This window comes from Allobacillus salarius, assembly GCF_007559425.1.
GTDB classification, from domain to species: Bacteria; Bacillota; Bacilli; order Bacillales; family Alkalibacillaceae; genus Allobacillus; species Allobacillus salarius.
The window spans coordinates 1-57,671 of sequence record NZ_VMHE01000008.1 but is presented as its reverse complement, the minus strand read 5'-3'; the positions used below and the strand labels follow the sequence as shown (position 1 = coordinate 57,671).

The following is a 57,671-nucleotide window of genomic DNA, read 5'->3' as shown; positions in this document are numbered from 1 at the left end:
AGTTACCGAACGGAAACTGGCTCATGACGGTGAATGATGGCAGTGAAAATTATATGGAAGATACGATGATTGAAGTCAATCCAACCAATGGCGAGGTCGTTAAACTTATCGACCTAAAAGATCTTTATCCTATTGAAACTTATGAAGAATATACAGCCAGAGAGCCAAAAGACGGCAAACTGGATTGGTTTCACCAAAATTCTGTCGTTTATGATGAAAGTGATAATACCATAATCATATCAGGGCGTAACCAAGATACTGTCATGAAAATCGATTATTTAACAAATGAGATCATATGGATTCTGGCGCACCCGGATGGCTTTAATGATGAGTTTCTAAACAATTATGTTGTTGAAGGACAAGGAGAAAATTTTAAATATCCAGGAGCCCAGCATGATGCAACCATCATGCCTGACTTGGATGAAAATGATGATACAATTGATTTATTAATCTATGATAATAATGTTGCAGTGGCCCGTGGGGACAAAGAGTTATCAAGAACATACAGTGCTGCTACTCAATATCGAATTAATGAAAAAACAAGAGAAGCAGAAATCATTTGGAGTTATGGGGAAGAAAGAGGAAAAGAGTTATTTACGAATATTATCGGTAGTGCAAAATATTTAGAAGATAGCGGAAACCGATTAATTGATTTCGGTCATGTGGCCGATGGCACCCGAAGTCACATTATAGAGGCGACAGATGACCAAGATGCAGAAGTGGTATTTGAGGCAGTGATCAGTGATTTTCCATCTGGAGCATGGATATATCGTAGTCAACGATATCCATTGTATAACGATGAATGGAGAAAAAACTTTACTGTGCTAGAATAAAAAACTGAATCCTTTAAAAGGATTCAGTTTTTTTAATTTGGTAAACATACTTGACGAGTTTTTCCGTAGCTCGTCCATCATTGTACTCGTTCCATTCATCGGCAAAAACTTTAATTTTACCTATACCAAAATCTCTTTGTTGCACGAGTTCAATAATATCATCTGTATTGTTGGCAATTGGTCCAGGAACAAGTTCTTCATAATCCTCCCAAAAACCGCGTTCGGTAACATATTCCTCTATGTCGTAAGGATAAAAGATCATCGGCCTTTCCATTATGGAAAATTCAAAAGGAATGGATGAGTAGTCGGTAACTAAATAATCAGTAACTAACAGCAAATGATTTAAGTACGGATAATCAGATACGTTGATGATGAACCCTTTATAATGATCGCTATATTTATTTTCAATTGCGGGATGCAATCGAAGCAAAAATACATAATCATCGCTTAACTCTTCATAAAGCTTATTAATATTTAATTTGATTGAATGCCTCTTTAATTGGTGTTCTCGGTATGTTGGAGCGTAAAGAATGACCTTTTTACCCTTGATGCTTGGATATTGTTGTAAAATCAATTCCTTTATTTCTTTTTGATTAGCCTCATTGAAAAATAAATCTGTTCGAGGAACTCCAGTTGTTAACATTCTCTCAGAAGATAATCCAAATGCATCCTGAAAAATAGAGCCCATCTTCTCAGAACCGACAACAATGTGGTCGAATCGCTCATAAACACTTCTAAAGCGGTTGTAGGCACGGTTGCTTCTGAAGTGAATAGAAGGATCCTTTAACCCGAATTGTTTCACAGCCCCATTGGCATGCCACAATTGGATGCATGAAACTTGTTTTTTGAAATGAGTTGCAGAGAGAATTCCAAAGTAGTTATCGACAAAAACCACTTTGCTAGTAGCTAAATGGTATAGCCCCTTAATAAAAGATAATGAAAAGGGGGTCAAACTAAACGGAATAATGGTTGTACGCTCGTTTTCTATAAAATCTCCTTGCGTTCCAGAGAGCTTTAGAATGATGACAACATGGTCTGTTTGTTCTAATACTTCTTGTGAAGTGTAGTGAACATTGTCACCAAAAGAACTGATGAAGACCGTTTTCTTTTTTAATGGAATGAGTTTAAAAAGAGAAAAAAATACACGTATATAGAATAGATAAAGAAAAATTGCTGCTTCTCTAGCCATTATGCACCTCGTTTTAGTTGTTATTTTTATTTTATCAGAAATAACACTACAAGTTGAGTAAGTATATATTTTAGTCATTAAAAAAGACCAAGTCGATGACTAGGTCTTTTATAACTGTTATTTCAATTTGGCATTTAGATCTTTCTTTATTTTGGTTGTTGATATACCTTCTGTTCTTGGTAAATACACAACTTTACAGTAGTCTTTGAGAAAGTCGAATTCGCCTTCCCAATCATGCCCCATCACAAAAACATCTACATCGTGAGTTTTGACATCATTAATTTTCTGTTCCCAATTATTCTCAGGAATTACTTCATCAACATAACGTACAGCTTCTAAAATGAATTTTCGATCTTCATAGCTGTAGTAAGCTTTTTTTTCTTTGAGAGCATTAAATTCGTCTGTAGATACGGCTACAATAAGGTAATCACCAAGTTCTTTTGCTCTTCTTAATATATTAATATGTCCGACATGTAACAAATCAAATGTCCCGTAGGTTAATACCTTTTTCATACTTATCCTCCCGATTAGTGCATAACAACATTAAACTATATCTTAAGTTATTTTTCAATTAAAATAAAGACCCTGAAGTGAAGACAGGGTCTTTTTATTTATAGTTATATTATTTGATTACTTTAAAGTAATCACCACTTACCCAACCGGTTTTATTTGAGTTAGGTACATTAATCTTATACCAATTATCTTTTGTAATCATATTACCGTTTTTGTCGAGTGCGACAGACACAAAAGTGCTGTTTTTTAAGCTACTGATTACATTACCGTCAACTGGCTTACTACGTACATTTAAATTGGTAGTCACATTAACAACTTGTCCTAGATTTTCAATGTTTAAGTAATCACTGTGTATATAACCAATCTTACCGTTGTAATTCACTCGGTACCATATGTTATTACCATTAACTACTTGACCACGTTCGTAGCTTAATAGTTTTACAGTCGTACCACTATTAATCAATGAAAGTGCATTGGAGTTAGTTGTTGCTTTCTCCCTGAAGTTAACGTTAGAAGTCGTTGAACCTAATGTTTGTTCAGGATATGCTGTTGAATTGGTTGGTTCACCTTTGTATTCTGGAATATCAAAAAATAGAGTATAGTTATCAAGCATGCTATACAATTTCGCAATATTTCCAGTTTGAGCTAGCGCCCAATTTACATCTGTAGCATATTGGTGATTTCCTGGACTATCCGGATTCCAACGCATTTTATAAAGTGTATCTTGTCCTGCATTGATATAACCTTCACCTATAAACTTTGCACCGCCTACTACTGCTTTATAAGGTGTGTTCCAGCCCTCTTTATAAGCATAACTAGCGCCACATTCAACAGGACAGCTATCCTTTGCATTTATTCCATACATATTATAAACAGTAGTACCTTTATACTTAACACCTGAAGCTAGCGTTGACGTACCGTTCCCAGTTTCATGAAGAGCGTGTGCCAATAAGTAAATTTCATTAACACTATATGCTTCTGCAGCATCTACGAATGCCTGACCCGTTCCATGAAGGGTACCTTTATTCTTTAAAATCGTGTTATTTAATTCATCGGCATCAATCTGAGCCGGCTGAGATAGAACTAAATACTGAAAGAAACTGGAGCTATCTCTGTCTTTAAAATTGTTTGGATTAGCATAGTATTCGATATCTTCTCGAGTTGCTGGTTTAAAACCTTTAGATGTCCATATTTGTGGATTCTTAGATAACCAAATGTCTACCAATTCATTAAAGTTTTTATCGTATTTAGTAGTATCCTCGATTACTTTAGAGGTATCAACATCATCTTTATGAAAATAAGCTTTTTTACGTTTACCATTTGTAATAACTGTTGCTTCATACCATTGGTCAGTAAAAGTATTGATAATTAATTTACTTCCACGACTATATGTTTTCACGACACTTGAGTTTCTTGATGCACGTGAATATGCATTGGTAGGCTTCTTAACTGCTATTCCATTTAGTTTTTGTTGATTGCTATGAATAGTTTTTACTTGATCGATAGGTATATAGACTTTGATTCTTTTTCCATTAACATAATTATAAGCTTGATACCAATTTTTGGTTAAAGTGTTAAATTGTAATACGGTTCCCTCAGGATATGTTTTTACTTTAGTAGACTCTTTTGACGGAACATCATAAGTACTGGTTGCACCATTAATAGCAATACCACGTAATTTTTCTTCATAGTTTACTAGATTTTCAACAACGGAAACAGGTATATAACCTATACGCTTACTTCCATTGATGTATACGATTGCTTTATGCCACTTATCTGTATATGGTTGATATTTTAGTATAGTACCAGCTCTATAAGACTTTAAGCTGCTAGAAGAATGGTTGGGTTTGGCATATACAATGGCTCTGTTGACGCTTATTCCCTCTATAAAAGCAGAGGAGTCTACTGATAATTCAACATCACTGATATGAATGTATCCAGTTTTTGGTTTGCCATTTACATATACAGTTGCTTTAAACCAATTAGTAGTGTAGGTTTCAAACCGCAACTTTGAGCCGGAACTGTATGATTTTAAAACTTTAGATCCTTTGGAAGCTTTTGAATAAACATGAGTGTATTGTTTCTTGGCTATCCCTTGTTCTTTTGTTGGACTGTATATAGCATTTTCTACTGAAGAACTATGTATATAACCGTCATATCGCTTACCTCTTACTATTACTCCAGTTTTATACCAGTCATTTGTAAACGACCTATATAATAATCTGTCCCCTTGAGAATATGATTTTAATACATTAGAGTTTAATCTAGCTGTCGAATAAACATTAGTGTGATTTTTTAATGATATGCCTTCTAGTAGCTGATCATTAGTTGTTGCTGTATCGACGTCTTTAGAATAAATGTATCCTGTATGCGACTTGCCATTCAAATAAACTTTGGTTATGTACCAGTTATTGTTATAAGATCGATATAATAATATTGATCCCTTTTTATAACTCTTTAATACCCTTGTATCCTTCGAGGTACCGGAATATACATTTGTTACGTCTTCTAAAGCAACACCCTCTAATAATTGAGACTCTGCTTTTGTAGAGTCAAAAACAGTAAACAAACAAAAGAGAACAAGAACCAGAGCAAGTCCCCACTTCCCTAATGCCAAATATTTTGATTTCAATCTATCAAACCTCCATATGATATAGAATAAGAACATAGAAGTTAAATCATGAACAAGCATATAATTATCTATTCTTACTCTATTAATAATATAAAATTATAATATCATAGAAAAATGTAGTAAAACACTTTATTTTGCAAAATGTGACAATATACTTACAAGAAAACTAAACCTTTACATACGTTCTTCTAGTGTTTCCGACAATATACTTCCCGAATGGAAGAAAGGAAATTAGTTTTATAATTAACATTGAAATAACTACAGACAAAGTAAATAACACAATGATCTGGATGTGAGGTGATATATCAATTAGCTTATTAGTTAAGTAAGGCGTAATTATCCTTTGAACTTGCCAGTGAAGAAGATATATACCTAAGGAATAGTTGCTTATAATGTTTATAAAGTTAAAATTCGCTAACTTTTGTCCCCAAGCTAGAACAAACAAACTAACACCAACAGATAAAGGGAAAATATCTAACCTTCTTGAATCTACCCTAGTATTACCACCTTCGTATGAAGCAAACAAAAACATGACAATGTAAAATAATAGTACTACGGTGAGCCATCTATATTTATAAAGAAATTTGGCAATGGTTTGATATTCTTTGCCAATTAAAAAGGCTATTGTGAAGTATCCGCCCCATGCAGTGAAAAACAGTTTAAAAAATGTAGCATGTTCATTTATGAATGGAAAATTCTGTTGTATAGCCCATAAGTGCACATACATAACAAAAATACTTATTGGAAACAATTTCAATACTGAAATATTAAATTTAATAATTAGATAATGCAATATGTAGAATTGGAAAATTATGAGAATGAAATATCCAATAAAGTTTCCTGTCAGATTGCTAATGATTTTTTGTGTAATATCAATTCCATTTGCTGAGATATAGTTAACAACCAGTGCATCAATAACAGCAAAAATGATAAATGGAAAAATAATAAGCTTGATCCTTTTGGTGAAAAATCCTTCAGGAATTCTATTATTATATTTATTAGCAAGAATAACTTCAGATAAAACTATGAAAGTTGGGGTGGCGTATGTAAGCAAAATCCTTAAAAAATAATAACTATCTATGTTTGGATAGCCGATCGAACGGCCAATTTGGGTAGTTGTATGTAATAAAACTACGCTTAAACAAGCAACTGTTCTCAATAAATTCCATTCTTTAATCATAAGTATATTCTCCATTCTATTTAACGTACAAAGTTATAGGCCAAATTAAATTATAATACCTTCTATTCCATCAATCAATTCCCTGAATGAATTTAAATACGATGTAAATATAATCACTAATTCTAAAATTCTGCAACTTCACTTTTGTGTCTAATTTTAGGTTATAAGTTTAAATATGAATCGAATTTTATCTGTCCTTGTATTATAATCTAAGTTATTGATAACTTTATTTATATTAAGGAGAAGTTATGTATGCTTTCAAGAAAAATCAACAGTGGATATAAAAAAATTAAAGAAAATTTTATTAAGAAAGTCACACTAAAAAACATTAATGAAACAGACTCATCTGTTTTATTTGAACTGCAAATAGAGAACTTTTGGTTTAAAGATAAAAGTATGAAATTTATTTTAGAGAGCAAATCACAAACAAAAATACTAAGTTACACAATAACCAATAATAAAGTTTCAGTAGAGCTACCAATAAAATTAATTAGTGAATTAAATGAGATCGGACATCTGAAATTTTACTTTAGAAACAAAAAAATGTTAATTAAATCAAATGTAGAAGTGAATGAAGACTTTATATTTAATGGGGCATATTTTCACATTGCAACTAACAAACACATTATATTGAAAAGAAACTTCCAAGAATATACATTCCATGAAGAGCCATTAATAGTAGATGACATTCAATCGGATTATGAGACCCTCACTTTGAAAGGTATTAATTATAATTTTGAATTAATGCACGTAAAAGAACCTCATGTCATTGCGATAAACAAAAATAAAATGAGACAAATTGATACGGTAATTGATCTGTCAACTAATAACATAACAGTTAAAAATCTATCTTTGTTTTCTCAAGGTGATTGGTTATTTTATTTGCGAATTAAGAAAGAAATTCACCCTATTAGATTAAATTACAGTAAAACTGTGAAATTAAAAACTTATCACCATTCTGCTTCAATAATGAAAACGAATAAATCTTATATGAAGGCTGTTTTTTCGCCACATGTAATTACATTAGATTCTGCCACTTTCGAAAACTTGGATCAAGATCATATTACCCTCAGCTTTTCACAACAAGAGTTAGAACTAAAAGGTAATGCCAAACTTATAGTTGAAGAACCCGATGGTAAACTAGATATCTCAAAACAATTAACAAAAATAGACGATTATAGTTTTGAGACAATCATTGACATGCGAGAACTCTTTGGCAATTTTAAAGTAGTTAGATTTTTCGTCGAAACAGGTGGTATTCAACCACTTAAATATCAATTTTATATTAAGCAAAAACAGATGCTTAATGGGAATGCAAAATCTTTTCATTCAACCGTCAATTCTCAAATAACAGGGTTTAAATTTTATCGTCGGAAAGATAAATCTCTAGGTTTAATGATTAGAAAGCCAAGGCTGAGAAAGTTAGTTACAGATGTAGAGGGTTTTTCTGTTTCAGGTTTTTTAGGCTCTATGGAAAGATTTAAAGAATGTAAACCGTATTTATTATTAGAAGATCGTTTAGAACAAAAATCAGTAAAATATCCATTAGCCCACGAATTTACAATTAATTTTAATCCGATTGATTTGTTAGGAATTAAAAGTCGAGGTAAAACAGTGATTGATCTCTTCGTCATAGTGGAAGATTCTTCGGGCTATGTCATTAGAAAAGAAAAAATAAAGTATGAAAAGGCAAACTACAAAAAAGACAATTATTACGCTTATATTACTCATGATGATGAAGAGCGTAATCAACATCATTTCTTGATAACAACTACGCCTTTTAACAACTTAAAAATAGAGACATTCATGATCCCTAATTTTGTAGAAATCCCTTCAGATACTTCAAGGAAAGATAATAAAACGTGGTTAATCGGCGAGCGAACAAACACTGCACAAGATAATGGATATATACTATTTAAATATCTTCAAAGAGAGACAGACTTGGACGTTTATTATGTAATCGACTCGGAATCTGAAGATTATGAGAAAATAAAAGATAACGAACATGTTCTTTCTTTTGGTTCTAAAGAACATTTTGAAATAGCGTTTAAAGCAAAGGTCTTATTAGGTACTCATGACTTGGAAAACCTCTTGCCCTACAAACCAGCAAAAGGTTTCTTTAATTATGAGAATACATTTAAAGTGTTTTTACAGCATGGTGTATTGGGAAGAAAAAATGTAGAGTATCATAAAAAGTTTTATGAGGATCCATTTGACTTGTTCATTGTGAGTAGTGATCCAGAGAAGTATGATGTAGTTATGGACCAATTAGGTTATGAGGAAGAAGAAGTAAAAGTTACAGGCTTGGCAAGATTTGATCGATTATATAATGTGGAAAAACCTCGAGACATTTTGTTAATGCCAACTTGGAGAGACTGGATTAATACAGATGAAAAGTTTTTGGAGAGCGAATATTATAATCGTTACATCAGTTTAATAAATAATCAAGAATTACTTGAACTGTTAAATAAGTATGATGTGAATTTAAACTTTTATCCGCACTATCGCTCTCAAGATTACTTCAGTATAGGTTTAAGTGAGAACAACGAGAGAGTCAAATTTATTCAATTAGGCAAGAAAAAAGTCCAAGATTTATTGAGAGAGCATGCATTACTGATTACTGATTTTAGTAGTGTAAGCTTTGACTTCACATTGCTAGGAAAACCTGTTATTTATTATCATTTCGATGTTAGACAATTCTTTAGAAGAGGAATTTTACGACCAGTGGATGAGACGTTTTTAGGACGGATTGCCCACACAGAAGAAGACCTGGTTGAACTAATTAAAGAAAGATTGGAATTAAACTTCGCAAATTATGAGAATGATTTGACCCAAATTGTTAAGTATCAAGATAAAAATAATTGTAAAAGAATATATGACGAGGTTATTAAAGGATTAGATAATGATTAAGGTCTTGCAACGTTAGGAAGAAGTTAAAATGAAAAAATTACTGATAAGAATAAAAAACAGTTCTTTAATCTCTAGAGCCTATCGCATAATCTTTAGCTTAATTGGTTATTTACCTAGGCGAAAGAAAACTGTAATCTTTGAGAGTTTTCACGGAAAGCAATATAGTGACAATCCACGAGCAATATATGAGTATATGAAAAAGCATTACCACGATTACAACTTAATTTGGAGTGCAGATCGTCGTTATACACATGTTTTCAAAAAAGCGAACGTTCCTAATGTAAAAAGGTTATCGATTAGATGGTTATTTGTCATGGGCAGAGCTAAATATTGGATTGTGAATACACGGTTACCTTTATGGATAAAAAAACCTAAAAATACTGTTTATGTACAAACGTGGCATGGAACACCATTGAAAAAATTAGGAATTGATATTGATCATGTTTCCATGCCAGGTACAAATACAGAAAAGTATAAAAAGAATTTCACATTAGAAGCTGAAAAATGGGATTACTTAATATCACCGAATGAGTACTCAACAGAGATTTTTAAACATGCATTCCAATTTCATAAAAAGGTGATTGAGAGTGGATATCCGAGAAATGACTACTTAGTAAATTCAAATGAGAGTAAGACAATTGAAGAGATTAAAAGAAGACTTAGACTTCCATTAGATAAAAAAGTATTATTGTATGCGCCGACTTGGAGAGATAATCAATATTTTCATAAAGGAAGTTACAAGTTTGATTTACCTTTTGATTTAAAACAAATGGAAGAAGAATTAAGTGATGATTATGTCTTAATTTTCCGCATGCATTATTTAATTTCAAGCAATCTTGATTTATCAGAGTACAGTGACTTTGCATTTGATTTTTCGAGCTACGAAGATATTCGAGATTTATATCTTGTTTCTGATACATTAATTACAGATTACTCTTCGGTTTTCTTTGACTATGCGATTTTAAACCGACCTATAATTTTTTATGTATATGATTTAGAAGAATATAGAGACGAATTAAGAGGATTTTATTTTGATTTTGAAGAAGAAGCACCTGGTCCTTTAGTAAAAACTACCGATGGCTTACTACAAGTGATTGATGAACTGAATGAATCAAAAGAAGTCAGTTCTTTGCGAGATTTCAGATACAACTACAATGCACTAGAGGATGGAAATGCAAGCCACCGAGTAGTTAATGAAATCTTTGATAAATAGACTTACCAACCAACTTGGTAAGTCTTATTTGTGTTTTATTTGTGTGAGTAATATAATTTACTTCATAATAAGCTTAATATGTTGAAAGGGTATACTAATGAAATCAGCGATAAATATAATAAAAGAACAATTTGAGCATTTTTATTTAATTCGACGACTCTCGTTGTATGAGTTAAAGAGTCGGAATAAAAGTAATTATCTAGGTATGGGATGGGAAGTCCTCAATCCAATGATTCAAATATTAATATACTGGTTTGTATTTGGTACATTACTTAGACGGACGCCGGTTGAAGTAGGTGGACAAGTAGTTCCATTTATAAGTTGGTTAGTTGCAGCATTCTTTTTATGGATCTTTTTTTATCAATCGACAATTCAAGGGTCAAAATCAATATACTCACGCCTAAAAATTCTCTCTAAGATGAATTTTCCGATGAGTATAATACCAAGCTTTGTGATTTTTTCTCAATTATATATCCATTTATTTTTACTAATAATAACAATGATATTATTAAATTTTATGGGTTATTTTGTATCCATATATTATATTCAATTAATTTACTACGTATTTGCTTTGCTCAGTTTAATCTTTTCAATCTCATTAATTACGTCAACTTTATCAACGATTATTCGAGATATTCATATGTTTATCAACTCCACATTAAGAATGTTTTTGTATGTCTCAGGAGTGTTATGGCCTTTATCGTTATTAAAAGACTTTCCAACAATTATGAAACTAATGCAGTTTAATCCACTATATTACTTGGTAGATGGGTATCGTGCAGCATTGTTTGGGGTTGAATGGCATTTTATAGCTAACTGGGAAATGACCGTTGTCTTTTGGACGATTGTAACGATTTTACTTCTTATAGGAGCTAGTCTTCATATGAAATTTAGAAAGCACTTTATTGATTACTTATAAAGGCATGTGAATTGTATGGAAAAAGTTATATCAGTGAGAAATATCAACAAAAAATACAAGCTTTACAGAAATAACAAAGAAAGAATTATGGATTTGGTATTCCCTAAATCCTATGGGGAAGATTTCTTTGCTTTAAAAGATGTGAACTTTGAAGCTTTTGAAGGAGACATCATTGGTTTCATCGGTACAAATGGTTCAGGAAAGTCGACGCTATCGAATATTATTGCGGGTATAGTTCCTGAGTCTTCAGGTTATTTGGAGATTAATGGCCAAGCATCTCTCATAGCTGTTGCCTCAGGATTAAAGAATGATTTATCCGGAAGAGAAAATATTGAATTGAAATTATTGATGTTAGGGTTTGACAGGGATCAAATTAAAGAGCTGGAACCACAAATTATTGAGTATGCAGAATTAGAAACATTCATTGATCAACCTGTAAAATCGTATTCAAGTGGGATGAAATCTCGTCTAGGATTTGCAATCTCTGTGAACATAGATCCAGACATTCTAATTATTGATGAAGCATTATCCGTAGGTGATAAAGCGTTTGCTAACAAGAGTCTTAATAAAATGTTGGAGTTTAAAGAAAAAGGCAAAACAATGATTTTTGTCAGCCATTCTATAAATCAAGTGAAGAATTTCTGTGAGAAAGTCTTGTGGCTAGAATTCGGTAAAGTGAAGAAATTTGGCTCAGTAGAAGACATAATACCACAATATGAAGACTTCTTATATCATTGGGAAAAGTTGTCGAAATCCGACAGAAAACAATATAGGAAATTATCAATTGATGGGGATGTACCTAACATATATGACTTCATTCCAGAAACATCCCTTAATGAGAAGAAAGAAAGTATCGTTAGTTTATTAGGACATGTAAAGGCTGGAGAATCATACATCTATAAAGACCCATCAGACTATAAAGAAAGAGAAAATACAAGTGCTTTAAAGAATAACGTTTATTATATTAAAAAGAAAATGACCTATAATGGAAATCCTTATTATTTATTAAGTAAGCAACCAAGTTATATGAATGGCGTCATTGGTTGGATGCAGAAACGTGACTTGAGTTTACTTCCTCATTATTCAATTGATAATGATCAGAAACAATTATATCTCACAGGTGGTGGAAAGGCATTTAACCGGCCTTGGGGTGGAAAGAAGAATATTGTTATAGATGATTTAACTATTTTAGAAGGAGAATCTTTTATTAGCAATAAAACAGAAAAAGTCGGAAATAACTTATGGTATCTCGGAAGGATAGAAAATCAATTAGAACCCGTATGGATTAATCATAAGCATCTGAAATGATGAATTGTTTTATAGAGAGAAGGCTAGAAATTGGTCGGTAAAAATAATGTGATCAAAGTATTAAATGTTCCTTTTTTAAATATCACAAAAGATGATTTTATAGAAAAAAAATTAATGAATGATATTGCTCATAGAAATCTTCGCCATGTTGTGACTGCGAATCCAGAAATCGTAATTCATGCAAAAGAACATAATTCATATTTTGAAACTATAAAAAAAGCTGATTATATAGTTGCTGATGGTATAGGGGTAATATTGGCTTCGAGAGTATATAAAACTCCATTACCTGAACGGATTGCAGGTTTTGAGGTCATGGAAGAACTTCTCAAAAAAGCTGATTTGAATAAGTACTCCATTTATTTATTCGGCGCTAAAGAAGGTGTGGCGGAGCAAGCTGCAAAACGAATTAAATCAATTTACAAAAACGTAAGTATTGCTGGTACCCATCACGGTTTTGTAGACATAGACGATATGCAAGTAGTAGATGACATTCGATCTAAAAAGCCAGATATTATTTTTGTAGCACTTGGTTATCCGAAACAAGAAAATTGGATTCAGCAACATATAAATAGTTTTCAAAGTGGCATTTTTATTGGAATAGGTGGAAGTATCGATGTCTGGGCAGGGGTAACAAAGCGTGCACCAGCTTTATGGCAAAAACTTAATATAGAATGGCTTTACAGGTTTATAAATAACCCAAAACGTATAGGGCGTTTTATAAAACTTCCATTGTTTTTAATTGAAGTGTTTCGCGACGCCCGCAAAAAAACAAGGTCTTAATCGGATCTTGTTTTTTAAATCTACGAAATATAGACTAAATACCTAATAGAATTATAAAAATTGTAAATAATTATATCATTCTATTAAAAACATGGTAAAATAATGGCAAGATAAACAATATTAAAATAAGGAGCGGTTATTTTGAGTAAAAGGATTAAGTATTTAATTAGTTTTATAGTTTTAATTTCACTAGGTATATCACTCGCGATGAATATTTCAGCAGAAGAACTTGATTATGTTCCAGCAGTAACGATTCAAGATGAAAATCCTGTATATGGTGAAAAAAACATAGATGGAACAGTTCTTGAAACATTAAAAAAGGGTACAATAATTCAGGTTTCACAAGAAGACGAAAATTGGTATAAACTACAGGTAACTGATAAGGAAGCCGGATCAAATCAATTTATACATACTAACAACATCGAGCTCGCTATCGTTGATTCTAATGAAGAGCAAGGGCTATCAATAAATGATATAAACGTCTATGATAAGCCTTCTTCTAAAGGAGCGTTTCTTAATGAGATAGCAACGGGAAATCTATTAACATATAAAAAGTTTGTAACTGGTTGGGTTCAAGTTGAAGTCGAAGTGAATGACCAACTGACAAAAGGATATGTTGAATCCGATTTAATAAATAAAATTGTAAATGAAGTAGAAAGTGCAGTAACGACTGATCAAACAATCGTTTATAATAATCCTTCTGAAGGTAGTCAAAAGATTGACACATTTTCAAAAGGTAAACTCTTAAACTATCTTGTGCTCGATAATGGTTGGTATGCCACATCAATCAATGGCACTTATGGATTTTTTAAAGGTTCAACTATTCAAGAAAGTGAATCAAATCCAGTGCAGAAAAGCGGAATAGCTTTAAAGCAACCTACGAAGGTTTATAGCCAACCTAATACTAATAGTGACGCTGTTAAAGATTATGCTTCTGGTAGCAAGTTAGTGTATAGAACATTTATCGACGGCTGGTATGAGGCTACTGTTTATGTAGGAGGGATAAAATATACTGGTTATATAGATGCAAGAGACGTTATTGAACCTACCACTGAAGTTGAGAAACTACAAGGTGTTGCTTTGAAAGATCAAGTAAATGTTTACAAAGGTCCTTCACATGGTTCAGGAGTGCATAAGAGTTATCAGAAAGGATCTATATTAAAATATGAGACATTTTCTGATGAATGGTATAAAGCTTATGTTTATGTTGGTGGAAAGAAAAAGGTCGGCTATATTGCTAAAAGTGATGTAGTCGAGCCGACTGAATCACCTAAGCAATATAGTGGTATCGCAACGAAGGAACCAACTCTTGTTTACCACCAAGCTACGAAGAATAGCAAAGCACTAAAAGCATACTCAGCAGGAAGCAAACTCATTTACAATTCATATATTGATGGCTGGTATCAAGCATCCGTTTATATCAACGGTCAAAAACAGACTGGATATATTAGTTCAAAAGATGTTCAAGGTCTACCTTCTAAAGTTGAAAAACTTAGTGGTGTTGCTGTGAACAGTAAAGTTCATGTTTATCAAGGTCCAACAAAAGATGCGTCGGTTCATAAAAGTTATCTCAAGGGTTCTATATTAAAATACGAAACATTCTCTGATGGATGGTATAGAGCATTCGTTTATGTAAATGGAAAAAGAAAAACGGGTTATATTGCAAAAACGGATGTCATAGAACCTACTACAAACCCAAAAACTTTAAATGGAATTGCAATTAAACATCCGACGAAAGTGTATGCAAAAGCTAACAAAAATGTTAAGCAACTGAAGTCTTACAGAGCCGGTAGTAATTTAAAATATGAAACTTTCATTGATGGCTGGTACAAAGCTACTATTTATCTAAATGGAAAGAAACGTACAGGCTATATACATGCAAATGATGTCTATCAACCTACTGATTCAAAAAAATTGGAAGGAGTAGCTGTGAAAGCACCTGTTCACGTTTATGAAGGACCTACCAGAGCTTCTAAAGCAAGAAAAAGCTATTCAAAAGGATCTATTCTTAAATACAGAACGTTTATGGAAGGTTGGTACCAAGCAACCATTTATAAAAATGGAAAAAAAGAAACAGGTTATATAGCTAGTTCAGATGTTGAACAACCGACCGATAATCCTAAAAGCTTAGAGGGAATTTCTTTAAATCAAAAAACACATGTCTATTCTACCCCATCCAAAAATAGTAAACCTTTAAAATCTTACCACGCTGGAAGTTTACTAAAATATGAAACTTATATTAATAATTGGTACAGAGCAACGGTATATGTAAACGGAAAGAAACGAACAGGGTATATTTATTCTGCTGATGTAGAAACACCAAAAGCGGATGGAAAAATAACATCAGGCATAGCCAAAAGATATCATACAAAAGTTTATTCCGGTCCTAACAATAATACTAAAACGCTTAAAAATTACAGAGAAGGTTCGGTCCTAAAATTTAAACCATATTTGAATGATTGGTATAAGGCAACTGTATATATAAATGGTAAAGCGAACACAGGATATATAAATAAAAAAGATATTCTTTTAGATGGTGCTAAGCAAACAACGCAGAAAGGCTTTGCTGCAAAACCAAATGTATATGTGTACAACGGTTTATCTAAGAAGTCCACTAAATTAAAAGGATACTCTTTAAACTCGCAGCTAACGTTTAAAACGTATACGGATAATTGGTATGAAGCGACTGTGTATGTTAATGGAAAACCTAAGACAGGATATATCTCCAAAAGTGACATTATTGACAATCAAATCAAGCCAAGATCATTTGTGAATCCGAAACAAGTATATTCTTATAGAGATATGGTAACGGATATAAATCAATTGGAACAACATTATTCGGGATTGATTAACACCGAAGTGATTGGTAAATCAGTTGAGGGTAGAAATATTTATCTTGTCAAACTAGGATATGGCGACACGAAAATTACAATTAACGCAGCACACCATGCCCGTGAATGGCTAACGACTAATCTTGTTATGAATCAAATCGATCAATATAGCCAGGCATTTGCGAAAGGTTCAAAATATAACGGTTATAATGTGAGAGATTTATTATCTAAAGTCACAATCTATTACGTACCAATGGTTAACCCTGATGGGGTTACTCTAAACCAATTCGGTCCAAGCGGATTCTCAAATTATAGTCAGTTAATCCGAATGAATAGCGGTAGTAAAGACTTTAAAGCTTGGAAAGCCAATTCAAGGGGTGTTGATTTAAACCGACAATACCCAGCCGGTTGGAATACGATACGTAACCTTGAGTATTCTCCAGGTCCAGAGAGATTTAAAGGATTGCGACCACTTAGCGAACCGGAAGTAATAGCCGTTGCTAACTTAGCGAAGAAACATAATTTTAAAACACATGTTGCTTATCATTCTTCAGGGGAAGTCCTTTATTGGGCTTATAACGCAGCAGGTTCATTAAGATTAACTAGTAGAAAAATTGCTAACCAAATTAGTAATCAAACGGGTTACTGGATGATTCCACAACAGTCTAATCCAAGTGGTGGTGGATATACAGATTGGGTCATTGACTCTTTGAAAACACCAGGATTCACACCAGAAATTTCACCACACGTTGGTCCAAGACCAGTACCAATAAGCAACTTCGATAGAATATGGAATCAAAATAAGTCGATTGGGCTTATGCTTGCAGAAGAAGCGTATAACAATAGAAATAAAAGGTAGATAATATAATGAAAAGCTGCTTTAGAAGTATCCTTCTGAAGCAGCTTTTTGATATAGTAAGAGATAGACAATAATTGAAGGGTTGATATTATGAAGAAAATCATGGCGATTTTTGGCACTCGACCAGAAGCGATAAAGATGGCACCGGTTATAAATGAATTGAAAAACAGACTAGATGACTTTGAAACAATCGTTACAGTAACTGCCCAACATCGTGAAATGTTGGATCAAGTGTTAGATGTATTCAATATTACACCTGATTTTGACTTAAACGTGATGAAGAAAGAGCAGACTTTAACTCAAATTACTTCTAATGTCCTTGAAGGAGTGGAGGAAGTTATTCAAAAGGTTTCTCCTGATCTCATATTAGTTCACGGTGATACAACTACTACTTTCTCTGCATCTTTGGCTGCTTTTTATCACAATATCCCAATTGGTCATATCGAGGCAGGGTTACGCACGGGCAATAAACAATCGCCATTTCCAGAAGAAGCAAATCGTGAGTTGACAGGAATACTAGCAGACTTGCACTTTGCACCGACTGAAAATGCGAAGGATAACTTACTAAAAGAAAATAAACCAGCCTCTCAGATTTTCGTGACTGGCAATACAGCAATCGATGCATTGAATACGACCGTAGATAAAAACTATACAAGTAAAATTCTAGATCGAATAGGTGACAAAAAGCTTGTTTTAGTAACAGCGCATCGGCGAGAGAACCTAGGGGAAGGGTTAGAACAAATATTTAAAGCCATTAAGCGATTAGTAAGTAAACATAAAGGCATCCATGTCGTTTACCCTGTTCATTTAAATCCGTTGGTAAGGAATGCTGCTCATGAAATACTAGGAAATAACGAGCAAATTGACTTGATCGAACCTCTAGGTGTCATCGACTTCCACAATTTTGCGGCTCACTCACATTTAATTATGACCGATTCTGGCGGTATTCAAGAAGAAGCACCATCCTTAGGTGTTCCTGTTCTAGTGCTAAGAGACACTACCGAAAGACCAGAGGGAGTTGAAGCGGGAACGTTAAAGTTGGCGGGAACCAATGAAGAAGAAATATTTCTTATGGCTGATGAATTACTCTCTAATGAAACGAGCTATAAGAAGATGGCCAAAGCTTCCAACCCATATGGAGATGGGCAAGCTTCCCAACGAATTGTGGATATTATAAAAGACTATATCGAAAAATAAATTGTAACCGAATTATAATTGGTGGTAGGCTGCAGCTATGCTATGATAAGAATGATATTTTATAAAGATGTAGAGGGATCTATTATGGCATTTATATTTCTTTTCGTAGCTTTTATCATTTCATTGCTTGCAGCCTTACTTATCACACCGTTAGTAAGAAAGTTAGCAATTGTATTTAATATAGTTGATCAACCCGATGAGCGAAAGATTCATACGATGGAACAACCTTATTTAGGTGGAATAGCTATTTTCCTTGGTGTGATGATTACTTATATGATGTTTTGGCCCAATCATGATCACCAACTAGCTGTTATCTTAGGTGCTGTTGTTATGCTTATTGTCGGTTTTCTAGATGATAAGTATAACTTGAAACCTGTCGTGAAATTGATTGGTCAGTTCATTGCGGCTTCTATTATCGTTGCATCAGATTTACTAATCGAAAGAATCAACATTCCATTTTTAGGCGAAGTTGAGCTTGGAAACTTAAGTGTAATTATTACTATTATTTGGATTATTGCTGTAGCCAATGCGATTAACTTGATTGATGGATTGGATGGTTTGGCTGCCGGGGTTACAACGATTGCGTTACTCAGTATTGGTGTAACTGCTATTCTTGATGCGAATTATGTCGTAGCTTTTCTTTGTATTATCACAATTGGTTCTAACTTAGGATTTCTATATCATAATTTTTATCCTTCGAAGATTTATATGGGGGATTCAGGGTCACTTTTTCTAGGATATATGATTGCAGTTATTTCTATGCTCGGTCTATTTAAAAATGTAACGTTGTTCAGTTTTTTTATCCCATTAATTATTTTAGCTGTTCCCATCTTAGATACAATTTTTGTGATGTATACGAGGGCGAAAGACGGAGAAAGTATCATGCTCGGTGATCGGAAACATTTACATTATCGACTAATTGACTCCGGTTTAAGTCATCGAGGAGCTGTCTTAGTGATTTATGCTTTTAGTGGATTGTTTGGTGCATTAGGTGTCCTGTTTAGCTATTCGCCAATTAATGCTGTGTTGATAGGCGCAATGGTTGCGTTATTTCTAGTGCATGTCATTGCTGAAATAGTAGGTTTGGTTCTTGGCGGTAAGCAACCTGTGTTGGATTTTTTGAAGAAATTTATAGTAAAGAAACGAAAATAAATAATAAGAGTCACATGATTACTTATCATGTGACTCTTATTAATAGGCTCTGTTAGCAGTTCTTCAAGTGTCTCAATTAAAACACCCAAAACTTCTTCTTTTTCCTTACAGCAATCGGAGGTTCACCGATAACCGATTCATTCAGATCAACCATGCGAGCATTTTCTTTCAGCATTTCACTAACCCCATATCCAAACTCTTTCTCAATCTCCGCATACGCCTCTCGCATACAAAACCCACGTGTTGTCGTATTATGTGCATCGGATGCGACGAAGTGTGTTAAGTTCGACTCAATTAATTGCGTGCTAAACTGTTTAATTCTCTTCCCAAATTTACCAGCAACACTGGCCGCGGTTACTTGTGTTAATGCACCATTTTGTACGAGGTCCAGTAGTTTATTAGGATTTTGAATCAAATCACTGTTCCGCTCTGGATGGACGATAATCGGTTTGTAACCTTCTGTTTGAATATCAAATAATACTCGCTCGGTATAACGCGGTACATGATTTGATGGAAATTCGACTAAAAGATAGTGTGTATCACCAAGAGGGATACTTGTGCTACCCTGTAAACCTTCTAGTAAATCTCCTTGAATACGCAGCTCTTGTCCGGGTTTTACTATTAAGTCTATTCCTTGGTTTTTAAATTCTGAATTTAGCATATCAACCTTAGGTAAAACGATATCTCGTTCATTTTCATACCTAGTAGTCAAATGGTGAGGTGTTGCATAAATAACAGATATTCCTTCAGCAACCGCCGAACGTGCCATTTCAAGACTATCTTCTATTGTTTGTGCACCATCATCGACACCGAATAAAATATGACTATGTAAATCAATCATTTGATTAGCCTCCTACAATAAAGTCTCATAGGATTTCCTATGAGACAGTTGTTTAAGTTCCATAATAATAGTAATAATTTGTTTCTTTAAATTCACGATCATTCAACACAACGCCTAAAATGTTAGCCTTTGCTTGAGTAAGCAATTCCTTAGCTTTTACGGCAGCATCCTTTTCTGTATGTTTACTACGAACAACGAGCAACACACCATCAACCGAATTAGCAATGACTTGTGAGTCAGTAACTGCCAAAACTGGAGGAGTATCATAAATGACTAAATCGTAAGATTCGAGTACAGTATCCATAAAGTTCTTCATCGTTCGTGAGCCGAGTAACTCAGCTGGATTCGGTGGTACAGGCCCACACGGAATTACGCTTAAATTCGGTATGTTTACGGTTTGAGCCGTTCCTTCAATTGTTTTTTCACCAATCAATACACTGCTCAGACCAAATGTGTTTGGAATTCGGAACGTATAGTGTGAAGTTGGTTTTCTTAAATCTGCATCAACAAGTAAGACTTTTTTTCCTTGTTGAGCGAAAGCAATTGCCAAGTTTGCTGCCGTTGTACTCTTACCTTCAGATGGACCCGATGAGGTAACGATTAGTGACCTCAAGTCATTGTCAATCGCTGAAAATTGTAAGTTTGTTCGAAGTGTGCGGAATTGTTCTGAGATGGGTGATTTCGGTTGGTCACGTAATATTAAGTTACGCGAGATTGATGTTTTCGTAATTGTTTTTTTACGCGCCATTTCGTACACCTCTTCCTTTTTTCGCTCGGGACGGATTTCCGGTAGTATTAGCATTCATTGTTGGAATGACCCCCATAACAGGTGTATCCAATAATTTTTCAATATCTTCTTCAGTTTTAATCGTTGTATCAAAGTATTCGAGCAAGAAAGCAAGTCCTACTCCAATCATCAGACCAAGAACGAATGCAATTGCAATATTCAACGTAACACTCGGGCTAACTGGAGTTGGGTCATCACTTACTACTGCTGCAGATAAAATACTTACGTTATCGACATTCATATATGTAGGAACTGATTCTTTAAATACTTCTACTGTCGTATTTGCAATATTCGCAGCGACTGCCGGATCTGTATCTGTAACGGTTACATTTACAACCTGAGAACTTTGAGCGTTAGCGACATTGATTTTTGATGCAAGCGCTCCGTTCGACATATTCAAATCTAGCTTTTCGATAACTTGATCTATAATTGCCGGACTCGTAATAATGACATTATATGTATTAATCATTTCTACGTTTGTTCTTATGTCGTTAAAATTCAGCTCCTGACTTGGCTCAGACTGGCTAACAATAAATTGCGATGATGCTTCATATTTTGGTGTGAAAAGGAATAAAGTGATTAATGCACTAACTAGGATTGCAGCAAGAGTGATCGCAATAATCAGCTTTACACGCTTTTTAATCACTAGAAAAATCTCCTGTAACGATATGGTTTCTTCCATGATGGACCTCCACTTGAATTAATAGAATATATTGCACATGAGAAATTATAACATATTTTGCAATGAAAAATAGCAGAAATCCAAAATATGTCGATTCAAATTAGTTGACATGTTATACTCTACAAGAGATTAACAATTATAAAGGTCCAAGTTGATATAAATATTGGTAAATAAACTTGTAATTTTGGAAAAATCTATGTATTATTATGACGAAAGCATTATTTATAAAGCTGAAAACCATACTAAAGACTCAGCGCATAACTACTAAGAAAATTTGAAAGGAGTTTGTTATGACATACAAGAAACGGTTAACTTTACTAATACTCCTTGATACTTTAATAGTTTCATCATCTATTGTAGCAAGCACATATCTTGTTTACAGCGAAACAATCAATTGGCTACCTATACTGATTACCTCAGCTATTCTACTAGTTTCGCATCATATACTCGCGGTATGTTTTGGTTTGTACCGCAAAGCTTGGGAATATGCGAGTATAGGTGAATTATTGACGATTTTTAATGTCGTTGGTTTGTCAATTAGTGTCGCAGCAATCGGTCAATTCGTCGTGTTAGATCAAATTATGCTTCGTGCACTATTCGCAACGTTCATGTTACATATTTTGTTAATTGGTGGCAGTCGATTTGCTTGGCGTGTTTTTCGCGACCGTATTTTAACTCGTGTTTCCAATAAGAAGCGCACACTGATTATCGGCGCAGGTGCTGGTGGAGTTATGGTCGCTAGACAGCTTGCAGATAGTCGGGAATCTGAATTAAAACCAGTTGTTTTTGTAGACGATGATCCAAAAAAGAAACGTGTACAAATTCTAAGCGTCCCAGTTGCTGGAAAACTAGATGATATTGAAAGAGTTGTTGAAAAATATCGAATTGAGCATATTATATTTGCGATTCCTTCAATTTCAAAGACACGTGCCAATGAAGTTTATCAACTTTGTTCAAAAACTGGTGTGAAAACTCAAACGATTCCTAAGTTTGAAGATTTAGTGACTGGTAAAGTCAGTGTAACTGAACTTCGTGATGTTGATATTGAAGACTTATTAGGACGTGAACCTGTCGAATTGGACATGCAAAAAATCGGGAACAATATACGAAATAAAACTGTATTAATAACAGGCGCCGGTGGTTCGATTGGTTCAGAAATCTGTCGTCAGATTGCTAAATTTGGACCGAACCAACTATTGTTACTTGGACATGGTGAAAATAGCATCTATCAAATTGAACGTGAACTTCGTGGAAAGATAAATGGAAAAATTGATATTAAACCAATTATTGCTGATGTCCAGGACCGGAAACGTATTGGCGAAGTGATGTCAACTTATGAGCCAGATGTCGTATACCATGCGGCAGCACATAAACACGTTCCGTTAATGGAATTTAATCCAATTGAAGCGGTGAAAAATAATATTATTGGAACAAAAAATGTCGCTGAAGCGGCTGACCATTTTAGAGTCGAAACATTTGTACTTGTATCAACTGATAAAGCCGTAAACCCTACAAATGTCATGGGCGCGACAAAACGAGTAGCGGAAATGATTATTCAAAACTTAGCACAACATAGTGCAACAAAATTTTGTGCCGTTCGTTTCGGTAACGTTTTAGGTAGTCGTGGATCAGTTATCCCGCTATTTAAAGAACAAATTGCAAAAGGTGGACCAGTCACAGTCACACACCCAGAAATGACACGTTATTTTATGACCATTCCAGAAGCAAGTCGTTTGGTAATCCAAGCAGGGTCACTAGCACGTGGAGGAGAAATCTTTGTTCTTGATATGGGTAAACCAGTGAAAATTGTCGACTTAGCGAAGAACTTAATTCGTCTTACTGGTGCGAACGAAGAGGAAGTGAAAATTGAGTTCAGCGGAATCCGTCCAGGTGAAAAAATGTACGAGGAATTACTTGGTGAAAATGAAGTGTCAGACGAGCAGGTATTTCCAAAAATTTATATCGGAAAATGTACATTCGATGAAGTGGAAGGCATCCGTGAACAAGTTTCAGACTTCTTGGAGCTTCCAAGTACACAAATAAAAGAAAAATTGATGCAAACGATTGAACCTGAAAGAAAAAAAGCGAAAGAATTCGCTTAATTATTGGAGGGGTTAGTGTATGAAACCAGTTAAAAAAGCAATTATTCCAGCAGCTGGACTAGGAACAAGATTTTTGCCAGTAACGAAAGCATTACCTAAAGAAATGCTTCCAATTATTGATAAGCCGACAATACAATATATTGTTGAAGAAGCAATTGAATCAGGCATTGAAGATATCATTATTGTTACCGGAAAAGGAAAACGGGCAATTGAAGACCATTTTGATAAATCATATGAGTTAGAAGAAACACTTTTGAAGAAAAATAAACTAGAAATGCTAGATAAGGTTAATCAATCATCAAATGTAGACATCCATTACATACGTCAAAAAGAACCCAAAGGTTTGGGTCATGCTGTCTGGACTGCTCGTAAGTTTATAGGAGATGAGCCATTTGCGGTATTGCTTGGTGATGATATTGTACGGGCTGAAAAGCCGGGATTAAAACAATTGATTGACCAATACAATGAAACAGGCGGTTCAGTTATTGGTGTTCAAACTGTAAATGATGGTGAAACGAATCGCTATGGTATTATCGATCCGAAAAGAAATACGGGTAGACTTTATGAGGTTGCTCAATTTGTAGAGAAACCAGCATTAGGGGAAGAACCCTCTAACTTAGCGATTATGGGTCGTTATGTTCTTACTCCGGAAATAATGAAATTACTTGGAACTCAAGAATTAGGTGCTGGTAATGAAATTCAATTAACCGATGCTATCCAACGATTGAATGAACAACAATCAGTGTATGCTTATGATTTTGAAGGACGTCGATATGATGTCGGTGAAATCAAGGGTTTTATAAAAACTACTATAGAGATGTCAATGGAGCGAGAAGATCTTCGAAGTGAGATGATTAACTTTTTATCTGAATTACTTGAAAACGATGGAATTAAAAAGGAATTTTCCTTTAAAAAATAATAAACGATTTTTAAAGATAGTACCTGCTCAACCTAATCGATTAGAAAAGTTCCAATGTATTGCAGGGCAGCAAACAAACTTAGACTAAACTGGAGCAATTATGAGTGTTTTATGAATTTAAATATTCAGGACTATTCAATTCATATAATTAATTTATAAAGATGCTATACCTATTCTTATGTAAGGAACGAGAGTTACTTCAAATATATATAAGAAAGAGTGATGAGAAATTACTATTATCGAACTATGCAGATAATTAAAATAAACTCAAATCACTTATGAAATTTTTAAGCCTTTATAAAATTGCTGCCAGAAAAGTTTTGATACTTTAAAATTTTTCGTTATGTTATACAAGAAAATTAAAAGATTATTGATGCAACTTTTTTAACATCAAAAGAATTTAAAGTTCACGCATCAAATGTGAGCAGGGATATTATGAATAATAATTCTTTAAAAAGAAAAACTGTTAAAGGTCTAGCGTGGAGTATTACTGAGTTAGTTTCTAAACAGGGAATTCAACTAATAATACAAGTAATTCTTGCACGGTTGCTTGTACCTGAACATTTCGGTTTGATAGGTATGATTACAATATTTATCGCTATATCAAATACGTTAGTTAATAGTGGTATGGACCAAGCGTTAATACGAGAAAGTAGTCCAACTAAAGCTGATCTATCAACAGTATTTTATTTTAATCTTTTTGTTTCATTATTAATTTATATTATATTATTTTTAATTGCTCCTTATGTAAGCTTATTTTTTAATGAACCACAGTTAGTTAATATAATAAGAGTATTGATGCTTATAGTGATAATTAATGCACTAGGTACTATACAGAAAGTTATTTTGATAAGAAATGTAGACTTTAAAACACAAACTAAAATTACAATGATAGCTGGCGTTTTATCGGGCTTCCTTGCTATTTTGTTCGCTGTGAACGGATTAGGTGTATGGAGTTTAGTAATACAGATTATGACCATGCAATTAACTCAAACTATCTTATTTTACTTAAATAATCGCTGGTTACCATCACTGACATTCAATATTGATACATTTAAAGCATATTTTAGTTTTGGATATAAGTTACTAATATCTAGCCTTATTGATACAACATATAAGAATATATATTTTGTTATAATAGGAGTACTGTATTCAACAAATTACCTTGGCTATTATACAAATGCATCTAAGTTGAGAGACATATCTTCTCAGTCCATCACACAAGCTATACAAAAAGTTACATATCCAGTTTTGAGTAGTATAAAAGAAGAAAACACAAGGCTATCGAATGGTTATAAACAAGTTATAAAGATGTCTGGCTATGTGATATTTCCAATTATGATGGGTTTAGCTGCAACAGCACCTAACTTTATTCCATTATTGCTAGGAGAACAATGGGTTCCGTCTGTTAAATATTTCCAGCTTTTATGTTTCGCTGGAATGCTTTATCCAATTCACTCCATTAATTTGAATATATTGAAAGTTAAAGGCAGATCAGATCTTTTTCTAAAATTGGAAATCATTAAGAAAGTAATTTTAACTATGTTAATAATATGTGCAGTTAGCTTAAACACAGGAATAATTGGATTAATCTCAGCTGCTTTGTTAAATTCATATATAGCCTTATTCATCAACATGTATTATTCAGGGAAAGAAGTTTCATATAAATTTCTTGACCAAATAAAAGATTTGGCTCCTATTTTCACCATTTCATTATTAATGTCATTTCTTGTTTATTTATTAAAAAATTGGATAGGTATTTATTTTGTTGATTTGATCCTTCAAATAGTATTTGGAATATTTTTATATGTTGTATTATCACTTATATTTAGAGTAACTGAATTCAAAGAACTAGCTATAATTTTAAAAAACTTCATTAAGTAACCATTTAATAGATGTAGCACCAAGTTACTTTAATTAGAATACTGTTAGTAAAAAATAAATATTATGTATTTGATAATTATTTAAATTAGGTAGGTGAAAAGTGTGCCTGAAAAATTTGAAAATCCGATTCCTGTTAATAAACCATTGATTCCTGAGATTAATGGTTCATTAAAAAGAATCGAGGAAATTTTTAATACTAAATGGTTAACAAATAATGGTGAACAACATCAAGAATTAGAAACAGGATTAAAGGATTACCTTAATATAGATTATTTATCATTAGTAAATAACGGTACAATGGCATTATTGTTAGGAATAAAATCCCTTGATTTAAATGGTGAAGTAATAACAACACCCTTTACATTTCCTGCTACTACCCAAGCGCTTGATTGGAATAACTTGCAACCAGTTTTTTGTGATATTGACCCAATCACACTGAATATCGACGTAAATAAAATTGAAAGCCTGATTACCGAAGAAACTTCAGCAATTCTAGGGGTGCATGTATTTGGTAACCCTTGTGATGTAGAAAGAATTCAAAAAATAGCTGATAAATACAACTTGAAGGTTATCTATGATGGTGCTCATGCTTTTGGTACAATCTATAACGGAAAACCAATAAGTACATATGGTGACATGACCATGTTCAGCTTTCATGCTACAAAATTATTTAACACAATTGAAGGCGGCGCTGTAGCAGTTAACGATTCATTACTAGAGAAAAAAATTGATCAATTGAAAAATTTCGGAATGATAAACAAAGAAGAAGTCGGTATGTCTGGCTTAAATGCCAAGTTAAATGAAGTTCAAGCAGGAATAGGGATAGAAGTTTTGAAAATTATTCAATATGAACGTATTAAACGCAAAAAGATTAAAGAAACATATGAAAAATACTTAAAAAATATACCAGGTGTGCGGGTAATTACTACACTTGAAAACGAGGAAAATAGCTATCAATATTTTGTCGTAAAAATAAATGAATTAGAATTTGGGATGTCGAGAGACTTGGTCTATGAAAAACTAAAGGAGTACAATGTGTATACCAGAAAATATTTCAACCCATTATGTAGTGATTTTCCATGGTATCAAAACCTAGATTCAGCCAAATCTATTAACCTTCCCACTGCTCACAGAATAGTAAATGAAGTTTTAACTTTGCCTTTTTATGGTGAGCTCGAATTAGAAGCAATTAAAAAAATTTGTAAGATTATCGAATATATTCATAAAAATGCGAAAAAGGAGAAATCAAATTGAAAGGAATTATATTAGCAGGTGGATCTGGAACAAGACTTTACCCCCTAACAAGGTCAGTTTCAAAGCAAATCCTTCCAGTATATGACAAGCCAATGATCTACTATCCCCTATCTGTTCTAATGTTAGCAGGTATTAGAGAGATTCTCATTATTTCAACACCAAGAGATATATATGTTTTCAAAGACTTGCTCGGAGACGGTAAACACCTAGGTTTAGACATAGAGTATATTGTCCAGGAACAACCAAATGGTTTAGCGGAAGCATTTATCATCGGAGAAGAATTTATTGGTGATTCTTCTGTAGCATTAGTACTTGGTGATAATATTTTTTATGGTTCTAACTTTGGTAATAAGTTAAAAAAAGCAGCTTCCCTAAAAGAAGGTGGAGAAATTTTTGGGTGTTTTGTTGCTGATCCTAAAAGATATGGTGTTGTAGAAGTTGACAATAATAACAATGCTATTTCGATTGAAGAAAAGCCTGAAGTACCTAAGTCCTCTCTCGCTGTACCAGGATTATACTTTTTCGATAAAAACGTTGTTAAATCTGCGAAACGAGTTAAGCCTTCTGAAAGAGGTGAGTTAGAAATCACTTCAGTAATAGAAGATTACTTAGAGAAAGGTCAGCTTAAAGTTAACGTTATGGGAAGAGGGCTTGCTTGGCTAGATACTGGGACTCATCAATCGCTCTTAGACGCATCAAACTTTGTACAAGCTATTCAAAATCGTCAAGGACTATATGTTGCTTGTATAGAAGAAATAGCTTATCGAAAAGGCTATATTGATAAACATCAGTTAAAGGAATTGGCGAAACCATTAATCAAGACTGATTATGGAGAGTACATAATGGAAATTGCAGATAGCCAATAATTGTACTTATATATAGCAGGAGTAATCGCTCTGGTTATTCCTGTATATTTTAATTTTAATGAGGTGAATATAATGCAACCAAGTAGACTTGGTAATTTTTATGATGATTTTGAAGTTGGTCATACAATTAAACACCAATTGTCAAAAACTATATTTGAGAGTGATAATAATCTTTTTTCTTTATTAACAATGAATCACCACCCTATACATACAAATATAGACTATGCCGAGAAGGCTCAGCATGGAAAAATTTTAGTAGTAGGAACTTTAGTATTTAGCATTGTAGTAGGAATTACTGTTCCAGATATCAGCGGAAAAGCAATTGCTAATTTGGATTATGAAAATATAGTTCATGTAGGACCAGTTTTTGTTGGTGACACGTTGTATGCTCGAACAACCGTTTTGTCAAAAAGAACTTCAAAATCAAAATCAGATAGAGGTATCATTTATGTTGAAACAGAAGCGTTTAACCAAGATGGAGAGATAGTATTGAGGTTTAGGAGACATGTGCTTTTAAAAAAATAATAATCATTTGGATATTTAAAAATGAAATGAATGAGTTTATCTTACTTTAATCAATATTATCATTTGACTTATCAAGAAAGTATTATTATTAGATTCAAGACTATCAAGTTATTAAAATGACTAGTTCATTGTTGTGTTGATTTATCTTCTGAAATTTAAACTATATTTCATCTTATAATGGGAGGTCAAATTCTTGAGTAAGCAAAAGTTTGTATTAAGAAGTATGCTATATGTTCCAGCATATAATAAAAAATTTATCGATAGTGCTTTAAATTCAAAAGCTGATGCGATTATTATTGATTTAGAAGATTCAGTGCCTGATATGTACAAACAAGAGGCAAGACAAATTACTAAAGAATACTTAGGAAAAGGGCTGTTTAAAGATAAGACCTTATTTATTCGACTGAATCCCATTGAGAGTAAAATGGTATTTGAAGATTTAAAATATGTTTTCCACTCTGATGTTACTGGCTTTCAATTAAGTAAGATATATTCGTCAGAGGATATGATTTATTACGACAAATTGTTTACTCAGTTTGAAAGTGAGCATGGTTTTGAAGAAGGAAAATTTAAATTTGTTCCTTTAATTGAAACTACTGCTGCAGTGATGGATATTTTCAATATAGCAAAAGTTTCGGAACGCACGATTGCATTGTGTTTTGGAGGAGAAGACTTTTTGCATGACTTGTCAGGACTACACGGAGAACCTCCAAAAGCATTCGACTATCCTAGAGCGGCTATAGCTTTAGCTGCAAGGGGTGCTGGCATACTACCAATTGATACACCTTATCTTTCACTTGATGACACTAAAGGTTTTATGGAAGAAGAAAGTAAATCTTTTGAGATGGGTTATGCAGGTTGTTTGTTAATTCATCCTAAACAAATTGAGGTAGCAAATGCCTGCTTTACACCTAAAAAAGAAGAAGTAGAACGATCGAAACGAATTGTAACTGCCATTAAAGATGCGAAAGAAAGAGGATCTGGTGTGGCTATGTTAGATGGAAAAATGATAGGACCTCCTATGCGAAAGAGAGCAGAACAAGTGATCGAGATAATGAATGTACTTGAAAGTAAGGGTTTAGTTTAAAATGTTATATCGAAACTTATTATTTGTACCAGCTGAGGAAAAGTTCCTTAAGAAAATAAAAGATATTAATGCAGATGGATTTGTTATTGATTTAGAAGACTCAATTTTAAATGATTCTAAAAGTGAGGCTTTGGATTTAACCACTCAATTTCTTTCTAATAATACTAATAACAGTAATATTTTCGTTAGGTTGAACAAACAAACCTATGTAAATGAAATAGCACAGCTTCAAAAGTTTAACTGTCGAGGATATATGATTCCAAAAGTGGAAAACTCCAATATTATAAACCATGTTTCTTCATTAATAGATAAAAACCAAAAAATCATTGCATTAATTGAAACACCTTTAGGTGTAATGAATTTACAAAATATAAGTCCTGACGATAAATTGGCCTTCATTGCTTTTGGGGCAGAGGATTATGTTAGTTTGTTGAATACGGAAGCCTCACAAGAATCACTCATGTATCCAAAGAGTAAAGTTGCTGCTTATGCTCATGCATATAATTTGCAAGCTCTTGATTCAATTTCCTTGAATTATACTGATAATGAATTTCTTTTAAAAGAAGCAAGCATCTCAAAAAGTTTTGGGTTTACTGGTAAGTTAGCAATCCACCCAAATCAAATTCAAATCATAAATCAAGTGTTCACTAATATAAACAAAGAGTTTTATAAAAAAATAATAGAGGAATTTGAAAAAACTGAAAAAGGTGTAGCTGTTATTGATGGGAAAGTATATGAAAAACCACATATTGAAAGGTTCAAAAGAATAATTAATAATTGGTGATATATTTAGAATCATTGGTTATTTTTTAAACTATTGGTTTCTACAAAGGGTGATATTTATGTCGAAAAAGAAAGTACTTGTTACAGGTGGAGCAGGATTTATTGGCGGTAACTTTGTTCAATATATGGTAGAGAATTACCCTAATTATGATATTTATAATTTAGATTTACTAACATATGCCGGAGACTTAACAAAACACCGAGAAATTGAACGCAAAAATAATTATCATTTCATTCATGCGGATATCGTGGATCGAGAGACAATCTTTAATTACTTTGACAAGGAGCGGTTTGATTTCGTAGTACATTTTGCAGCTGAGAGCCATGTGGATCGCTCAATTTCAGATCCTGAGATCTTCATCAGGACGAATGTATTGGGAACTCAAGTATTATTAGATGCTTCAAAAGAATATAAAATATCAAAATTTCTACATGTTTCGACAGATGAAGTATATGGAGAGCTAGATTTTGACCCAACAACTTTTTTTACTGAGGAAACACATCTACAGCCAAGCAGTCCATATAGCGCCAGCAAAACTTCTTCTGATTTATTAGTTCATGCCTATCATGAAACTTATGATTTACCAATTAATATTACTAGGTGTTCAAACAATTACGGACCGTACCATTTTCCTGAGAAGTTAATACCTCTTACCATATCACGGGTTTTAAACGATGAAAAGGTTCCAGTATATGGAGATGGAAAAAATGTTAGAGACTGGCTCCATGTTTATGATCATTGCACTGCATTAGACTTAATATTACATGATGGTGAAAACGGTGAAGTATATAATATTGGTGGTCATAATGAAAGAACCAATCTGGAGGTTGTTAATACAATTATTAAATCACTTGGAAAAAGTGAAGATTTAATTACCTTCGTTGAGGACCGATTAGGTCATGATAAAAGATATGCAATAGATCCAACAAAACTAGAAAAATTAGGGTGGAATCCTATCTATAATTTTGATACTGGAATAAAACAGACTATTACGTGGTATCTAAATAATAAAGATTGGTGGAATCAAATTATTTCTGGTGAGTATCAAGACTACTTTAAAAAACAATATAAATTTTAAGAGCCATGCAGAGGAGAAGCTATCATGATGAGTGTGATAACTGGAAATAATTATATCTTGTTAATGCCGTTTCACTAACTCATCATAATTCGCATAATTGCAGGTGCAAAGGCTAAAGAGGACCAAATACCTATTAAAGTACACACCCAAGCAACTAAATAAATCTTGAAACATTCTTTTATGAAAGAGTGATCTTTATGGAAAACTTACATATTGCTAACACGGACAAATTCGTTGAACCTTATATTCAATTTGTAAATAAGTATTTTGATTCTCGACAACATACATTCTTAATTTTTGAAAGTAAAGATTATGGAGAATTTATTAATGAGTATAATAATGTTTATTACATTTGTAAGAAAAAAGATTTTGTTAAAATGATTATGAAATTAAATAAGTCTGATCATATTTATCTGCACGGTCTTTTTGATTCCAGAATAGTGGCCTTATTGTACTTGCAACCATGGTTATTAAGAAAGTGCTCTTGGATTGTATGGGGGGGGGACCTGTATAGGTACAAAGAAAAAATTAATTCTCTAAAAGGTACTCTATATGAACATATGAGGAAGATTGTGATTAAAAACATAGGTCGTTTACTACCTATAGTAAAGGGCGATTATTTTTTGGCTAAGAAATGGTATAAATTTAAAAACTCATATAAAGTTGTGAAGTATATAAATTTGGAAAGAAATGAATATATAAATATTTTAAAAAGAAAAGAAGCTACCAATAAAAACACCATAAATATCCAAGTGGGAAATTCGGCAACAAGAAGCAATAATCATTTTGAGGCATTTGATATGTTAAGTAAGTTTATAAATAAAAATATAAAAATATATTGCCCTCTATCGTACGGAGACATGAATTATGCACGAGAAGTAAAAATCCAAGGAAGAAAAATATTTGGAGATAACTTTATCCCTATGGAACAATTTATGGGTATAAAAACTTTTATAGATCATCTAAATAATATCGACGTTGGTGTATTTAATAACGACAGGCAGCAAGGTCTTGGAAATATTTCTGCACTCTTATTCTTAGGAAAAAAAGTTTACTTAAAACCAGAAACAACGATGTGGGACTTTTACTCTAATGATAATTTAAGAATTTTTGATATTAATCAAATAAATGAAAGTAATTTTAAAAAATTCATAGAATATTCAAATGAGCATAAACAAAATAATTATAAAATAATGAAGGATAGATTCACTGATACAAACAGAATTGCTATTTGGGAAGAAGTATTTAATGTTAGTGAATCTTAATTAAACATATACTTTTGATCCAATATATGTATAAGCTTTGCAGTGTATTACATCTAAGGAGAGAATGAAAAGTGAAAAACGTATTAATAATAGGTGGTAAAGGAACAGCTTCTGTTATTGCAGACAATTTAATTCACGCTAATAAACTAGGCCACAATGAGTATAAATTTTGTGGTTTTGTGAATGACTTTGAAGAATATATTGATAACCACCCTGTTGTTGGTAAGTTATACGATATTCAAAAGCTTGTCAAAGAAGGATACTTTTTTATATATACATTAAACAAAATTGGTGGACAGGAAGAACGAACGAATTTATTTGAAAGTTTAGGTATACCTGAAGAGAGATTATGTACTTTTATTCATCCAGATGCTTATGTAGCTTCGTCTGTGAAGTTAGGTTCAGGATGTGTGGTATTAGCAAATGCTTCGATTTCCAGTCAGACAAAGATAGGGAATTGCAGTCTTATTATGAATAACGTGAGCATCGGTCATGATAATAATATAGGGGAGTTTAACTTTTTCACGGCAAATAGTTGTCTGGGTTCCTATATTAATACAGGGAAATCTTGTTGGTTTGGATTAAATTGTACAGTTAGAGGGAAATTAAGCATTGGAAAACAATCAACTATTGGAATTGGTTCTGTTGTTACTAAAAATATAGGGGATAATGAAATTTGGATAGGAAATCCTGCAAAGTTTCACAAAAAAAATACCTCTGATGTAAATATGTAAATGAAAGATGTAAAATAATCAAAAAGAAGTGATAGCTAATGTTTAAAAATAATAGTTATGTTACTCCAATTCATTCATTAAATTTTAAGGTGAATGACAATAATTTTTACATGAAACGGGATGATTTATTACCTTTTTCTTTTGGAGGAAATAAAGTTAGAATTGCTGAAAGCTATTTCAAAGATATGTTTGCAAAAAACTGTGATTGTATGATTACGTATGGTAATTCTAGATCGAACCTCAGTAGGGTTATAGCTAACTTGAGCCTTGCTTATGATGTTCCTTGCTTTGTAATATCTCCTATTGAATATACAGATGAACCACAGCAAACCTACAATAGTAAGCTAGTCAAAAGTCTGAAAGCCAATATAGTTACTTGTAAAAAGAACCAAGTGGCATCGACCATTCAAAAAGTAATAGATGATTGTAAAAGGGATGGATTAAAACCGTATTATGTTTACGGTGATATTTACGGAAAAGGTAATACAAACCCAGCGGTTGATGCATATGCTGAAACTTTTAATGAAATTGCTCATTATGAAAAACAAAAAGAGATAAATTTTGATTATATATTTTTGGCTACCGGAACAGGAGCTACTCAAGCTGGTTTAATTTCGGGCAACTATATAAATAAAAACAATAAAAATATAGTAGGTATTTCTATTGCTCGAGAACAAATGAGAGCAAAAAAATTAATTCTGAACTACTTATCTTCATATTTAAAGATGTCCGATGAACATCTACCGGAAAATACTGTTAACATAATTGATGAGTTTATTTTAAATGGATATGGTCATTATAACAAAGCAATCTTAGAAACAATTAATGAGATACTACAAATTGATGGTGTACCTTTGGATCCAACTTACACTGGCAAAGCTTTTTGGGGTATGGTGGAAACCGTAAAGGATTATTCTATTCAAAATAAAAATATCCTCTTTCTTCATACAGGGGGCTTACCATTGTTCTTTGATAGTTTAAATTACAAGGAGTGAAACAGTTGAAGATACTCTTATCATCTGTTGGTAGACGTAGTTATTTGGTAAAATACTTTAAAGAAATATTAGGTGAAGAAGGAGAGGTTCATGTATCTAATAGCAGTGCGTATACACCTGCATTCCCAGCTGCTGATAAAAATGTAATAACACCTTTGATCTATGATGAAGGATACATACCTTTCATGTTGGACTATTGCAGTACAAATAAAATTGATGCAATCATTCCACTCTTTGATATCGACCTAGGTGCTTTGTCAGTTGACAAAGACAAATTCGAGCAAATCGGAACTAAAGTAATTGTTTCAGATACTGAAGTTATAGACATTTGTAATGACAAATTGGAAACATCTCGCTTTCTGAAAAGTTACGGATTCAATGTAGCCCGTACTTTTAATTCTCTAGAAAGTGCCCAAATATCCCTGAAAAGAAAAGAGATAAGCTACCCTTTGATAATTAAGCCGCGATGGGGAATGGGGTCCATAGGCATATATCAAGCAGACAATGATGAAGAGTTGAAAGTATTCTATAAAAAGGTCTTGTCTGAAATTAAAAGCACTTATTTAAAATATGAATCCCAGAAGAATATTGAAAATAGTATTCTTATTCAAGAAAGATTAAATGGCCAAGAATATGGTTTAGATATAATTAATGATTTATCTGCGAATTATTTTAATACAGTAGTAAAGAAAAAATTTGCAATGAGATCTGGGGAAACAGATTGCTCTATGACTGTTAATAACCCGATATTAAAAGAACTCGGTGAGCAAATCAGTTTGTTACTAAAACATATAGGTAATTTAGATGTGGATGTTTTTTTAGACGGAGATACTCCATATATATTGGAAATCAATGCGAGATTTGGAGGGGGATATCCATTTAGTCATGCTGCAGGAGTTAATTTACCTTTAGCAATTATTAAATGGTTAGAAAATCAAGAGGTAGATAAATCTACTTTAACAGAGAAAGAGAATGTGCTATCCCACAAAGACTTAGTAATTACACAACTACCAACCATGTAAGCTTATAATTTAAGTAAGAATTTATAGACAACTTGGGAAACTTCATTTCAAAATAGTAGAGATGGGGGTTGATTAATCTTTCATTATAATTAAATTTTAATAAATAATTATAATCTAAGAATCTTCTCTCATCAATCATCTACAAATTAGATTTATTTTGAAAGCACAAATTATTAAAAAGCAAACCACCTCATATTATACTAATTTTAAAAAGCTAAATTGAACTTAGGCTATTAGAGGGGTACGAATAATGTGTTTCATTTTAATGCTAATTTTAAATAATTTTAAACGATGCTGGTTACTGAAATGAATACGCAAGCCTTTTGGTATCATTTTCGGCAAAATGATTTTCTTATTACATTTAAATGACGTCTTCGAAATGAGTAAATATTAGGTATTCATTTTCGTTTTAACCACCTGTCATGACATAGAATAAATATTTGAAAAATTACTAGATATGAATAGATCATTAAATAAAATATAGATTTAGCTTACATAATATCAACAGATTACATTGTATTGTTAATGAATTCTTTGTACTATAGTAACAGATAATAAGAAAATTATACTTAAAGATTCGACAAAAGAATAAAATAGAAATAAGAATTAATTATAAGCGATATAAGTATAGCATGACTGAAGTTAGAATAAGTTTTCATTCGCCTCCTTTGAAAAGGGGGGGCATTACTCAGTAACTCAGACATATTAATTCTAATATTTCTAATACTTAAGAGTACTTATCAAAATTTACAACTGACTAAAATTTTTACTAAAAAAATAATCAATGTGATTTTATCTTATTATCTCAGCTTATCCTTGCATGTCAATATGGCTTCTATCGGAAAATCTTCGTAATAATTTCTTTGTCGATTAGCGTCACGAGTATTATAAAAACGGAGCAATCGGCTTCTTAAGGTCATATTGAAGTAGGTATCTATTTACTAAATAAATATTAAATTGAAATAAAATAGTCCCGACTTTTCTAATGTAAAATATTTCTTTTAATATTGATTTTAAAAATTTTACAATACTATGAGTAGGAATTTTATGAAAACTAAGACAATATTCGCCGAAATGAGGATAATAATCAATAACAACGTAGATTGCTTGAGCCTCTTCAGGTAGAACCTGTAGTTTGGGATAGACTTCTGTAATACATACAAATTTTTTACTTTTGTTATTCACAATTTCATAATTCTTTCCTGAATCAATTAAAAGCTCAACATAAATATTTTATAAGAACAAAATATTAAGGAGAATAAACTAAATGTATATGAAGATTAAGAGATTGCTAGATATTGTTCTATCTTTTATTGGCCTTGTTGGATTGTCTCCAATTTTTTTAATCATCATAATTTCCATCAAGTTAGAATCAAAAGGACCAGTGTTTTTTAAACAAACACGTGTTGGAATACGTAAAACTCACTTCGATATATTAAAGTTCCGTACTATGAGAATTGATACACCAAAAGATACCCCAACACATCTGTTAGGAAACTCTGATCAGTATATTACAAAAGTAGGTAAATTTTTGAGAAAAACCTCACTGGATGAATTGCCCCAAATATGGAATATATTTGTAGGTGAAATGAGTATTATCGGACCTCGGCCGGCATTATGGAACCAATATGATCTGATAGCAGAAAGAGAAAAGTATGGAGCTAATGATTATCTACCTGGTTTGACTGGATGGGCACAAATTAACGGTAGAGATGAACTACCAATTGAAGTGAAAGCAAAGCTAGATGGTGAGTATGTTGACAAAATTAGTTTTAGAATGGACGTTAAGTGTTTCTTTGGAACAATCGTAAGTGTTTTTAAAAGTGATGGGATTGTTGAAGGTGCAAGTAGGATTAATAATGAAGTAGCAAGCAACAAGGAGAGCAATACCAAATGAAAAAAATACTAATCGCAGGGAAAAATAGCTATGTAGGCTTGAGTTTCAAGAATTGGTTAGATAATTATCCAGGCAGATACTCAATAGATTCTATAAGCTTAAGAGATGATTCATGGAAAGAAAAAGACTTTTCGCAATATGACGTTGTGCTTCATGTAGCTGGAATTGCGCATATCTCATCAGATCCTAAAATGGAAGAAATGTATTATAAGGTGAATCGTGATCTTGCAATAGAGTCTGCTAAAAAAGCAAAAACAAATGGAGTAAAGCAGTTTATATTTATGAGTAGCATAATTGTATATGGAGATAGTTCTGAAGGCTTAAGAGTTATTTATAAAGAGACAAAACCTAGCCCTAGTAATTTTTATGGTAACAGCAAATTAGAGGCAGAGGAAGGTATCTTTCCTATGAGGAGTAAAGATTTTAATGTTGTAATTATCAGACCTCCGATGATTTATGGAAAGTATTCTAAAGGAAATTATCCTAAACTCGTTAAAGCTGCTAAAAGATTACCGTTCTTCCCTGATATAGATAACCAGAGAAGCATGTTACACATCGATAACCTTTGTGAGTTCATAAGACTTATGATAGACAATAACGAAACTGGCTTGTTCTTTCCTCAAAACAGTGAGTATGTTAAGACAAGTGACATGGTGAAACAAATAGCTGAAGTATATGATAAAAAGATAACTTTAACGAAATTTTTCAATCCAGTTTTAAAGTTATCAAGCAGTTATTCAGGCCTTATAAACAAGGTGTTTGGCAATTTGGTTTATGAAAAAAGCTTGAGTGACTATAAAATGAATTATCAAATTAGGGAATTTAAAGAGTCCATCATGGAATCAGAGACGAATACAAAAAATTATAACGAGATTGATGTCTTATTAATGTCTGATAATGGATTAGAAACAGTTGGGGGGGAGCAGGAATCAACAAAAATAATAATAGATGGAGTAAAAAAAGAATTAGCTGTTGGAGTTGTGCAACCAGGTGAGATTAAAAAAAACATTTCAGGTGTTGATTATTATCACTTAACTTCTCACACAAGGATTAAGCATTTAATAAAGAAACCAATATCATTTATTAAGTATATATTAAATGTAAGGAAAATAATCAATGATGTAAACCCTACAATAATTCATACTCAAGCTCAAGTGAGTTTTTTCATTGTTACTTTATTAAGTAAATTTAAGCTCATCCCATCAAATACAAGGTTGATCCATACAGAAAGAGGATTATATACAAAATATAATAGGCTGATAAAACAAATTTTTCATTTTTTTCTTAAAGAGCTAGATATACTGGTCACCACTACAGAATTTAATATGAAATATTGGAAAGATGCAATAAAAAGCAAAGGTAAATATTTAAATTTTAAGATAATCGAAAATACTGCAGGGAAAATTTTTGAATCATATGATGAGGCTCTCGAAAAGCCTCATTCGGATAATATAATAATCGGTTTTGCTGGAAGGTATACTGATTGGAAAAATTGGCCATTAGCTGTAGAAATCACAAAAGAATTAAATAAAGTACTAGGTGATAAACTATATGTGAACATGGCAGTAGGGTGTTTAGATGAACGTTCTACATATGATACAAAGTTAATGTTTAAGGAATTAAAAGATATCTTAGGTAATAGATTTAAGGGATATATTAACATTGATATTGAGGCAATGAACAATTTTTATTATGATATAGATATTTTTATATTAACTTCAAAATTTAATACTGAATCGTTTGGAAGAACCTTAGTTGAAGCGATGAGTAGGAAAACCGTTGTTTTAACTACAGATGCTGGGGGATCCGTTGAAGTTGTCGATAATAATGAAAGTGTATGTGAAACTGCATACGAATTTATTGAAAGAATATTACATTTCTATAATAATAAACAGCTTATGCAAAGTGAGAAAGAAAGGAATTTATTTAAAGTTAAACAGAAGTATTCTTTAAAAAATAATATTGATAAACATCTGAATTTATATAGAAGTATTATTAATGAAAAAGAAGCATAGCATGCAAAATGAAAGGAAAGATAATGAATATTTTACATCTTAATACTAATTTTAATCAATCTTCAATATATTCGAACATGTTTAATAGTATGAATAGTTTTTCGAGTTTTTCTGGCAGACTTTATTATCCTGTTCAAAGTAATTCAAAAATTATTGACGATATATCTGAATATGTAGATGTTTCAAAAAGTTTAAAGAAACTTGATAGATTTGTTTATTTTTATAGAAATAAGAAACTTTATAAAGATTTACAAAATATTTATGACTTCAAAAGTTATAATTTAACTCTTGCATACTCGTTATTCTCAAATGGCTACCTAGCATATACCGTCAATAAAAAAGTGGGAATACCATATATCGTAATAGTTCAAAATACAGATATTAATGTTTATTTCAAAAAAATGTTTTTTTTAAGAGGGATTGGAAGAGAAATTCTTAAAGGTGCACATAGGGTTATTTTTATATCTCAACCTTATAAAGAATTTGTTTTAAATAAATATCTTAGTAGCAAAGATAAGAATCTTGTTGAAAACAAATCAAGTATTATCCCTTTTGGCATTGATAATTTTTGGTTTAACAATTTAGCGGAAAAGCCAAAGAGTGTTAGAGAAGATCAAATAAGACTTTTATATGTAGGTAAAATTAATAGGAATAAAAATATTAATTCTACAATTGAAGTTTGTAAGTTGCTTATAAAAGAAGGTTATAAGGTAAAGCTTACAGTGGTAGGAGAAGTGCAAGATAAAAAAATATTTAAAAAGATTTTAAAAGTGCATTTCATCAATTATATTCCCTTCGTGAATAAGAAAAACTTAATAGAAATATATAGAAGTAATGACATATTTATTATGCCTTCAATAAAGGAATCATTTGGATTAGTATATGCTGAAGCAATGAGTCAAGGATTACCTGTTATTTACACTCGAGGTCAAGGATTTGACAAGCATTTTAAGAATGGGACTGTAGGGTATAGTGTGAATTGTTTTAATATCAACGAAATAGCCAAAAAAATAACCCTTATTATTTCTAACTATGAAAGCATATCTGAGAATTGCATAAAGTTAGTGAGTAAATTTAAATGGAGCAACATCATTTCTGAGTATGAGTTAATTATTCAAGAACAATCAGTTTGATAATACTTCCTATATCATTAAAACTAGATATTCTCCAAAGAGGCGCAAACATTCAAGAAAGCTCAAAATTTCTTGTTTGTTATATAGATTAAAACCAATTTTTTAATAGTGATATATCGAAAGGTTGTCGTTGGAAATCAGTTTATATTTGATCGTTTTTTTTAGTATACTCATCTTTACATTTTTAATAACTTTTCCAAAAAAATCTTATGAAAAGGAAAAATTATTTTTCTGGGTTACTTTTACAATTCTTTTTTTAATATCTGCATTAAGAGGACCACAAATAGGTACTGATACAGCGAATTATATTAGAGGATTTAAAAGAATTTCAAATGCTGAATATTCTAATTTTTTTAATGTAGTTCGATGGGAAGAAGGTTATGTTTTATTTAATAAAATAATCTCTATTTTGAGTAATTCTCCACAGATAATAATAATTTTCACATCATTATTAATTCTATCGTGTGTATTTTATTTTATTAATAGAAATTCCAAAAATATAATATTCAGTATTTATATTTTTGTAACTATGTTTTATTACTTTGCATCTTTCAACATAATAAGACAATTTTTAGCTATAGGGATTATTCTCATTGCATATAAATTTATCTTAGAAAGAAGAATAGTTCCATTCGCAGCTTTGATCCTATTTGCTTCTACTTTTCATGGGTTAGCAATTCTTTTTTTACCTGTATATTTCTTATATGGTGTTAAGCTGAATAAATTAAATACAATCATTATTACCTTTGGCGTTACATTTTTTGTGTATTTTTTTGAAAAAATTTTAAATATAATATTTGAATTTTTTCCAAGTTATCAATGGTATGTGGATACGGATTATTTCGAGGGTGGGGGGATATTAACATCTCTTATAAGTGCAAGCATATTGGTATTTGGATTCTTAATCAGACAAATTACTAAAATTAGTAAGGAATACGACTTTTTGTTAATCTTAACCATCTTGTCTCTATTAATAAGTCTACTTTCTATGAAAGTAAGCATTTTAAATAGATTTGATTATTATTTTAGTGTATTTAACATTTTGTTTATTCCTTTAGCAATTAATAGTATTGAAGATAAGAAAACTAGAATAATCATTTATTATGTAGTATATTGTATAGCATTTTTATACTTTTTAGCACGATTAATTGAGGGGTTTCATGGAGTGACACCATATAACTTTTTCTTTAGATATTAATAATATAAATACTGCTATATGCAACATCAGAGAGTGGTTGTTATAAAATAATTATAAATTTTTATTTTATCTTTACATGTAGACATTTCAAGAAAAAATAATAAAAGCATATATATTCTTAAAGATTTAAACCTTTGAAAAATGATTATGAAAGTAATATAAGGAGTTAAAGTATAAAATATTATGATTAAATTATCAATAATAATTCCACATTATAACTCAATAGAATCATTAATGAAATTGCTAAAGACTATTCCTAAATGCAAAGAAATCCAAGTGATTATTGTAGACGACCATAGTAATTCGAGTTGCAAACGTAAATTAGCTGATCTAAAAAAAAGTATTCAGAACAAAAACATTGAGATTTTCAGTAACAAACCGAACAAAAAAAATGCAGGCTCTTGTAGAAATCTAGGGCTAAAAAAAGCAAAGGGTAAATGGGTTTTATTTGCTGACGCGGATGATCTATTTATTGAAGGGTTCTATGATATTATCCTAGAATACATGGACTCTAAGTGGGATGTTGTTTTTTTTAAACCAACTAGTATTGAAGTAGATACTGGTAAAACATCTGATCGACATGTCCCTTTTAAGAACATTATTGACAACCACCTATATAATAAAAATTTGAGTACAGAACTATTCTTGAGATATCGCTTTGTGGTTCCTTGGTCAAAATTACTGAAAAGAAGTTTTTTAGAAGAACACGATATTAAGTTTGATGAGGTAATATCAGCTAACGATGTAATGTTCTCAGCTAATGTTGGTTATCATATGGTCGATTTTAAAGTTTCTGAATCTGTAATCTATTGTGTAACAAAAACAAAAGGTAGTTTAACAATGTTGATAGATGAAAAGATATTTGATGTTAGATTAGAGGTTTTTGTTAACTACTATCAATTTCTGAGAGATTGTCTTAAGAAAGAAGATTTTAAAACACTAAAACTCAGTGGTAGAGGTTATTTAATCAAGTCGCTCAACTTTGGTTTTTTAAAGATGTTAAAAGTTTATTCTCAATTAAAAAGTAAAAAAATAAAAGTCATTGAGTTTAAGTTATTAAATCCAGTATGGTTAATTAAAAAATTATCTAATTTCAAAAAAAAGTTACAAAGCGAGAAAAGATATTATAAAAATAATAATAATAAATAAAGATTATATTCTTTTATTTATAATAAGATGTAGACGGGAGAGAAGTATATGAAGATAACGATAGCTGGCACAGGCTATGTCGGCCTCTCAAACGCTGTACTATTAGCTCAACACAACGAAGTAACCGCAATAGATATCATTCAAGAAAAAGTTGACTTAATTAATAATAATAAATCACCAATTGTAGATCCGGATATCAAGGAGTTTTTATCGAATAAGGACCTTGATCTAAAGGCTACTTCGGATGAACAAGAAGCTTATCAAAATGCAGAGTTTGTTATTATTTCAACACCAACGAACTATGACCCAGAAAAAGATTATTTTGATACATCATCTGTCGAATCAGTAATAGAACGTGTGTTAGATATTAATTCGGATGCTGTTATGGTTATTAAGTCAACCATTCCAGTTGGTTATACAGAATTGTTGAGAGAAAAATATCAAACGAATAATATTATTTTTTCTCCTGAATTTTTACGTGAAGGTAAGGCGTTACATGATAACTTATATCCTTCTAGAATTATTGTTGGTGAACAATCTGAACGAGCGGAGAAGTTTGCGAACCTCTTAGCTGAAGGAGCTATTAAAAAAGATGTACCTACGTTATTTACTCATTCAACGGAAGCTGAGGCAATCAAGCTCTTTGCGAATACTTACCTAGCGATGCGCGTGTCTTTCTTCAATGAACTGGATACATATGCTGAAGTGAATGGTTTAGATAGTCAACAAATTATCCAGGGAATTAGCCATGATCCAAGAATTGGCGATCATTATAACAATCCTTCATTTGGATACGGGGGCTATTGCTTACCGAAAGATACGAAACAGTTATTAGCCAACTATAAAGGTATTCCAAATAGCATGATTTCCGCAATCGTTGAAGCAAATGATAAGAGAAAAGATCATATCTCAAATCAAATTTTAAAACGAAATCCAAAGACAGTCGGTATTTATCGTTTAACGATGAAAACAGGTTCTGATAACTTCCGACAATCAGCCATCCAAGGGGTTATCGAAAGACTTCAATCTCAAAATGTCGAAGTTGTTATTTATGAACCGACATTGGAAGATGATCAGTTTAATGGTATGCGAGTGATTGATGGTTTTGATGCGTTTAAAGATGAATCGGATGTGATTGTCGCAAATCGTTTAGATGAAGAATTGAAAAATGTTTCTGAGAAAGTTTATACGCGTGATGTTTTTAATAGAGATTAATTAATAGGCCCGCCAATTGGTGGGCTGCTTTTTAATATGCTATTCTTTAGATAGAGAAATACGATCGAGGAATACATAACAAGAGAGTGATAAAAATGACATGGAGAAAACTAGCCAACCAATGGCTTGCTTTCGATCAACTTGAAGCTTCATTAAAAAGTGAGTTAGAACAGATACAAACCAACGAGAAAGCTCTTGAAGATGCATTCCACCAACCATTAACTTTCGGAACTGGTGGGATGCGAGGAATCTTAGGTCCAGGAACAAACAGAATGAATATTTACACGGTTCGGAAGGCTGCTAAGGGTTTGGCTCGTTATTTGGAGAGCTTTGGTCAAACGTTTAAAGAACGCGGTGTCGTTGTTGCTTATGATTCCCGCCATATGTCTAAAGAATTTGCGGTAGAGACAGCCCGTGTATTAGGTAAGCATGGAATTAAGACATATGTGTTTACTTCTTTGCGGCCGACGCCTGAGCTATCATTTGCCGTACGATATTTGAAAACCGCTGCTGGTGTGATGATTACAGCAAGTCACAACCCACCGGAATACAACGGCTATAAGGTGTATAACGAAACGGGAGGGCAGCTACCACCAGAGCAAGCAGATTTGATGATTGAAAAAGTGAATGAAATTGAAAACGAACTAACCATTGAAGTGATGGAACAAGAAACGTTGGAAGAGCAAGGGCTTTTGCAATGGATTGATGAAGACTTAGACCAAGCTTATTTGGCTGAGTTAAAATCCATTTCCCTAAATACTGATGTGATTTCCAACCAAGCAGACGAGTTAAATATCGTTTTCACACCACTGCACGGAACAGCGGGCGAGCTTGTCCCTCAAGGATTAAAGCAATTGGGCTTTAATCAAGTTCACTTAGTCGAAGAACAAATGGTTACAGATCCGGAGTTCTCAACAGTCCAATCACCAAACCCAGAGGAGCATCAAGCATTTGAATATGCAATTGGGTTAGGTGAAGAGGTTGGTGCAGATATTTTAATTGCGACGGATCCTGATGCTGATCGGTTAGGTGTGGCGGCGAAAAATGAGGCCGGGAAGTATCAAGTCCTGACAGGGAATCAGTTAGGTGCATTGATGCTTGACTATATCCTTGCGAATACAAAAGAGATTCCGTCCAAGGGCATGATGATCAAAACGATTGTTACCTCTGAACTAGGACGAGCCGTTGCAGAGCACTATGGCATTCAGTCGATGGATGTGTTGACAGGGTTCAAATTCATCAGTGAAAAAATCGAGGAGTTTGAACAGACTGGAAGCCACACGTTTATATTCGGATACGAAGAGAGCTATGGTTATTTAATTAACGACTTTTCACGCGATAAAGACGCGATTCAATCGACGATGATGGCTTGTGAAATGGCAGCCTTTTATAACAACAAAGGCATGACGCTATTTGATGCGCTCGATGAATTGTATGAGCGACATGGCTATCACATCGAAGACCTTCATTCCGTGAAGATGGAAGGCATTGATGGAGCGAAAGAGATTGCGAACTTGATGGAAAGTTTTCGTGAGAACCCAGTCAAGGTAGCCGGCAATATGAAAGCCGAGATAGTTGAGGATTATTCAATTGGGAAGCGCACTTATTTGGCTGACGGTAGAGAGGAAGTGACCAATCTACCAAAGGCGAACGTCCTAAAAGTGAAAATGAGCGATGATTGCTGGTATTGCCTCCGCCCATCCGGTACTGAGCCGAAGATGAAATTTTACTTTGGGGTGCAAGGTGAGACGAGGGAGGAAGCAGACCGTCGTTTGGAACAATTGAAGACAGCTATTTTGGAAAATATTTAATAAATCATTAATGAAGCGAAAAGACGCTGTCTTTTCGCTTTGTCATTATAAAATCTACTTCGGATGTATAGAAAGCTCTTCTGTTTATCAACCTTTCTACAATCAACCACAAGATTCTCATCCAACCAACTAGCGAATAATAATGTCCATTCAAATAATCTCCTATAAAAAAGCATTTACCCACATAAATTTCTGAATCTTAACAATTTCCATCAAATTTCTATTTACAATATTAAAAATATTTGATATAGTAATATCTAACCAATTGAATATCTCTCGGAGATTAAGAGAAGAGAGTGGAATGTAAGCCCTTACACATTTGTGGGGTGGAATTTTCATTCTCTTTTTTAATGTGTGTAGATATTCAAATTTTAGGGAGGAATTTTAATGAGAAAGTTTTTGGTTTTATTATCTTTTGTTTTATTAGTAGGATTACTTGCCGCATGTGCTGGTGATGAATCATCTGGAGAAAGTAGTGGAGATGGCGGTGAAGGTGGAGGATTAGAAGGTGAGATTACATTATATTCACCTGAAACTCCTGATCTGACAGAAGAATTAGCTGCAAAATATGAAGAAATTCATGGTCAAAAAGTAAACGTTCATTATGCAGGTACAAATGTTCTGGTGAACCAGATGTTAGCTGAAAAAGAAAATCCACAAGCTGATGTTTGGTACGGTGGCGGTGGAATCCTGCCGTTTGAGTCAGCAGTTGATCGTGGAATCATTACACCTTTCGTTCCTGAAAGTGCAGAAGATTGGGAAGTCGTTGAAAACGGAATCAAAATGAAACATGAAGACGGTTACTACACAGGTGCTGAACTGTTTGTATTAGGTTTTTCTTATAACACGGATTTAGTTTCTGAAGAAGAAGCTCCAAAAACATGGGAAGATCTTTTAGACCCGAAATGGGAAGGGAAAATTCAGTTTCCAAACCCTGCTGCATCAGGTACAGCAACTCTAATGGTACTTAGCTATATGATGCAACACGGTGAAGAGGAAGGTTGGGAATATTTCCAAAAGCTAGCTCAGCAAGCTAACTCCATTCCGGACTCGGGTTCAGGCCCGACAAAGTCTGCTGCTATGGGTGAAGCTCATATTGCAGTAGGTTTTGACTTTATGGCTTATGACCATAAGGCGAAAGGCGAGACAGTTGATTTTATCGTTCCAGAAAAAACGCCTATTCTTGTTAACCCAATGTCTCTTGTACAAGATGGACCGAACCCAGAAGGCGGAAAGAACTTCATGGAGTTTATGCTAAGTGAAGATGCACAGCAGATTCTAGCGAATTGGCACCACATTCCAATTAATCCGGATGTAGAGTCGAAAACACCACTAAATCTTGATGCGATTAGTGAAAATGCTGTCGATCTAGATATCGATTGGGTAAATGAAAACTACGACCGAATCCGTAACGAATGGCAAAATAACATTAATTAAAGGAAGTTGATAAATATGGGGTCAGTTGAATTAAAGCAACTTAAAAAAGATTTTTCAGGAGTGACTGTACTTCAGAATATCGATTTGGACATTAAAGAGGGCGAGTTTTTCGCCCTTTTGGGTCCATCTGGTTGTGGAAAAACAACAACGATGAGATGTATTGCAGGTTTTGAAACTGCGACAAGCGGAACAATTGAAATCGGTGGAAAAGATGTTGCAAAGTTATCACCAAACGCGAGAAACTGCGGAATGGTGTTTCAAAGTTATGCATTGTTTCCGCATATGAACGTGTTCGATAATGTCGCTTACAGTTTAAACATTAAAGAGTTGAAGAAGAATAATTTATTCAAAAAGTTCGGCGTTTATACGAGAATGCTGAACAGCAAATTAGTTAAGTATCCGAAAGAAATTAAAGAAAAAGTCAATAATATATTGGAGTATGTTGAGCTTTCAGATCATGCATATAAGCTGACAAGTGAGTTATCTGGTGGTCAGCAACAAAGGGTTGCTTTGGCGAGAGCATTAGTCATGGAGCCTGAAGTGTTATTAATGGATGAGCCGTTATCCAATTTGGATTTAAAATTGCGTCATACGATGAGAAATACGATTCGTCGGATTCAACAAGAATTGAAGATTACGACAATATTCGTAACACACGACCAAGAAGAAGCGATGAGTATGGCTGACCGTATTGCTGTAATGAAAGATGGAGAAATACTTCAGGTTGGTACACCAACAGATCTTTACAGTAATCCGAAAACACCTTTCATTGCAGATTTCGTAGGTACTTCTAATATTATACCGGGTACTGTTGTTGCTCGTGAGAATGGTCTAACTACTGTTCGTATTGGTGAGCAGCAAATGATTAAGTCGGCTACACAGACAGAGCAAGATGATGTGAAGGCGATTATTCGTCCTGAAAATTTAACTGTTATTGGTGAAGAAAATGAATCTTTCGACAACACATTTGAAGGTGAAATACTTTTTGCTACATACCTTGGTTCAACTGTTCGGTATGATATTGAAGTCGAAGGACATAAACTGGTTGTCGATACGACGTATGAGTCTGGTAATCAAATCCGACAGGAAGGTTCTAAGATTAAGCTAGGAGTACTGCCTGAGAGGGTGTTACTCATATGAGAGGATTAATAAATAAGATTAATGGGTTAGGCTTTGTTAAATTTTTAATCTACGGTTTTTTCATTCTCTTTTTGATCATTCCTTTATTGTCGGTCTTTCTAGTAAGTTTCACAAACGAGCCAATTAATCTATTTGGTTCATTGGTGAGTGTAGACCAATTTCAGCGAACGGTAGAACAGTTTAAAAACGCGACGCTTGAGAACTATAAATCAATTTTTTCATACGGTCATTACTTTACAGGGCTGAAGAATAGTCTTTATTTATCATTTATCGTATCAATTTTGGTTTTGTTGTTATGTATGCCGATTGCTTACGGAATTGCCCGAACGAAGATGCCGTTTAAGAAGACTATTAGTGCACTATGTACAATTCCGCTAATCTTCCCAACATTCATCTCGGCATATGCGTTCATTATTATGTTTGGCCGTGCAGGTTGGGTGACGTACATTTATCAGCAATTAGGTGGAGAGGGAATGCTCATTGATCCTTATTCCATGACGGGGATTGCGCTTGTTCAAGTCTTCTTCTTCTTCCCATACGCTTTATGGCCTATGGTCGCAGCATTTAAAGTGAGTGATGTTTCGTTAGAAGAAGCATCCAGAAACATGGGTTCGAAAGGTTGGCTGACATTCAGTACAGTAACCTTCCCGCTAGCATTACCTGGAATGTTATCAACAGCTTTGGTCATTTTTGCAGTAAGTTTTTCAGATTTCGGTACACCAATCATACTTGCACCGAGTGATCTGAATTTGATTGTTGTCGATGCATACCGTGAAATCGCTGGTTTCTTTAATTGGGGTAGTGCGGCTATCTTGACCGTTATTATGATTGCGGTAGCCGGTTTCGTTTACTGGTTACAAAACTTCTTACTTAAAGGAAGAAACTATGACACGCTTTCAGGGAAACCGAAACAAGTTAAGTTAAATGAAAACAAAGCATTAACTGTACCTTTATCCATCTTTTCTTGGTTCGTAGTTATCATTCCATTATTGACGTTGGCGACAGTGTTCGTACAGTCCATTGCCAAAACGTGGGGATTAGAGCCTTTACCAACCGGTTATACGCTAGATCATTACCGGACGATTTTCTCTTCTTCGCTCGGTAATATTCAGAACAGTTTACTTTTAGCTGGTGGAGCTTTAGTCCTTAGTGTCGTCGTGGCAAGCTTTGTATCGTACTTTGTTGTACGTCACCGTTCAACAGGACTGGACTTTATGACGACGGTTCCGTTGATTGTACCGGGTATCGCATTCGGTATCGCATTGATTCAGACGTTCAACACAGCACCGTTGCATTTAACAGGCACAGCATTTATTTTAATTGTCGCTTATAGTATCAGGCGTTTGCCTTATATGGTTCGTTCGACGGTTGGAACAATGCGTGCGATTAAGCAAGATATTGAGGAAGCTGCAATTAACTTAGGTGCATCCACTCTAACGGCTGCCATTACAATCATTGGTCCTTTAATGTTACCTGGAATCGCCGCAGGATCTGTTCTTGTTTTCATTACGGTCATCAAGGAAACGAGTATATCGGTATTGATGGCACCACCAGATTGGGCACCGATGAGTTTAGCCATATTCCAAAACGTATTAAGAGCAGAGTATTACTCCGCTGCAGCTATGTCCGTCATTCTGGTTGCCATGGTCCTTGTATTACAAGGTCTTGCAAGCTTGCTTTCGAATAGAAATAAAACATAGTTGAAAGTGGGGAAATACCGATGCAAAAAGGTTTTATATTTGATTTAGATGGCACTGTCTATGTAGATAATAATCTCATAGACGGTGCCGCTAAAACGGTTCAGTATTTAAGGGACCGTGGAGACAAAGTCGTTTTTTTGACAAATAAATCAATTGAAACGATAGATGCCTATGTTGAAAAGTTAAATGGCCTAGGTGTTGAGGTTGAAAAAGAAAACGTTATTAACTCAAATCTCTTAACGGCTAAGTATTTATCTGCTAGATTGAAGTCGGATGAGAAAGTATTGGTAATTGGCGAAAAGCCACTATTTGAGGAGCTACAAAATCAAGGAATCCAAGTAACAGAAGATGACGAAAATGTTCGTTATGTTGTGTTAGGATGGGATCGCCAATTCAATTATGAAAAATTGAATCATGCCTTCCAAGCATGGCGTAATGGAGCAGAGATTGTAGCGACGAATCCAGACAGAACATGTCCGGTAGAAGGTGGACAAATTCCTGATTGCGGCGCGATGATTGGCGCATTGGAAGGGGCAACTGGTGAAACGATTGAAATCATTTTAGGTAAGCCCAATCCTTTTGCAGCCAAGTTAATCGTCGATGAAATCTTACAATTACCACCTGAAAATTGCTATATGATCGGAGACCGTTTGGAAACGGATATTCGAATGGGGAATTCGACAGGAATGCAATCCGTGCTTGTTTTAACTGGAATAACAAAACAAGATATGCTTGATACAGCTTCAGATCAACCGAAATATGTATTAAATAGCATATCGGAAATCAAAGAAATCATTGAAGATCCAAAATCCAAAGCTTTGGATTACCAGCAGAAATAGCTAGTGCACCTGCTTTCAAACCGTCTTCAATTTCTTTTTGTGTACTGATTAATCCACCGGCAATTATTGGCAGGTTTGTTCTTTTTGTTAAACGGTCGATAATGTTCGGCATGAGACCTGGCAATACTTCGATGGCATCTGGTTTCGTAGCTTGAGAAAGCTCGATTCCTTTATTCAATGCATTACCATCGATTAAGAAAACTCGTTGGATTGTCATCAAACCTTTTTCTTTTGCATGTTTGATAAGATGACTTTTCGTTGTGATGATCCCTTTCGGCTTCCAATTGTCTGCAATAAAATCTATAGCACTTCTCGTATTGGCAAGCCCATCTATAAAATCAACATGGATAAATGTATCTTTACCGTGTGCTTTTAATGTGTCCAAATACGTCTTTGTACTCATTAAATCACCAGTCAACAAAAAGACGATGTTGGCGTTTGAATGAATAGCTTTTTCTAAATGCTCTTCTTTTTTTACTGAAGCGATGATCTGTGACTGAACGAGATCGACAATGTTGTCCAAACTATTACACTCCAATCATTTCAATTTAGTGAATATTATATCATATTATTGGATTTTAATAGTTTTTTACAATGAAAAATAGTGATGGCGAGAGATATGGAGAGCCTGCAAAGTACTGCCAAAATCATTTGGCAGCATTCTTTGTGGGCTCTTTTTGTATATTTAGGAGGAATAATAATGTTTTCAAATCTTCAAAGAGCAGCACATATAGAAGAATTAAAAAATGAACAATATGACGTTCTCATCATCGGTGGTGGAATTACGGGAGCAGGGATTGCTTTGGATGCCGCTACGAGAGGGATGAAAACGGCGTTAATTGAAATGCAAGACTTTGCTGCGGGCACATCCAGTCGGTCTACTAAACTAGTACACGGTGGACTTCGATATTTGAAGCAATTCGATATAAAGGTCGTTTCAGAAACAGGGAAAGAACGGGCGATCGTCTATGAGAATGGACCACATGTTACGACACCCCAATGGATGCTTCTTCCGTTTTATAAAGATGGGTCATTTGGTAAACTTATGACATCATTTGGATTACGGTTATATGACTTCCTTGCCAATGTGAAAAAGAGTGAGAGAAGAGTCATGTTTGATCGAGATGAAACCTTGAACAAGGAACCGCTTTTGAAAAAAGACGGTTTAAAAGGTGGAGGTTACTATGTAGAGTATCGGACAGATGATGCTCGACTAACATTAGAAGTCATGAAAGCTGCGGTAGAACACGGGGCGAAGGCAATAAATTATACGAAAGCGAATCAATTACTCTATAATGATGGAAAAATTATTGGGGTATCTGCAAAAGACCAGCTTACGGGAGAAAAATATGAAATCCATGCAAAAAAAGTGATTAATGCGACAGGTCCTTGGGTTGACCAAGTCCGTGATTTGGATCAATCGAAAGACAATAACAATGTCATTTTAACAAAAGGTGTTCATATCGTTTTTGATCAAGAGCGCTTCCTATTAAAGCAATCCATATATTTTGATACCGAAAAAGATAAACGAATGATCTTCGCTATACCAAGAGATAAAAAAGTTTATATTGGTACAACGGATACATTTTATAAAGGCAACTTAGAAGATCCGAATGTAACTGAAGAAGATATTGATTACTTGTTAGAAGCCGTTAATTATATGTTTCCATCGGTTGAAGCTACAAAGAAAGACATTGAATCAACTTGGGCGGGTTTGCGTCCACTCATACTAGAAGAAGGCAAAGACCCATCTGAAATATCGCGAAAAGACGAGATACTTGAATCCGATTCAGGTCTAATATCAATTGCAGGCGGTAAATTAACCGGCTACCGGAAAATGGCGGAAACAATTGTTGATTTGGTGACTAAGAAATTTAACCAAGAGAATATCTCGTTTGGACCATGCAAAACTAAACACCTGCCAATCTCCGGTGGGGAAGTCGGCGGATCACAGAATATGGATCATTTCGTTGAAGCATCAGCGAATGAAGGAATTAAATACGGATTTGCAAGAGAAGATGCTAAACATTTAGCTCGTCTGTATGGATCTAATGTGACTAAAGTTTACGAGTTATATGAACAAAATGCTGAAGTGGCTGAAAAATATGACCTGACTTCCGTTGATTTTGCAGAGCTACTCTACGGTATAGAATACGAAATGGTAGCGACACCGATTGACTTCTTTTATAGAAGAGTATCTACACTGCTTTTTAACATTGACTCTGTAAAGCAAACGAAAGAACAAGTGTGTAAGTATATGGCCGACAGGTTTAATTGGTCGGATGAGTTGAAGAGTAGTTATATGAAGGAGTTGGATGAGGAGATTCGGGTGAGGGTGAACGGGTAATGTAACGGAAGCCACCAGGTGATACTGGTGGCTTAGTTATGTTTAGTACACATTAGTTTTAATCAATTTAGAGATTAGCCTAATTTGGACTAATTTCCTGTGTAACAATATAAGAAAGTACCTTATATTAAGAATTGAACTGTCGTATATTTAATCGTTGGTAAGGCTTATGGGATGTCAGGAGCCTTATTCCCCTTCTACACGATTTTTACATAAAAGTTAGAATATTTCTCAAATAACCTTGCGACTAATACTATTTTCCTATATAATATGGCTGGTTAGTTTTACAAATTTTGAAATTAAGGAGGTTTAATGGTTTATTTATGATTTAAATGGAAAATAAGGGGGAATTAGATGAAGAAGACCAATTTTTTATTTGTATTAGTTGTAAGTATGATTATTGTATTCATTTCGCCACGTTTAAGCGCTGAGCAAGTTAACGATTCTAACGATACATCTGAAGTTATTTTTGCATCATATAATGGAGATATCGTGAATAATAATTTCTTATATGAAAGTGCTACTCCTGATGGAGCTAAAGGTGAGTATGAGAAAGGATTTGAAATCTCATTAGGTATTGCAGATAAAGATTATGATTCATTTGAATATTGGTTTGTGAATATTGATGGAGAGATACAAAGATTTGAAGAACACGATTTACAACTAAAGTTGACTGAAGATCACTATGTAATTGAAGCATTTTTCACTTATAATCCAGATGAACATGAGCAAGAGAATGAACTATTGCCAGTATGGTATTTTGGTGACGATCAAGAATATAGTTTCAACACCATTCAAGAAGCAATCGATGCGGCACCGGAAGGAACAAATATTTATGTACAAGCGGGAACCTACAATGAAAATATTATCATAAACAAAGATGGAATTAGTCTTGATGGTTCAGATGATGATGGCGAGGTAATCATAAAAGCCGATGCATCAGATAAACCTGCAGTAACCATTCAGGCTGACGATGTTTCTTTTTATTCACTAGTTTTCGAAGATTCACCTAAAGCGATCAAGAGTAGTGGACAAACAGACAATATTTTTATAAGTTCCAACCACTTTAGACTAACGGGTGAATTTACGGGAGAAACGTATAATCAAATCAATTTAACGGGTAATTTATTGGATGTTTCTGAATTAAGTTTTGAAGGTTTTGAAAATGTTCAATTCAATAATAATATGGGGGTTCAATTAAAAACTGATAGCCTAAATATGCGAAACAATGAATTCGATGGATTGGATCAAGCAGTTTATTTAGAACCAATAAATCAGAATATTGATTTTTATGATGCCCAAATTTACATATTGGACAATTCATTCAACAATGGAAATATTGGTTTTAAATATGAAAATGAACATGAACTTCAACGCTCACAGTTTTATATTGAAAGGAACCATTTTACTAATCTAAATCAAGGTTTAATTATTAAGGATTCTGACGTAGGTAGTCCATGGGTTACTAATAATAAATTTTTAAATAATAAAAGTGGAATAGTTATTAGTCATTTAAGCGATAAGTATGGAGATTACAATATATCGAATAATGAATTCAAAGATAATCAATTCGGTATTCTAATCGACCATCCTAATACAGAGGAAGAGATTGGGTATTATATTAGTGAAAATAAATTTTTAATAAATGATTTCGCTGTAAAGCTTAACGCTAAGTCGAACACCTGGTACATTCCATTAGGTTTTAACTATTGGGGTTCACCAGAAGGTCCAGGATTTAACCAACAAAATCGGATCTCAGAACAACTTGAAGTGTATGAATATTACATTGATGAAAACTTTGAAAAAACAAATATGACTTCTATATTCTTTAATGCCAACATTCATGGTTTTGTGCATACCCCTCAGTACCTAATGGATGTCGGTCATTATGAATCAATCAGATATCCAGTTCTTAGAGGTGAGGAAGTGATCTTTGTTGCTGAACCTAAAATTGGGTATGAATTTATTGGTTGGGCTGATTCAGAAGGAAATGTGACAAATAAAGATCCTTTTTTGACAGTTAAAGCCGATGAAGATCAAACGTTGTATCCGTTCTTTAAACAATTACCAGAAGAGGAAATAGGGGAGTACCATCAAAGCCCTTCTGAAGAAAATATCAAAGAAGGAAAAGTAGAAGTAGATCTTTCAACCGAACAGGCGAATAAAATAACACAATTAATTTCCAAGAATCTATTAGTTCGGTTACAGAAAAATGAAGGTACCATTAATCTATCGAAAGAAGAAGTTCAACTCGAAATTCCGGCGGAGGTATTTAGTAAAGTTGGATACAAAGATACAGTCAGTGTAACTCTTGAAAAAATTACACCCGAAAAAGATGCTGACAAAGCAATGTCAGATGTTTATTCATTTTCGCTCAAGGGACAAGACGGACAGTCCATTAGTGAGTTTGCCGATACACCGATTAAGCTGAAATTTAAAGTTTATGATCACTTCAAAGGGAACACAGATTTACTAAAAGTTAAGTATTATAACCCTGAAACAGAAAAATGGGAACTAATCGGTGGAGAACACGAAGATGGTTATGTCGTTGCAGAAACCACTCACTTTAGTACATTTGGCGTGTTTGAAGTAACGGCAGAGGAAGTGGAAGAGGAAACAGGAGAATCGGAAGAAGAATCGAATGAAGATACAGATAATGAGCAAACAGGTACAGAAGATGAAAGCACAAGTGGCAGTGACGATGAATCTTCTGAAGAAAATACAGATGACGAATCGATTGAAGAAGGAGCAACTTCAGATGAAGATTCAGTAGAGTCTAATGATGAAGAAGAAACTGCCACTAATAAAAGTAATGAGGAAACTACCGAAGAAGTAACGAAAGAAGTGAAATCGACTAAAAAAGTTGATTCTGATAACGAAGAAAGCGAAACCTCGGTAGAAAAACTTCCTGAAACCGCAACCAACATCTACGGATTTGGCTTGATAGGTCTTGTAATATTACTTGTTGGTGCTGCATTCTTAATCTATTCTCGCAAACGTGCATAATATTTATTTAGAGAGCTTAGCGGCTCTCTAATTTTTTTATGTTTATACTCAATTAGGCCATCTATAAAAGAATTTACAAGCTCAGGTAGTGGAAGCTTATGCGAGAGTGAAAGGACATAGGTTTTGATACATATCACTTGTTTTAGGTTGTTCTTTCCTAATTTGCATGAGAAAGTTGTCCTAATTCTTTTGTCATGTAATAAGAATATAATAAGGACGTCCAAAACAGGGAGGAAATAGTATGGGAAACCTGAAATTAATTATTATGTCGGCATGTATGCTTATCGGTCTTATTTTTTATGTATTGGCAGATTATTCAACGATTCCAATAAGAGGATCTAGTGCTAATGAGATTTCCTCGACAACTGTATTTTGCAAGAGAAAATCTGATAATAATGCAAAAGAAATTCGAGAACTTTGCCAGCCCATTTTTTTATGATGGG

Annotated in this window: 43 protein-coding genes (1 of these 43 running past the window's edge); 35 read left to right on the top strand and 8 right to left on the bottom strand. The window is 33.4% G+C overall.

Annotated features, from left to right (window positions below):
- Positions 1-833, top strand: partial view of an aryl-sulfate sulfotransferase gene (locus tag FPQ13_RS06330; RefSeq protein WP_144088490.1) — the final stretch only. It extends 916 nt beyond the left edge of the window; only the last 833 of its 1,749 coding nucleotides appear in the window; the start codon falls outside the window, past its left edge; the stop codon is at positions 831-833.
- Positions 834-846: 13 nt separating this feature from the next.
- On the opposite strand, the gene FPQ13_RS06325 is transcribed toward FPQ13_RS06330, so the two are convergent.
- The 4 genes from FPQ13_RS06325 to FPQ13_RS06310 form a co-directional block, all read right to left on the bottom strand.
- A complete protein-coding gene (locus tag FPQ13_RS06325; RefSeq protein ID WP_144088489.1) occupies positions 847-2,022 on the bottom strand; it encodes a CDP-glycerol glycerophosphotransferase family protein in 1,176 nt (391 codons plus the stop codon).
- 117 nt (positions 2,023-2,139) lie between these two features.
- Positions 2,140-2,535 (bottom strand): glycerol-3-phosphate cytidylyltransferase, encoded by a 396-nt coding sequence (tagD, locus tag FPQ13_RS06320; protein ID WP_144088488.1) that lies wholly within the window; start codon positions 2,533-2,535, stop codon positions 2,140-2,142.
- 109 nt (positions 2,536-2,644) lie between these two features.
- Entirely contained in the window at positions 2,645-5,167 is a 2,523-nt protein-coding gene (locus FPQ13_RS06315) for an SH3 domain-containing protein (RefSeq protein ID WP_186279573.1), read from the bottom strand.
- Between the two features lie 166 nt (positions 5,168-5,333).
- Positions 5,334-6,347 carry an acyltransferase family protein gene (locus FPQ13_RS06310; RefSeq protein ID WP_186279572.1) on the bottom strand — a complete coding sequence of 338 codons (1,014 nt, stop codon included), beginning with the start codon at positions 6,345-6,347 and terminating at the stop codon, positions 5,334-5,336.
- A gap of 252 nt (positions 6,348-6,599) precedes the next feature.
- On the opposite strand from FPQ13_RS06310, the gene FPQ13_RS06305 reads away from it, so the two are divergent.
- The 8 genes from FPQ13_RS06305 to FPQ13_RS06270 all read left to right on the top strand — a co-directional run bounded on the left by FPQ13_RS06305 (position 6,600) and on the right by FPQ13_RS06270 (position 19,516).
- The gene (locus FPQ13_RS06305) at positions 6,600-9,257 is read left to right on the top strand and encodes a CDP-glycerol glycerophosphotransferase family protein (RefSeq protein ID WP_144088485.1); all 2,658 of its coding nucleotides are present in this window, start codon (positions 6,600-6,602) and stop codon (positions 9,255-9,257) included.
- 28 nt (positions 9,258-9,285) lie between these two features.
- Positions 9,286-10,470, top strand: coding sequence for a CDP-glycerol glycerophosphotransferase family protein (locus FPQ13_RS06300; RefSeq protein ID WP_144088484.1), 1,185 nt, complete (start codon positions 9,286-9,288; stop codon positions 10,468-10,470).
- Between the two features lie 97 nt (positions 10,471-10,567).
- Positions 10,568-11,389, top strand: coding sequence for an ABC transporter permease (locus FPQ13_RS06295; RefSeq protein WP_144088483.1), 822 nt, complete (start codon positions 10,568-10,570; stop codon positions 11,387-11,389).
- Between the two features lie 15 nt (positions 11,390-11,404).
- The gene (tagH, locus tag FPQ13_RS06290; protein WP_144088482.1) at positions 11,405-12,697 is read left to right on the top strand and encodes a teichoic acids export ABC transporter ATP-binding subunit TagH; all 1,293 of its coding nucleotides are present in this window, start codon (positions 11,405-11,407) and stop codon (positions 12,695-12,697) included.
- Positions 12,698-12,727: 30 nt separating this feature from the next.
- Positions 12,728-13,477 (top strand): WecB/TagA/CpsF family glycosyltransferase, encoded by a 750-nt coding sequence (locus FPQ13_RS06285; protein ID WP_144088481.1) that lies wholly within the window; start codon positions 12,728-12,730, stop codon positions 13,475-13,477.
- 141 nt (positions 13,478-13,618) lie between these two features.
- A complete protein-coding gene (locus FPQ13_RS06280) occupies positions 13,619-17,167 on the top strand; it encodes a M14 family metallocarboxypeptidase (RefSeq protein ID WP_144088480.1) in 3,549 nt (1,182 codons plus the stop codon).
- 90 nt (positions 17,168-17,257) lie between these two features.
- The gene (gene wecB, locus FPQ13_RS06275; protein WP_144088479.1) at positions 17,258-18,364 is read left to right on the top strand and encodes a non-hydrolyzing UDP-N-acetylglucosamine 2-epimerase; all 1,107 of its coding nucleotides are present in this window, start codon (positions 17,258-17,260) and stop codon (positions 18,362-18,364) included.
- An 84-nt stretch (positions 18,365-18,448) separates the two neighbouring features.
- Complete coding sequence (locus FPQ13_RS06270; protein ID WP_186279571.1) at positions 18,449-19,516, top strand: glycosyltransferase family 4 protein; 1,068 nt, start codon at positions 18,449-18,451, stop codon at positions 19,514-19,516.
- Between the two features lie 76 nt (positions 19,517-19,592).
- Here the strand turns inward: FPQ13_RS06270 and FPQ13_RS06265 are convergent, their stop codons facing one another.
- Genes FPQ13_RS06265 through FPQ13_RS06255 form a run of 3 tightly spaced genes read right to left on the bottom strand, consistent with a single transcriptional unit; the run spans position 19,593 to position 21,826 of the window.
- Positions 19,593-20,357 carry a tyrosine-protein phosphatase gene (locus FPQ13_RS06265; RefSeq protein ID WP_144088478.1) on the bottom strand — a complete coding sequence of 255 codons (765 nt, stop codon included), beginning with the start codon at positions 20,355-20,357 and terminating at the stop codon, positions 19,593-19,595.
- A gap of 52 nt (positions 20,358-20,409) precedes the next feature.
- Positions 20,410-21,105 carry a CpsD/CapB family tyrosine-protein kinase gene (locus tag FPQ13_RS06260; protein ID WP_144088477.1) on the bottom strand — a complete coding sequence of 232 codons (696 nt, stop codon included), beginning with the start codon at positions 21,103-21,105 and terminating at the stop codon, positions 20,410-20,412.
- On the bottom strand, positions 21,095-21,826 hold the full coding sequence (locus tag FPQ13_RS06255) for a YveK family protein (protein ID WP_144088476.1): 732 nt from the start codon (positions 21,824-21,826) through the stop codon (positions 21,095-21,097). The genes FPQ13_RS06260 and FPQ13_RS06255 overlap by 11 nt, the downstream gene beginning before the upstream one ends.
- 290 nt (positions 21,827-22,116) lie before the next feature.
- On the opposite strand from FPQ13_RS06255, the gene FPQ13_RS06250 reads away from it, so the two are divergent.
- The 24 genes from FPQ13_RS06250 (at position 22,117) to FPQ13_RS06135 (ending at position 51,875) form a co-directional block, all read left to right on the top strand.
- On the top strand, positions 22,117-23,928 hold the full coding sequence (locus FPQ13_RS06250) for a nucleoside-diphosphate sugar epimerase/dehydratase (RefSeq protein WP_144088475.1): 1,812 nt from the start codon (positions 22,117-22,119) through the stop codon (positions 23,926-23,928).
- 19 nt (positions 23,929-23,947) lie between these two features.
- On the top strand, positions 23,948-24,847 hold the full coding sequence (galU, locus tag FPQ13_RS06245) for a UTP--glucose-1-phosphate uridylyltransferase GalU (RefSeq protein WP_144088474.1): 900 nt from the start codon (positions 23,948-23,950) through the stop codon (positions 24,845-24,847).
- A 435-nt stretch (positions 24,848-25,282) separates the two neighbouring features.
- Positions 25,283-26,731, top strand: a complete 1,449-nt coding sequence (locus tag FPQ13_RS06240) for a lipopolysaccharide biosynthesis protein (RefSeq protein ID WP_246065389.1) — start codon at positions 25,283-25,285, stop codon at positions 26,729-26,731.
- 102 nt (positions 26,732-26,833) lie between these two features.
- Positions 26,834-27,985 (top strand): DegT/DnrJ/EryC1/StrS family aminotransferase, encoded by a 1,152-nt coding sequence (locus FPQ13_RS06235; protein WP_144088473.1) that lies wholly within the window; start codon positions 26,834-26,836, stop codon positions 27,983-27,985.
- Positions 27,982-28,851 (top strand): glucose-1-phosphate thymidylyltransferase RfbA, encoded by an 870-nt coding sequence (gene rfbA, locus FPQ13_RS06230; protein WP_144088472.1) that lies wholly within the window; start codon positions 27,982-27,984, stop codon positions 28,849-28,851. Before FPQ13_RS06235 ends, rfbA begins: the two co-directional genes overlap by 4 nt.
- Before the next feature lie 72 nt (positions 28,852-28,923).
- Positions 28,924-29,376, top strand: a complete 453-nt coding sequence (locus FPQ13_RS06225; protein ID WP_144088471.1) for a MaoC family dehydratase — start codon at positions 28,924-28,926, stop codon at positions 29,374-29,376.
- A gap of 193 nt (positions 29,377-29,569) precedes the next feature.
- Positions 29,570-30,463 (top strand): HpcH/HpaI aldolase/citrate lyase family protein, encoded by an 894-nt coding sequence (locus FPQ13_RS06220; RefSeq protein ID WP_144088470.1) that lies wholly within the window; start codon positions 29,570-29,572, stop codon positions 30,461-30,463.
- A gap of 1 nt (position 30,464) precedes the next feature.
- Positions 30,465-31,247 (top strand): HpcH/HpaI aldolase/citrate lyase family protein, encoded by a 783-nt coding sequence (locus FPQ13_RS06215; protein WP_144088469.1) that lies wholly within the window; start codon positions 30,465-30,467, stop codon positions 31,245-31,247.
- Positions 31,248-31,305: 58 nt separating this feature from the next.
- Positions 31,306-32,325, top strand: coding sequence for a dTDP-glucose 4,6-dehydratase (gene rfbB / locus FPQ13_RS06210; protein WP_144088468.1), 1,020 nt, complete (start codon positions 31,306-31,308; stop codon positions 32,323-32,325).
- A 197-nt stretch (positions 32,326-32,522) separates the two neighbouring features.
- Positions 32,523-33,590 carry a TDP-N-acetylfucosamine:lipid II N-acetylfucosaminyltransferase family protein gene (locus tag FPQ13_RS06205; protein ID WP_144088467.1) on the top strand — a complete coding sequence of 356 codons (1,068 nt, stop codon included), beginning with the start codon at positions 32,523-32,525 and terminating at the stop codon, positions 33,588-33,590.
- Positions 33,591-33,661: 71 nt separating this feature from the next.
- Complete coding sequence (locus FPQ13_RS06200) at positions 33,662-34,324, top strand: LbetaH domain-containing protein (protein WP_144088466.1); 663 nt, start codon at positions 33,662-33,664, stop codon at positions 34,322-34,324.
- A 38-nt stretch (positions 34,325-34,362) separates the two neighbouring features.
- On the top strand, positions 34,363-35,319 hold the full coding sequence (locus FPQ13_RS06195; RefSeq protein ID WP_144088465.1) for a 1-aminocyclopropane-1-carboxylate deaminase/D-cysteine desulfhydrase: 957 nt from the start codon (positions 34,363-34,365) through the stop codon (positions 35,317-35,319).
- A 5-nt stretch (positions 35,320-35,324) separates the two neighbouring features.
- Positions 35,325-36,341 carry an ATP-grasp domain-containing protein gene (locus FPQ13_RS06190; protein WP_144088464.1) on the top strand — a complete coding sequence of 339 codons (1,017 nt, stop codon included), beginning with the start codon at positions 35,325-35,327 and terminating at the stop codon, positions 36,339-36,341.
- Between the two features lie 1,267 nt (positions 36,342-37,608).
- Positions 37,609-38,238 carry a sugar transferase gene (locus FPQ13_RS06185; protein ID WP_144088463.1) on the top strand — a complete coding sequence of 210 codons (630 nt, stop codon included), beginning with the start codon at positions 37,609-37,611 and terminating at the stop codon, positions 38,236-38,238.
- Complete coding sequence (locus FPQ13_RS13950; protein ID WP_144088462.1) at positions 38,235-40,253, top strand: NAD-dependent epimerase/dehydratase family protein; 2,019 nt, start codon at positions 38,235-38,237, stop codon at positions 40,251-40,253. Before FPQ13_RS06185 ends, FPQ13_RS13950 begins: the two co-directional genes overlap by 4 nt.
- Before the next feature lie 23 nt (positions 40,254-40,276).
- Positions 40,277-41,386, top strand: a complete 1,110-nt coding sequence (locus FPQ13_RS06175; RefSeq protein ID WP_186279570.1) for a glycosyltransferase family 4 protein — start codon at positions 40,277-40,279, stop codon at positions 41,384-41,386.
- A 130-nt stretch (positions 41,387-41,516) separates the two neighbouring features.
- Positions 41,517-42,584, top strand: a complete 1,068-nt coding sequence (locus FPQ13_RS06170) for an EpsG family protein (protein WP_186279569.1) — start codon at positions 41,517-41,519, stop codon at positions 42,582-42,584.
- Between the two features lie 183 nt (positions 42,585-42,767).
- A complete protein-coding gene (locus tag FPQ13_RS06165; protein WP_144088459.1) occupies positions 42,768-43,733 on the top strand; it encodes a glycosyltransferase family 2 protein in 966 nt (321 codons plus the stop codon).
- A 48-nt stretch (positions 43,734-43,781) separates the two neighbouring features.
- Positions 43,782-44,948, top strand: a complete 1,167-nt coding sequence (locus FPQ13_RS06160) for a nucleotide sugar dehydrogenase (RefSeq protein WP_144088458.1) — start codon at positions 43,782-43,784, stop codon at positions 44,946-44,948.
- A gap of 95 nt (positions 44,949-45,043) precedes the next feature.
- Entirely contained in the window at positions 45,044-46,759 is a 1,716-nt protein-coding gene (locus FPQ13_RS06155) for a phospho-sugar mutase (protein ID WP_144088457.1), read from the top strand.
- Positions 46,760-47,146: 387 nt separating this feature from the next.
- Positions 47,147-48,196, top strand: coding sequence for an ABC transporter substrate-binding protein (locus FPQ13_RS06150; protein ID WP_144088456.1), 1,050 nt, complete (start codon positions 47,147-47,149; stop codon positions 48,194-48,196).
- Between the two features lie 15 nt (positions 48,197-48,211).
- A complete protein-coding gene (locus FPQ13_RS06145) occupies positions 48,212-49,336 on the top strand; it encodes an ABC transporter ATP-binding protein (RefSeq protein ID WP_144088455.1) in 1,125 nt (374 codons plus the stop codon).
- Positions 49,333-51,036 (top strand): ABC transporter permease, encoded by a 1,704-nt coding sequence (locus FPQ13_RS06140; protein ID WP_144088454.1) that lies wholly within the window; start codon positions 49,333-49,335, stop codon positions 51,034-51,036. Before FPQ13_RS06145 ends, FPQ13_RS06140 begins: the two co-directional genes overlap by 4 nt.
- A gap of 20 nt (positions 51,037-51,056) precedes the next feature.
- Positions 51,057-51,875 (top strand): HAD-IIA family hydrolase, encoded by an 819-nt coding sequence (locus FPQ13_RS06135; protein ID WP_144088453.1) that lies wholly within the window; start codon positions 51,057-51,059, stop codon positions 51,873-51,875.
- Here the strand turns inward: FPQ13_RS06135 and FPQ13_RS06130 are convergent.
- Positions 51,829-52,398: a glycerol-3-phosphate responsive antiterminator gene (locus FPQ13_RS06130; RefSeq protein WP_144088452.1), complete on the bottom strand. Its 570-nt coding sequence runs from the start codon at positions 52,396-52,398 to the stop codon at positions 51,829-51,831. The genes FPQ13_RS06135 and FPQ13_RS06130 overlap by 47 nt on opposite strands.
- Positions 52,399-52,575: 177 nt before the next feature.
- Here FPQ13_RS06130 and FPQ13_RS06125 point away from each other — a divergent pair, with 177 nt between their 5' ends.
- Both FPQ13_RS06125 and FPQ13_RS06120 read left to right on the top strand, forming a co-directional pair.
- Complete coding sequence (locus FPQ13_RS06125; RefSeq protein WP_144088451.1) at positions 52,576-54,222, top strand: glycerol-3-phosphate dehydrogenase/oxidase; 1,647 nt, start codon at positions 52,576-52,578, stop codon at positions 54,220-54,222.
- Positions 54,223-54,576: 354 nt separating this feature from the next.
- Positions 54,577-57,228, top strand: a complete 2,652-nt coding sequence (locus FPQ13_RS06120) for a right-handed parallel beta-helix repeat-containing protein (protein WP_144088531.1) — start codon at positions 54,577-54,579, stop codon at positions 57,226-57,228.
- Positions 57,229-57,671 lie beyond the last annotated feature (443 nt).

Excerpts from the sequence above, each read along its gene's own strand:
- FPQ13_RS06325 (WP_144088489.1), bottom strand. The coding sequence starts at position 2,022 with ATGGCTAGAGAAGCAGCAATTTTTCTTTATCTATTCTATATACGTGTA.
- tagD (WP_144088488.1), bottom strand. The coding sequence starts at position 2,535 with ATGAAAAAGGTATTAACCTACGGGACATTTGATTTGTTACATGTCGGA.
- FPQ13_RS06310 (WP_186279572.1), bottom strand. The coding sequence starts at position 6,347 with ATGATTAAAGAATGGAATTTATTGAGAACAGTTGCTTGTTTAAGCGTA.
- FPQ13_RS06305 (WP_144088485.1), top strand. The coding sequence starts at position 6,600 with ATGCTTTCAAGAAAAATCAACAGTGGATATAAAAAAATTAAAGAAAAT.
- FPQ13_RS06300 (WP_144088484.1), top strand. The coding sequence starts at position 9,286 with ATGAAAAAATTACTGATAAGAATAAAAAACAGTTCTTTAATCTCTAGA.
- FPQ13_RS06295 (WP_144088483.1), top strand. The coding sequence starts at position 10,568 with ATGAAATCAGCGATAAATATAATAAAAGAACAATTTGAGCATTTTTAT.
- tagH (WP_144088482.1), top strand. The coding sequence starts at position 11,405 with ATGGAAAAAGTTATATCAGTGAGAAATATCAACAAAAAATACAAGCTT.
- wecB (WP_144088479.1), top strand. The coding sequence starts at position 17,258 with ATGAAGAAAATCATGGCGATTTTTGGCACTCGACCAGAAGCGATAAAG.
- FPQ13_RS06270 (WP_186279571.1), top strand. The coding sequence starts at position 18,449 with ATGGCATTTATATTTCTTTTCGTAGCTTTTATCATTTCATTGCTTGCA.
- FPQ13_RS06265 (WP_144088478.1), bottom strand. The coding sequence starts at position 20,357 with ATGATTGATTTACATAGTCATATTTTATTCGGTGTCGATGATGGTGCA.
- FPQ13_RS06260 (WP_144088477.1), bottom strand. The coding sequence starts at position 21,105 with ATGGCGCGTAAAAAAACAATTACGAAAACATCAATCTCGCGTAACTTA.
- FPQ13_RS06255 (WP_144088476.1), bottom strand. The coding sequence starts at position 21,826 with ATGGAAGAAACCATATCGTTACAGGAGATTTTTCTAGTGATTAAAAAG.
- FPQ13_RS06250 (WP_144088475.1), top strand. The coding sequence starts at position 22,117 with ATGACATACAAGAAACGGTTAACTTTACTAATACTCCTTGATACTTTA.
- galU (WP_144088474.1), top strand. The coding sequence starts at position 23,948 with ATGAAACCAGTTAAAAAAGCAATTATTCCAGCAGCTGGACTAGGAACA.
- FPQ13_RS06240 (WP_246065389.1), top strand. The coding sequence starts at position 25,283 with ATGAATAATAATTCTTTAAAAAGAAAAACTGTTAAAGGTCTAGCGTGG.
- FPQ13_RS06225 (WP_144088471.1), top strand. The coding sequence starts at position 28,924 with ATGCAACCAAGTAGACTTGGTAATTTTTATGATGATTTTGAAGTTGGT.
- FPQ13_RS06215 (WP_144088469.1), top strand. The coding sequence starts at position 30,465 with ATGTTATATCGAAACTTATTATTTGTACCAGCTGAGGAAAAGTTCCTT.
- rfbB (WP_144088468.1), top strand. The coding sequence starts at position 31,306 with ATGTCGAAAAAGAAAGTACTTGTTACAGGTGGAGCAGGATTTATTGGC.
- FPQ13_RS06205 (WP_144088467.1), top strand. The coding sequence starts at position 32,523 with ATGGAAAACTTACATATTGCTAACACGGACAAATTCGTTGAACCTTAT.
- FPQ13_RS06195 (WP_144088465.1), top strand. The coding sequence starts at position 34,363 with ATGTTTAAAAATAATAGTTATGTTACTCCAATTCATTCATTAAATTTT.
- FPQ13_RS06185 (WP_144088463.1), top strand. The coding sequence starts at position 37,609 with ATGTATATGAAGATTAAGAGATTGCTAGATATTGTTCTATCTTTTATT.
- FPQ13_RS13950 (WP_144088462.1), top strand. The coding sequence starts at position 38,235 with ATGAAAAAAATACTAATCGCAGGGAAAAATAGCTATGTAGGCTTGAGT.
- FPQ13_RS06175 (WP_186279570.1), top strand. The coding sequence starts at position 40,277 with ATGAATATTTTACATCTTAATACTAATTTTAATCAATCTTCAATATAT.
- FPQ13_RS06165 (WP_144088459.1), top strand. The coding sequence starts at position 42,768 with ATGATTAAATTATCAATAATAATTCCACATTATAACTCAATAGAATCA.
- FPQ13_RS06160 (WP_144088458.1), top strand. The coding sequence starts at position 43,782 with ATGAAGATAACGATAGCTGGCACAGGCTATGTCGGCCTCTCAAACGCT.
- FPQ13_RS06155 (WP_144088457.1), top strand. The coding sequence starts at position 45,044 with ATGACATGGAGAAAACTAGCCAACCAATGGCTTGCTTTCGATCAACTT.
- FPQ13_RS06150 (WP_144088456.1), top strand. The coding sequence starts at position 47,147 with ATGAGAAAGTTTTTGGTTTTATTATCTTTTGTTTTATTAGTAGGATTA.
- FPQ13_RS06145 (WP_144088455.1), top strand. The coding sequence starts at position 48,212 with ATGGGGTCAGTTGAATTAAAGCAACTTAAAAAAGATTTTTCAGGAGTG.
- FPQ13_RS06140 (WP_144088454.1), top strand. The coding sequence starts at position 49,333 with ATGAGAGGATTAATAAATAAGATTAATGGGTTAGGCTTTGTTAAATTT.
- FPQ13_RS06135 (WP_144088453.1), top strand. The coding sequence starts at position 51,057 with ATGCAAAAAGGTTTTATATTTGATTTAGATGGCACTGTCTATGTAGAT.
- FPQ13_RS06125 (WP_144088451.1), top strand. The coding sequence starts at position 52,576 with ATGTTTTCAAATCTTCAAAGAGCAGCACATATAGAAGAATTAAAAAAT.
- FPQ13_RS06120 (WP_144088531.1), top strand. The coding sequence starts at position 54,577 with ATGAAGAAGACCAATTTTTTATTTGTATTAGTTGTAAGTATGATTATT.